Below are 53163 nucleotides of genomic sequence, written 5' to 3'. Positions count from 1 at the left end.
CTACACAAACTCAAGACCATATGGATGCGACCTTAGCTTGCCACATTTAACATTTGCCTAAGCCGCCGGTAACAGTTTGCTAACAATTTTATGGACTTCAGCCCCGGAGCGACAATCGCGTCTCATTCGCTCGACGGGACGTCCGACAGATGAAAAACCCAGCAATTGCGCGGTTTCGGCACGTGAGTCATGCAATTACCACATTTCACTTCGACTGGAGTTCCTGGTAACGAGGCACCGAAATAACGAACGAGCGTCCAGGTGTACGCTCCCGCATTTTCACCCTCGGCATCGCAACCTTTGCGGCGGTCGCTGTCTTTTTCCGCCGTCGCGCAACGACTCCGCTGCATGGCTCCTTGTCGGTGCCGGAACCATGCCGAGCCGATGGGTGCTGCAACCCTTGCGCCACTCCGGCGAGGTGCTGTGATCCGGGTTTGAGGAGCCATTTGTCTTTCGAGCCGGCGGCAAAACCGGCAGTACGGTGACCAGGAATGAAGGAATCGAATGAGCCGGCCTTGCGGCGCGAGGCTGACGTAGGCACGTTTTTCGGAATCGATCCGGTGTCCGTCCGCACGGAATATGAGCTCCTTCATCTGATGCGGCAGCTGATCGCGCGCTATGATTTCGCGCATTTCATGATCGCGCGGCTGCCTTTGGCCGATGAGCAGCGCTTTTCCGAGCGGCTCGTGCTAAGCAACTGGCCGACGGAACTCGTGCGGCAGTATGATGCGAGTGAGATTTTCCAGACGAGCGTTCTCGTCGATCGAGTACGACAGACGAAGCTGCCGGTCGTTGGCGGCGCCGAACTCCTGGAGCCGGCGCGCAAGGGCGCCGGCAAGGCGCCGGTTCGCGGCCATCAACTCCATCCCGACATGGCGCGCCACTTCGCGGTGCTGCTGCACACGACCTATGGCGAGCCCTTCGTAGCGATGCTCTCCGGGACGCGGAACGAGCCGGTCGGTGCCGAGCGCGCGACGCTTTATCTCACCCTTGTACAGCTTTTCGAGTGCCTTGAGCGCACCTTCGATGCCGGCACCGCGACGCGCGAGAAGCTCTCGATGCGCGAGATCGAGTGCCTGCGCTGGGCGGCGGCCGGCAAGAGCAGCGATGAGATCGCCATCATTCTGGGCATATCTGCCTATACGGTCAGCAGCTATTTCAAGAGTGCCACCCGCAAGCTCGATGCCGTCAACCGCATGCAGGCGATCGCGCGGGCGATGCGGATGAAGCTGATCTGAAGGCAGGTCGCTCAGCCGGCCGCGGGCGCTCCGCTCTTGCCGCGATGAGCGCAAGTTTCTATATGTCGCGGCACGGAAGGCCGTAGAAAATGCCGCTGGCGCCGCACTCATGCGCTACGGCCTCAAGTGTAAACAGGGGTGTCGGCGAAAGCAGCCGCGCCGGATGCCGGATTGGATCCCGTGAACAGTCTCGATTTTGACCGCAGGCCCGAAGATACGCGCGTCGTTGTCGCCATGTCCGGCGGCGTCGATTCCTCCGTCGTGGCGGGGCTGCTCAAACGCGAGGGTTACGATGTTCTCGGCATCACACTGCAGCTCTATGACCACGGGGCGGCCGTGCATCGGGCGGGTTCCTGCTGCGCCGGCCAGGATATCGACGATGCACGGCGCGTCTGCGAGACGCTCGGTATTCCGCATTATGTGCTCGATTACGAGGCGCGCTTTCGCGAGACGGTGATCAATCCCTTCGCCGAAAGCTATGTCGCCGGCGAAACGCCGATCCCCTGTGTGGCGTGCAACCAAACGGTCAAATTCGCGGATCTGCTCGCGACCGCCAAGGAGCTCGGCGCCGATGCGCTCGCAACAGGTCACTATATCCGTTCGCGGCCGAGCCCTAACCCGCGCTATGCCGGTCAGCGCGCGCTCTACCGGCCGGCGGACGCGGAACGCGACCAGAGCTATTTCCTCTTCGCGACCACACAGGAGCAGATCGATTACCTGCGCTTTCCGCTTGGCGGTCTTCCCAAGACCGAGACGCGGGCGCTTGCCGAAGAGATGGGCCTCGTCGTCGCCAAGAAGGCCGACAGCCAGGACATCTGCTTCGTGCCGCAGGGCAAATATAGCGACATCGTCTCGAAGCTGAAGCCTAATGCGGCGCTCGCCGGCGAGATCGTCCATCTCGACGGGCGCGTGCTCGGCACGCACGAGGGCATCCTGCACTACACCATCGGCCAGCGGCGCGGCATCGGGGTCGCGACCGGCGAGCCACTCTATGTCGTTTACCTCGACGCCCGCTCGCGCCGCGTCATCGTCGGCCCCAAGGAGGCCCTTGAGACGCGCCGCGTTTACCTGCGCGACGTCAACTGGCTCGGCGACGAGGAACTCGACGAGGCGGCTACCCGGAGCTTCGAATGCTTCGCGAAGGTGCGCTCCACCCGGCAGCCGGCGCCCGCAGTTCTGAACCGCGATGCCGATGGAGTCTATGTCGAGCTCGTCGATGGTGAGGCGGGGGTTGCGCCCGGTCAGGCCTGCGCGCTCTATTCGGCGCCCGGCGAGGATGCCCGCGTCTATGGCGGCGGCTTCATCCGCAAATCCGAGCGCGAGCCGACCGCGGAGGCCGCGCTGAAAGCGCTGCTGGAGACGCCGGCGGCGGCCTGAGAGGATGCGAACGGACGCGACGCGAAAAGTTCACATTTTCCCCAATACATTGCTTGACACTAGCCGGAACAGCACCTTATAAGCCGCCCGTCCAGCCGAGACGGGCTTCGCCAGAGAAGCGTTTACGGCACCGGCGGCGGAGTAGCTCAGTAGGTTAGAGCAGAGGAATCATAATCCTTGTGTCGGGGGTTCGAATCCCTCCTCCGCTACCAACGATTTAGCCGACAGTGTGGAATCGATAAGGCTCGACAAGTATCCTTTTATTTGGATGGTGTAGGGCTCTCCTTTTTCTCTCGGGTGAACGATAACGGCCGCCACCAATTGGCGGAAGGCGCTTGCTGCACCAACGTCAAGCGTGCCGGTCTTTGTTGCGACGATGTCGGCAAGCTGCTCGACGTTCTCCTTGAAACGCTTAACCGCCTGCGGGTGGAGCTCAATGACGTTCGACGGCGATTCGCTTGCGGCAAGTTCTCGCTCCAGCCGCTCGCGCTCCTGTCGCAGTGGAAGCAGCAGGGCCGCAGCCTCTTCGTCTTCGATCAGACCTTTTGCGATTCGATCGACGATTCGCGTAATGCCTGCCTTGGCGTCGGCGAGGGCCTTCTCGGAAGTGTTCCTGTTTCTGCGCGCCTCGGCTTCAATTCTGCGGCGCTCTTCGCGGTAGGCTTTCACATATTCGTCGATGATCGCCGTGTCAGCAAACTGCATGCGCAAGCTGTCGAGCACCTGGCGCTCTATCCTCTCAATGTAATAGCGCGCGCCATTTGTGCAGCTTCGCGATTCTCGATAGGTGCTGCACTGGATCCGCGGGCCGCTGCGGTCAACGCCCATGAGCGCCATCCCGCCGCCACAGCAGCCGCACCGCAGGAGGCCAGAAAGCAAACGCTTTGACTTCGGCACGTCGCGCGGACGTGGGCCGCCTGTTGCCTCTTTGCGCGCCTGCACGGCGTCGAATAGCGACTGGTCGACGATACGAAGGTGAGGAGCATCGATCTCCTCATATTCGCTTTCTGGATTGATGCGCGATATGCGCCGACCGGTGGATGGGTCTTTGACCATGTGCACGCGGTTCCAGATCAGCCTTCCAGCATAGATAGGATTGCGAAGGATGCCGTTACCCCGCTGGCCGTTGCCATTGATGGTTGAGCCGTTCCATCGCAATCCTCGAGGGGCTGGGATGCCATCTGCGTTCAATGTCGCGGCAATTGCGCGTGGAGCGATGCCGGTGGCATAGAGCTCGAATATCCGCCGAACAGTCGCCGCTTCATCCTCGACGATCTCCAGTTCGCCTCTCTTGCCAAGCACAGGCCGGTAGCCGTAGGCCTTGCCGCCAGCATTGCGGCCGGAGCGCATAACGCCCACCATTCCGCGTTTTACCTTTTTGGCACCTTCCTCGCGCTGCATCTGGCCGATAACTCCATACATGCCGATCTGTACGGTATCCATGCGCCCGCCGTTGACGCAGTTCATTTCGACACCGCGGAACGTCAAGCTCTTGTGGATGTGCGCGAGGTCGGCGATGTCGCGCGAGATGCGGTCGGGTGCCTCTGATACCAGAACTTCGAACGCTCCCATTTCAGCCGCTTGCATAAGGCTAGAAAGACCTGGGCGACCAAACATGGATGCGCCGGACTTGGCGCGATCGAAGTATTCCTGAACGACATTAAGACCCAGCCTTTCGGCATGAGCCTTGCAAAGTCTGATCTGGTCTTCGACTGATTGGTCGTTCTGCAGGTCCGTCGAGTACCTGGCGTAAATGACGGCGCGCCTCATGATGGGCGATTGTCGTTGGCTGCCGACGCTACCATAGCGTCAATGCGGGCCTGCCGAATAGCCAAGGCTCTGACGAAAGCCAGAAACGCCTCTCGCTCGGGGGCACCGTTACTCGTGTAGTAGGCATCGTTAAATGTTGCCGGTCGCGCCGTCATCAGTCCTCCTCGGGTTGCGGGTGAGGCGTGAATTACAGTGTAAACATGCCATTTTGGCAATGGTGGCTGCGCAGAAAATGAAATGCCGCCGATTGGTGAGATCGACGGCGGGCGCTGTGGTGGCTCGGATAACCGGGGGAGCCCCGTGTTCAGCGAGGATCCACCCGACCGGCGGAACGTGTTCAAGCGCCCCACCTGGCTGCCGCCGCGGACGGCAGCGTTCAAGCATTATACACTCATCAATGTGGTGGCGAAAATACCGGCCGGCGCGCCTCAGTGCGGGAGAGGGTGGTGACCGCGCCTGCCATTGGTAACTGCGAAACTCAGTTTGCGGCGACCAGCCCATCGCCGAGAAAAGTGCGGTGCGGTCGGCCGTAGTCGGCGCCCAGCACCTGCACGTCGTACATTTCCCTTCCTGCAATAGTTCGTCTTCTATCGGCGACGATCGCGACCAATTCGCCGCTGCAAACTCGATCTCCAATTTCGAACCGGAAGCTCGGTCTTCTGCCGACCAACCGGCGCGGCAATTGAATTCTCTCAATGGTGTCAGGACGTACGTGTGCGGTCATTTCGGCTCCTCGTGTTGCGTTTGTAGCAGTGTGTTTGTACACTGTACCGACACAATAGCCGATTCCGGTGCGGTGTCAACATCCATTTGTACAGGGTACAAAAATGAAACCTATCCAATTGAAGATGGCACGTACCGCGGTCGGCTTAGGCGTACGAGAACTGGCCGAGCTGGCCGGCGTCACCGCGAACACGATTACGCGGATTGAAAACGGCGCAGACGCAAAGCAATCGACATTAGATGCCCTCCGTAAGGTACTTGAGGAAAAGGTGATCTTCCTTTCGGATGGCGAGACCACATCAGGAGGTGTTGGCGTTCGGCTACGCGATCGCCAGGCTTGACCAGAACCGATTCGCTTCCCATAGCTTCCGAAAGCGCCCACCAAGCGACCACCACCACTGAGGAGACATCGCTAATGCAGTCGGCATCCGTGCCGACGGCAACGTTTGTTCTCTATACGTGATGGATTGGATGGACTCGAAAGCTTCCCTCGACAAAATTTACACGACCGACGAAGCGGCTGAGCGCTTGCGTGTCACTCGGCGCACAATGATTAAGCTCGGCCGCGAGCTCGGCTCGTGTTCGGTGATTGGTCGCGAATATTTTTTCAGCGAGCGCGATCTGCTCGACATTTGGCAGGCCCAGCGAGCGATGCCGACGAGCGGTGAGGGACGTGCGGCCAAGGTGGGGGTTTTTGTGTCCGATGTGCGGCTGCAACACTCACTGCAGCGCCTCACGCAGCGGAAGCGGAGTCGGAGGCAGTGACTGATGACCCTCTCTCTCAGCTCCCCCTCTTCGCCACCGACCAGCAATTAGCCATTGCCATCGTCGGAAAAGCGCGCGCTGCGATGTGGGTAAAGACAGTCATCCCGCAGCTCGAGAAAAAGGGATTCCCGCGCATAGATCCGCTGCACGACGGCAGACCTGTGCCGCTGGTCAAGAAATTTTACGATGGCTATTTTGGTATTACGGCCGGCTTCTCGGTAGCCGCGCCTGATGGTGGCGAGGACTTAAGCATATGGAAGAGAAGACCGGCTTGACTCCATGCCGGCTTTGCATCCGGCCTTTTTAGCTACTTGTTTAACGTGGCTGCAAGCCGACCGGCCAAATCACCACGGGATAAAGCTCCAATACTGCCTAGCCGTGCTTGCGTCAATTCCCGGAGTTTGGTTCTCTGAAGATCCTGACGGGGGAACGAAGCGTGAGCTTGCCGGCTAGCAACGTTCTCCCCAATCAGGTGGCTCCCCGGAAGCGAGGCCAGCGCGAATGCTGGTCTCGCCGACAGGGCCTAACTAATCCTGCAACATGTCGTTGTCGGTCGCAACGACAAACAGTCGCCATACAAAATTAGTCAACAGTTGGGTGACCGTTCAACCGCGCACCGTCCTTGACCACCACCACGAGTCGAGCAACAGTCGCAACGGCAACAATTTAGGGGCGACTCGTGAAAGTCAAAATCCTTGCCGCGGCTGGTATCGCTGCGACCGTATCCTCGTGCGCCACAACCGAATCCATGTCGCGCATGAACACATATAAATTTCCGGTCCATCACGTGAAGATGGCCGACGACACTTACCGTGTGTACGAGCACAAGACGGACAACACCCTGATGGTCTCCCCGAGCCTCGGCAAGACGATGACAATCGGCGCTGTACAAGGCGCAACCCTCGGGCTGGCCGACACCATGGCGCCAGAGAAAAGGCTCGAGGCAGCCGCGCGACAGCATCTAGTGAATACTGGCCGCGGCGGCTGCAGAATCACTCGCGGCTATCTTCTGCAGAAGCCCCTTTACGAGTTCTTTTTCGAGTGCCCGACGGTGGCGCCGAAGGTATAGGGCGCGGTCTATGGCTGCGCCCTAGGGTCGCTAGCCTACCGGGAAGTACGTGAACGAGGGCGTCCCGGTAAACGTTGCGGTGAAGCCATCATAAGCATCGAGCTCGATGGTGACTGGATAGCCGGCGCCGAGCCCGCCCAAAGAGAAGACGCTACCTTCTGCCTTCGTCACGGTGAAAGCCGTGATTGTGCCCTCAATGCGAATGCACAGCTTTCGGCCGGTCGTATTACGCCAGAGCGTCCCGCTGGTCGGCGCAATCAGCCCCGATGTTGCCAATTGCGGGATAGCGCGAGAACGAACAGAGATCCGCTCGCCGCCGGCCACGAACAGCGTCCAGCCGGTATAGCCTGTGCCTATGTTTACCCCTTCGGCTTTGTTGTTCTGTCCAGCCGTGCAGTTGAAGCTTTTCGTCGCAACGATCGTGCCGCCGAGGAAGTTGTTGTCGTAAACGTTGGCGCCGGAAATCACCACTCCGAGGTCGACTTCCTCGATGTCGAGGGTTCCATCGAAAGTGTTGCCGAAGCAGTAGCCATCGCTCATGAACAGACCTGTGCCGGCATTTCCACTCGCCAGGCTGATGTCCGTGAACTGCACTTGTCGGAGCCATGCGGCGATAGTGCTGCTCGGCCCGCTGCCACCGTCTGCGATCGGGCGACCGGAAGCGCTGCCGTTCGCGATCACGCGGAGCTTGCTCTGGTACATTCCATTGATGACCAGGGCTTTGGTCGTTCCAGTGCCGCCATTGTTGATGATGAAATCAAGGGTACAGCTATTGTAGGCATCGCTGAAATCAGAAATGCCGATCGTCACCAACTGGCTGTTGTTGATGTTGCCAACGATGCGCGCCTGGAAGTCAAAGTAGAAAATCGCTTGAGCGTTGGGGTTGGATATCTCGAACCGGAAGCCGTTCTGGAAATAGAAGCCATCGTGGTTTCGGGCTGCTGCACGAATTTGAAGCCCGCGGTCTTCCGTCGTGAGCTCGGTGGGCTGCAGAAGGAGGTTTCGCGTCAGATAGTATCTGCCGTGTAACTCGCCCTGATATCCGAAGTCATCGAGGCAGAGCAGCGTCTGGAACCAGAGCTGAATCGCGTCGTGGTCATTGGTGTAGGTGACACCGAAGTCGGCCTTGGCGCCGAACATTTGCGGCGTGAGGATGTGTCCGTGGCGGACGTACGCCCCTTGGGAGCCATCCGTGGCCTTACCGTTTGGAATGATAAAGACGGCCTGAGTCGGGTCGGTGATGCGGGCTAGGGTCATGTTCGTCGTGCCGGTGAGATCGACGGCCGTGCCGGCGAACGCGTTGGCGACCGACGAGGCGAGCTTGAAACTATCCGTGCCTGTGCGGATCACGTAGTAGAGCGTGTTTGCGGCCAGTCCGTTGACCGCCGTAGCCGTGCGCACGGAATTGCCCGTCATGAAGCCGTGCGCGACGAGCGTGCACTCGTCTGTCGTGTCGTTGACGCTGGTAGTGGTGATGCTGTTCTTGATTACCAGCGCGGAAAGGTTTTCCGGATGCCAGAAGAACAGGCCGTCGCGAGTCCCGTCGCGCATGATCAGCGTGCGTTCAGCGGCAGGGTCGATCGCCTGCGCTGCGGCAAGAGATTCAACCACGACCGGAACGGACAGCAGCGCGCGCACCTGCGGGAACGTCCTGTTTTCGCGCGCAGCTCCGGTGTCGACGAGCATGGTGTTCGCAGAAAGCGGCGGGAGATTGACTCCGGCCGCCGCCGCTTCAGCCGCCGTCTTCGCCGCCTCGGCCGCGACCTGCGCCGCCTCCGCCGCAGCAACAATAGCCGACGAAGCCTGATCGCTCACAAGGCGGAACGTCGTGCCGCTGACGATGCCCAACACGATCATGCCTGCGACGAGCCCACCAGTTGCGATGTCGTTTCCGGTATTGGTCTTAATCGTGAGAGCGGAGCCCCCGTTAAAGCTGACGGTGACGGGAGAAGCAGTGTTCGCCTCAAAAACGTTCATGATGATGAGCGCGGATTCCGACACGGGAATAGAGCTCGTCGCCTGAATTGCGTTCGGCGTTCCGGCACCAGCATCGGTCGCCAGAATGAACGAATAGGGAAGATCAGCAACGCGCGTCCATGAGCCGGTGCCAGACGCACCGTTCTTGCGGTACACACCGTTGTTGGCAACGGTCGCGTCTCCATGTACCCACGCCATGGTGTTCGCGGCGTATGCCAGGCTGGCGTCCAGCGTTGCCTTCGAAGAGAAGATAAGGCCGCCAGTCGAAAGAAAGGCATTGATGATATTTTCATAGCCGGCGAGCAGCGCGCGGATCTCAGATTTTCTTACTTTGTGGTTTCCCGACGAGGGGATTCCGTCGGTTTCGTAGTCTCGATAGACGGTCGCGGCCGTAGCCATAGGGTCTCCCATAAAAGAAAAAGCCCCGGCGCTGGCCAGGGCTGTAAAACTCAGGTTTTCGGTGGGTGCGGGTTACGGGACGAAGCTGGTTCCGTCGTCGAAGGTCGCGCCGTCGTCGAACGTGACCTCGTCCTCCGCTGGTACGTCGATCGGCATTTCGTCTTCAGGCACCTCGTCAGGCACTGGATTGGGTATGCTCATTGCTCTCTCCCTCAGCGCCACTCGGCGCCGGCTTTTTCCGACTGGTACTTGGCCATGGTTGGCACCACTCTTCTGTTGGATTCGGTGACCGCGATTTGCACGATGGTGCCGCTGGCGGTTTGGATCCGCTGGTCGGCGACTTCGGCAATGACAGATGGATCAGCAGCCAGGTTGATGGTGATGACCTCTCCGCCACCTTGCGCCTTCGTGCCGCGCGGCAGAATCACTTCTCCGCGTTGCAAAATTGCGGGCACTTCCCCTGGCATAAGCCCAGCAACGCCGCCGGTATGGTATCGCTTAGCTCCGGCGAATACCGAAGGCGAAACCGCACGTTGCGGCGCCGGGCCGCCAGCTACTCCACCCTTGTGAAAGATGCTGCCGAGAATGCCGCCCAAGAAGCCACCGCCTCCGCCTGCAGAAGGCATGGAAAGTAGCTGCTGAACGACCTGCATAAGGATTTGCAAGAGCTCTTTGCCCTCGAGCTTCCCGTCAGCCAGCGCATTAGCAAGCCCCTGAACGGCCGTCTGAGCGACTTGGCCGAAGTCCGCGTATTGCTGCGTCAGCGCGCCCGTCTCGGTGCGTGTGCTTGCCGTGACGTCACGCAGGCCGGCCCAGGCGTCTTTTGCCTCGCCAAGCCCTGCTGTGAACTTCGCAGAGTAGTCGCCAACGCTGGTGCCAAGCGCATCCTTGCGGCTACTCTTGCCAACGCCGCCAGGACCAGCGAACCACGCTTCGGATGCACCCTGCATGCCGAACTGGTCGATATAGCCGGAGAAGATGTGATCGAAGATCCGGTCCTGAAACTCCGGATTGTTGAGGAACTGCTCAGGCGTCAGAACTGTGCCGATCGCTCGCTTCGACCATTCAGCGATGTTGCGGCCCATGATTTGATATCGACCATAGGCACGGTCGCCGTTCTCCAAGATGGGGCCGAGCGCACGATAATTGCCGCCGCTTTCAATGTTCGAAATCGACTGTCGCGCCGCCTGAAGTTGTACACGGCGGTTCGTGTCATCTGCCGGCAAAGGGTTGAACGGCACGATGCCGTCGGACATAGCCGGTACCGCGCTCTCAGCCTCTCTTCGAGCCGCGCTGGCCTTCTTGGCATATTCGCGAAGGGCCGCAGCGACGCGATTGATTGAACCGACGAACGAATCGGCCGCGGTTACACCGGTCTCACCCCAAGCCTGCGCCAGAGCGGTTGTCAGTTCTGCTGCCTCCCTTGTGGAGTCTTTGCCGTCCGCTACAGCGGCATCGAGCGCTTTAAACGCCGTCTGGATCCGAAGGATGCTCTCCTCTTCCGCGCCAGCGGCGCGCAATTGGGCAACAACGTCGACGAGCTCGACGGCCAGGCCCTTTGTCACCTCTCGAGCTTCGGCAAGGATCTTGTCGACATACTGCTCTGTGGCGTTCTGCAAGTCGGCGAGTTTCGCGGCCTTCTTCGCCTCCTCGGCAAATGCCTTCAGCGACGGCACGGCATCGCCCCACTCACGAGCGACAGCATCGATTAGGTCGACGTGCGCCTTGAGCGCAGCATCGGCCGCCTCTGTACCTTGGCCAACGCCTGTGAAGTAGGCTATTGCCCGCTCGCCGAGGAGTGTGAAAGCAGTCGTAGCTAAGGTGATCGGATTGAAGACCGCCGCAGCCAGGGCGCGGAAGGCGTTCGCTGCTCCGCCCGCAGACTGCAGCGCCATTCGGATCTGGTCCGCCTGTGTGGCGACCGCGCGCAATGGCGATGTGCCGGAAGCGATTTGCGCGGCGATATCGCCGAACTGGGCGGAAAGCTGCTTTGCCGCGAACCCCTGCTGTCGCATTGCCTCCGAGGAACGCTCAAAACCACGTGCCACGTTGTCATTCGCGCTCCTGAAGCTGTCCTCGGTCTTCTTTGCCGCCCGTTCTGCGGCCTTCGCAACGGCAGCTAACTGCTTTTCGAATTTTGCCTGTGTCGCCTCTATCGCGACGATGAGGCGAGCTTGATCTGTCTCACTCGCCATCCGCTGGCGCCTCGATAGATCCGGCGGCGGCGAGCGCTACTAACAGCATCGCCATCGCGATTGCTTCGATGCCGTGCCGCTCTGCGAGCGAGACGGCGATCGCAGATGCCTCGGCAAATGCATCCAAGATTTCCTGTTGCATGTGTACTCCTTCGCCTGACGGCGAAAACTTTATGTTGACGGGTTTCGCGCACCGCTTGATTGCGGCGCTGTTCACGAACAATCTGCCGGATAGACGGAATCGAAGGTGATCGGATGGATCTCAAAGACTTTGTGGCGGCGAGCCTTCAGCAGATTGTGGCGGGCGTGAAACAAGCGCAGGCTGCCGAAGACGGAGAAAACATCAACGCGGATGGCGCAGGCTTGCCCAGCGGCAAAAACGCATTTTCCTCCGGTTCCTATGGCACCTTCACAATCGTCGAATTCGACGTTGCTGTATCGGCGGAGACCTCAGGCAAAGGCGGCGCCAACTTGAAGGTTTTTGGTGTCGGCGTTGACGGGGGCGGCGAGCACAAGTCAGGTACGGCCAATAGAATTGCGTTTGCCATTCCCGTTAGATTGCCCGATGGCGACAATAAGCGCGCTGAGGAGATCAAGCGCAGGAACCGGGTGCACCGCGCTGAACGTAGTGTCGTTTAGCGGCGCCTACGCTTACCGCTCACCCAAGGCATCCCGAACACCTCCAACGCCCACGGCTCGCCCTCGTCCGGATGGCGCGGCAGTTCCATAAAGGCCTCGCCAAACCGCTTCCACGCGGCTTCGGCCTCCTCCAACGATGGGCGGCCATATTGATCCGTCTCGACGCCAACTTCCGCAAGCTGGCCGAAATAGTCGTGGCCGCTTGAGAATACGAAAGTCCACTGCTCTAGTCCGTCGGCTAGACGTCGTTTGTTCTCGCGTCGACGTACCGGCATCAGCGCCGGTTCCCATAGTCTGCCGTCCGCGGCGCGCGAGGTGCCTCTGGTGCATCGACGCCATCTAGGGCGAGCTCTCGAATGAGCCTGGCAAACGAGATGCGCGCATTCTGCAGAATGTCTACCTCGGGTCGAGCCTTTGGCTGGCCGAAGCGATCGGTGTAGGTCTGCCCGTCGCGGTCTAGCACCTCGCGGGCCGTCTGCGCCTGGTCCCAGGCCTCAGCCGCCAGTGTCAGAAGGCGCACGTGATGGCCATCGAGCTCAAAGTCGGCAAGCACCGATTTGAACCATTTCTGCGTCTCTTGCCGCAGGTGGGGCGGTGTTTTCGGTGATTTTGCCACCGTCTTCTCCTGTCAAAATCCTTGAAGATGCGGGTCGCGGAGAGGGGTCAGAATTTTTAGGCAACCGGGGCATCACGAATGTGCAAGAATGGCCCGCGCCGGTCCCCGACGGCTGAAGGCGGGAAGGGCTTGAGTACCCCCTCCCGTCACCACCCAATGACATGCTCGATGCGAAACTCAGGGCACCACGTCAGGGTGCCGTCGTCGAGCTCGAGCCGATAACTTCGGAACAGCGGCTCGTTTCTGCCTTCCGATGCCGACATGGCAACAATCTTGCCGCTGTCGCCGCGGCGTGTGCGTACGACGTCGCCGAGCGAGTATTTGAAATCAACAATCATCAGTGATCCTTATTAGGAGAGAGGAATGCCGCGCTTCCGCATCGCGGTTTCGGCTTTGCGGCGAGTAGCAGCGGTGCGGTTATGTTCGCGCACCAGGAGCTCGGCGCTGGTGGCCTTGCCGTAAGCGCCCCAAAGGACCAGCGAGATTTCAAACAGCCTGGCTTGCGTGATGAGACGGCGAGGCAAGTCACCGCTGTCGTCCCACTCCTCTTGCTCTGAGGCGAAACCAACGCTGACTTCGTTGACGAGCTGATCGCCGACGGTGACAAGTGCCTCCTTACCGAGCGGCGACTCCGGATTAGGAGTCAGGCTGTAATACAGCCCAACATTATCAGACCGGAGCGTAAGCGTTCCGTTGGCAACGCGGCCTAACGGTCTAGTCGCATCGTGCCCCCACAACGCCACGACGTCGGGGTATTCCCGCAGCGATCTATCGAAAGCGCCTCTGGCGAAGCGCTCTTCGAAGAGACCGGCTATCACCGCGGGCTGGCCCCACTGTATGGCGTACCCTGAAACGGTTTCAGCCACGCTGCTTCGCCTCTAGTTCTCGCTGTCGCTTCGCAACGGCAAGGCGGCGGGCGATTACCTTCGCAGATTCGACCCGCTCAAGGTGGCGCGTTTCGCCTGGCAGCTTTACCGCACGCTTCTTGTCGCGTTCTTTGCCGGCAGCCTGTTCGTATTCACTCAACATAGCCAAGCTCCTTCGCCTCCCTGAGGTAGCGCTGGACGTGACCGTCGCGCGGATCGCCCAAAAACCTCGGCTGCATCGGGCCGAGTGCGGTCCAAGAGACGTCCTCCCGCTCCAGTTGGTCGATGATCTCGACTAACTCCAAATGAGCGGCGTTAGCCTGCCGTAGCGCCTCGGCAACTGCCGCGACGCGACGCCCATATTCATCCTTGACCGCAGCACGAACCGCGGCGCTTGCTCGATCGCGACGATCCGTGAGCCGCCGTTTCAGTTCGGAGACGGCTTCCTCAAGGTCTCGAGCATGCTGCCGAAGCTCACGCAGGCGCGTGGGTCTGGTTTCGAGCGCAGTGTCGACGACTTCGCCGAGTAGCGCTGCAACACCTGCTCGCACTGCCGGAGCTGGGCGCTTTCGGATGTCCTCTTCAAGAGCGGCAATTTCGCGAGCCGTTGCTGACTGGTTGCTCTGGAGCGCAGCGATCTTCTGCTCGATCTCGCGGTGGTCCTGATCGGCTTCGCCTAGCGACGGCACGCGGAACTGAGAGGCGGTGACCGTCGACTTCTTCAGAATTCCCATTTCATTCTCCTTTGAAGGCTGCGCGGATGGCGCGCACAAAAGCTCTGCCGTTGATGGTGACTGCCCGACGCTGCTTCGTTCCCTGCCAGTGGTCCGGCAGCGTCCCCACGGGCTGGAAGCGATGCGCTCTGTCGGCATCGCAGATGCTGATTTCGGGCCAGGTGCTGACGACCTCGATCTGCGCGCCTGAGATATCCTGCCGCGCGTCTGCATCGCCGTTGGTGGCTATTTCCGCCAGCACGTCGAGATAATCGCCTGCCGACTTGCGAAGATGTTCCGGAGCGCCGGACATATCGGCGGCCCCTGGCGCCAGATCTCGATACGCGGATACCGTCTCCGGAATCGCTCTAAGCGGCACGTCCAAAGAAACGCCCACCAGCAAGTCGATGAAGTGCCAGACTTCTAGTTCCGGAGATTTGCGCGGGCCGCCCATAGGGAGGATGCCGGCGTCAGTCAATTTTCGAGCGACAGCGCGGCAGCGCGCCGGATCGAATCCGGCGTGCGCCACCAAGGCGTCGATCGCCTTTTTGGTGGTTGTCATTCTTTTCCCTTTGGAAATTGACGATTGTGGTGATCAAAAAAGAAAGGGCCGGAGCAGCCCGCAGCGGCGCTCCAGCCCAAGTATCCGGCCCACATGGGAGCCGGATTGGCATTACTGGTTTTACATCCGAACTCAGCAATAGGCGGTGAGCAACCGCGCGCGGCCACCCACCAGGGGTCATCGGTGACAGCGACCACCCCAAAACAAAAAGGGCACCGTTGCCGGCGCCCTTCCCCTTTATCCCCATTGGGATTTGAAAATGGGGTACTCCTATGCGGCCAGCTGACTGCGCCAGAAGCGATCGACGATGCCGAAGCCATCGAAGATCCGCGCTCGAGCCTCGCCCTTTGCGCCCTTGCTGCCAGCGCCGAGTCGTGCGCCGATCTCCGCAAGCGTCAGGCTGTCAACAACGGCCCACTCAAAGGCATCGAGGATCTTGGGAACGTACGCAAGCCTGTACCGCAGCACGGCCAGTTCGCGCCTGGCGTCGATGCTAGCGAGCAGCGGCCAGTCGCCGTTCCATTTCTTCGGCACAGGGGCGGCGCGGGTTTTCGTTTCCGATCCGGCCATCACGATACGCCGGGGTGCCGTGTCCATATTAGCCTTGCGGCCCGTAATAACCTTTGCGCCTTTGTCCTTGCCGTCCTCGTCGGTGTTGTGAACCACGTAAAGGTCTGTGGCTTCCCGACCCGCGAGGAGTGGCGTCTGCGCCGTGTCATGCAGATCGCGGTAGCGCTCGGCCAACTGCATGCAATGGTCGTTCTTTTCGGTTCGCAGGAGCTTTGCGAGTGGCCAGTCCTGATTATCGTTGGCGTGCTGGCCGCTGAGGCGATTGGACGTCAACCGCGCTGCTTGGGCATCGAGGCGCCAATTCAGGTCTGGCCCGTCGCTGGGGAGCTTCACTGTAATACCGCGCGCCTTGATGTGCGTGCGGGCCGGTTGCCAGTCGTCGGTGTCGTCGACCAACGTGGGGAGGGTATCGCGCCTGTCGAAAACAGGCACGTTGTCATTCGAACAATCCAAGCTGTCACCTCTGGATTTCGAGAAATACTGCCGACTCGCGTCGGCGGTGGATGATGTGCGGCAGAAACCAAATATAGTGTAAACAAGAGAAATACGCCACAACATATGCCATTAACGTGTAAACACCTGCAAACGTCAAGGGGCGCCCCTCGCGCGCGCTTGCGCGCACGCGCGAGGAAAAACTGTATTAGCGATAACGCTGTGGGGCGGCTCCGGTACGCGGCTTGACGATGGTGGAGATGTGACCACCCCTGTGGACTATTGCTTCTCAAGGTCCATAACGTAGAGCTTGAAGAGCTCGCCATTGCGATAAACTGGCTTTGCCTTCACTCGAATCGTAGACATCGCTGCCGCCGCATCGGCATATGGGTTCGGAAGTTGGCTAAACAGCGGATCTCTGACTTCCGCAGTTATGAAGCGATTTTCACTCTCGGGATTGATGATCTTAAGTTGTCTGCTGTGGTGGATGATCCCGTCCACTTGTAGATCCATAGACGTCATGTCGCCTACTTGATCATCTTGCTTCGATCGTATGGCGTCGGCGATGGGCTCATCAACAACGACCGGGGGAGAGCTGTCGTCGATCAGCGCGAGCCTTGCTGCGCCGTTTCCGACGGGAGCCACGACCTGGCGGGCTTGCGGAGCCAAACGATCGACGACACTTAGCACCATCTGTCGCCACTGATCATCGCTCTGATTCCTGGCCGCAAGATGATCTCGATTTATTTGCATGAGTGCCTCCAAGTGCATATTCGCCTCCGTAGGACGCCCGCCAAAGCGCATCAGGACATAGCTTAGGAAGTGCTTCGACATCTCGACGCCTCCCGCCACCACAAAATCTTTGAGCAACGGTAAGACCCACTGAGCCTCCTTCAGAATGGCAACAATCTCGACGGATCCAGATTTCGGCTCCTCAGTCGCCAGATGGAGCTCAAACCTGTGGCGCCGCTTAGCTGGACGCCCGTATGCCACTATAAAGAGACCTTGATTTACGATGTTATCGATGCCGATTAGCGCGGCGCCTAAGTGCCGCATAGGTAGGCGATGCTCATCAGCTTCACCGCCATCAAATTTGATATGTAAGTTTTGCATTGCCCCTCCGACGCGCATCGGGGGCATCTAAGCCGTTCATCAACCATTTGTGGAGTCTAGTTTCTTTGCAATCGAACTTTCCGCCCGATTGTCATTAGCGGGCTTCAGGTCCGGCCGCAGCCGATAGAACTCCTCCCAACTAAGGCGCCGGCCGTGCAGTGGGCGTTCGGGAAATTCGTCGACGTTGGTCATGTGTTCGCCTCCTATGCAGGGTTTCCAGGCGGGGGGCGCTTCACCTGCTCGACGACATCTGGCCAGGTAAAGCCGCCCTCGGTGCGCAGAACGATAAGCTTGGGTCCGAATGCTGACGACAGGTCGACGCCAACGACGGTAAGCGGCGCGCCACTGTCTGGGTCTCGTGCCGTGAATTGCGTTTGAAGGGGTATCACTTCGTTCATATCCGATCTCTCCTCTTTGATTTCGTTTAGGGGTGTGAAGCGCCGTGCCGGATTCCACCGGCACAGGGGTGCTTCCACCCCGTGGGGGGTTATAGGGGGGGGGGTGGAAGCGTTGGTGGAAGGCGGTGGAAGGTTGGTGGAAGCGAGGTGGAAGGGTTGGTGGAATCCTAATCCTCCGGCCCGAAATCCTCCCTTGCCAGCACCAGCCGCTGCCGCTGCCGCGATGCAGGACCGTCGACAACTATCTTGATCTCGCCAGATGCCAGCAGCCGGTTCATTGCATCCACGAGCCGGGGCTTGGTCACGCCTTCCGCCTCTGGCAACTTCGCCATGACGGCAGGCGCATAGGTCGTGCCGGGAACATGGCAGACGTTGCGCCCTTGGCGGTTCAGCATCGAAAGCAGGTCGCAGAACACCCGGTCAGCCTTGGCGGCAAGCAATGTCTCGCCGGCTTGCGGCTTGCCGTCATCGAGCACGAAAACGCCGTCCTTCCATCTCAGGCGAATTTCATCGCCAACCTTGCCGTAGTTGGATTTCATCGTCTTCAGGATGCGAAGATCCGGGTCCGCGTCATTGCCGTCTGGCCTCGTCAGATAAAGCCGGCTGCGGACAGAGTTATTCCACGCCGTGGAGCCCGACGAGCCGGTGCCGCTCTGCATGCCTTGCACAGACGGGTGAGCAAGCAAGACGATCGCGCAGTCAATCTCCATAGCTAGCTTTCGGAGCATCGCGATGAATTGACGGACCTGGCCCCGCTTGATCTCGTCACCACCGAATAGGTCGGCAGCGGTGTCAAGAACTATGAGCTTTGGCTTGAAGTCCTTCGCGTAGGTCTCGAGACCCTGCCAAAGGGAAGTCGGCTGCATGTTGCCAGTTCGGTCAGGAACAGCAAGAAGCGCGTCGCGGTCGGCTAAAGATATAAGGCGCAGCATGAAAAGGTAGTCGAGATCGTGACCATGAGCGCGGGCGATATCAGCAAGCCTGCGTTGAAACTCATCAGCGTCATCCTCGGCTCCAAGGTAAATTGTCCCTCCAGCCAAAGGCGCCAAACCAAGGGTGTCGAGCGACATCGCACCGGCTGTCGCTATCTGGAGGGCAAGAAGAGATTTCCCGACGCCGCCGTCACCATTGAGGATCGTGACCGTGCGCATGGGGATGAGCCCCTCGCAATACCATTGCCTCGGCGGGATCGGCTCGCCATGCCAGTCTGCTGGATTGAAGACCTTGATCGGGGCGTTGTCATTGGCGGCAAGCGCGATGACCTTCACGCAGGAATTCGAAACTATACTTGTGCCGCCGTCTGGCGTTTGGATCAGGCTGGTGAACGAACCGGCCCTAATAACAGTAGCGGGGCCGAAGGTTTCGTGCTCGACCTTATCGCCAGGGGCCAGCGGAGCGTCGGCTCTAACCTGCTTGTTGGCGTTCGTCATTATGGGCGACTTCCCTCTCAATAATGCTTGCAAGTTGGTTGGCGATTTCGGGTGCGAAAGTGACGGCCGAGCCGCCGGCAATCGAAGGACCGAAGACGCGAAGGCCAGACTGTGATTGGACAAGTTTCAGGCCATAGGCCTTGATCCCCGGCGCAATCTCAGCGTCGAAGCGCGCGAGTGTATTGCCGCTCCCTGGCGGGGCGACTTTGAGTGATAGTATTCTCATTGGGGTGTCTCTGGTGCGTAGGAACGAAGTGCGCTTAGGAGCGCTTCCTGCCAGGTGCCAAGATCAATGATATCAACGGCTTCCGTTCGGCTATTATGACCAGAACGGACCTCCGCTACCAACACACCTTTTGTCCAGCCCGGAGACAAAGGTAACAGAATGTACCTAAGGTATGGGTGACAACCTCTGTAGCTCGCCGCGAATTTCCGGTTCAGCTCGCCGCGCTCTTCCGGAATCTCGATAGCGAAAATCGGAAAAACTGAATTCCGCTTGCCCGTCAAAACTGATCAATCTCGAAGAACTTGCTTTTAGAATTTCCTCCTTACAGAGCCGGCCCTGGATAATCCACCCATGGGCTTTCAACGCGCGCCTCTCGCATCTGGAGCATGGAATACGCGATCTGCGGGTTACCGCGGCCGAGACGCAAGCTTTTAAGACAAGCCGGGATAGCTACTGTTGTCACGGGAGGAAGGTTGGCGGACCGGTATCCTCGATCGGCGAAATCCACCGATCATGTTTGCCGCCAGCGTCCGGGCCCCTGATGACCAATCATGCGCCAGTCATGTGCCGCCAGGAGCATGGAACTTATCCGCTCCACGGCCGTTCGACCTGAGCTTTAGCGTTTTCTTAAGCATGGAGCAGAAGTCATGAATATCGGCAAGCTTTTCGCGATCGGGTTGACGTTGACCGGTGCTCTGGCTGCCTTGCCGTCTCCTTCATCGGCCCAGGGTTTGGACCTGTATATCGGCCCCGGTGGGCCGGATCTGGAACTGCGCGATCGGAGATATGACGACGACGACTATCGGCCCTATCGCGGCTGCAGCGAACGCCAGGCCATTCGTCGTGCCTATAGGCTTGGGCTGCGTGACCCCGAGGTTCAATCCATCACCCGCAGAGAGGTGGCTGTCGACGGAGTTGGTCGACGCGGCCGGTACACGACCGTGTACTTCGCAAATCGACCCGGATGCCCTCGTATCGGCTAAGGTGTATCGGGTGCGCTGCGGCAGCCCGTGCAACTGACAAGATGCAGAATACAGGCGCGGAAACGCGGAACCCTGGGGCGCTCATTTTGTTAGGAGCGATGAGGAGGGTCGCATGCCGCCGCCGAAGGAGATGGATTCCGTACTGACCAATCTTCCCTTGAGAATAGGGGCCTACGTTCCCGACGATCTCCTGGAAGACTGGTTTGCTCCGGGCACAGGGATGAATCCTCCCTCGGCAGCGGCGCTCGCTGCAGCGATCTCCTACGGACGGCTCTTCGAGTGCGAATTCAAACACTATCCCGAGCGAAAAGAAGGCGTTTACTGGAAATGGGTACCAGCCATTTGAACGAGGACAAGCTGGAGGCGAAGGCGATCGCTGCGGTGGTGGAGGAGCTGGAACGTCAGGCAGCGGAAAATCCGTCGCGGCTTCGCGTTTTCCGGTCCGGAGACAAGCTCACCGTGAACGGTGAGATCGATGTCGATGCGGTGGTGATGGTGGTGGTCGGATCAATGGCGGGGGGGCCGTAAGCCGTCAGTACTAGCCCGAAGTCTCCCCGAAAGCCGTCAGCTCTGCACGGAGCCCTCTTGATCAGGACGGGTTGTCCTTGTCACCCGCGGCGCTTGGCGGATTTTCGTCGATCGTCTTCACGCCATCCGCGTTGACCCTCGTGTCCTCGATCCTGGTGGAGCTGGTAGAGGGGAATCGATCGACGTAGAAATAAAACGCCGCGCTGAGAATGATGATGATCGCGGCTCCGATCAGCGCGAGCCGCTCGCTACCCTTAGACATCCGGTCATCTCCCATAAATCTTCATCACAGAACCCGCAGTGGGTCGCAAATGTTCCGGTTTGCGGCAGGCGGCAGGGACCGCCATGGGTGCCTGCCCGAACTCTATCGCCTGCCTATCGCAGCACGCGACGTGCCGTTCCTGGCGTGTTCCTGCGCCGAGGTGAAAGACGGAAAGTGAAGGCGCTCGAGGAGCGTTAATCCCTTTGACTCCGCGCGAGCGGATTTCGGTCTTTTCTTGATCTGCATCTCCGTCGCGAGATTGTCCAGATAGCGTAACGCCTCTTCTGCTGCCTGCGTCGACGACGGATGGCTGTCGGCCCGACTCTCCTGCTGCAGCTCGCTTCTCGTCTTTTCGACAGCTTCCCTTATGAAGCCCCGCGGATCATCGCTTTGGGAGGCAGCCCAGCGCAGAAGACGGCGCATCAGCATCTCGTTGACACGCATTGCTGCAACTGCCTGACCGAGCATGAGATTTAGTTTCTGAAGCTTGTCGGCTTTGATTTTTCGGGGCATCGGAACATCTTCGCCTTTCTTCCGCCTTCGCGTTTTTCCCGCGGCGATTTTGCCGGGGGCTGTCGGAAGGTCGAACGGCCGGGTGCCAATTTTTGTTCCGGCCACCGTTGTTCTCCGGGGCAAGGCACGACCGCTGTCTGACGATCGCCGTTGCCCCAGGCCCACCCGCTCGACGGCAGTTCATTTTTGCGTCTCAACTTGCTTGCCTTTCCGGGAGGATGAGACACAATCGACGAGTGAGATGCCGCGAGGCGATGCCTTGCGACACAAAGCACCGGGCCGCGTTTTGCGCGGGTGCGGGGGCCGCGGCGACGTTGAACCCCCCTATGCGGCGCAGCTTGCCGCCGATGCGGAACCAATTGTGTTTGCCGACGTTACGTCCATGCATTTGGGAGGCGCAGGATGAGACACACGGACACTCGGAAGCTCGACAAGTCCCAGGCCAGACATGTCTGGGATGTGGCGGAGTATTGCAAGCGCAGCGGCATTCACAAGGCCGAGGAGCAGCGCCTGATCAAGGTTCTTGGACGCTACGCCTCCAGCCACGAGCTCCAGATGAACATCGTGCGGCCTCAGACGCGCACACGCTGAGATAGCTTGGCGTCTGCGCCGGCAGCGGAGGCAGCGTACGTGTGGACGGCTCTTGTTGGTGCATTCCTATTTATCTGCGGCCTCCTCTACATGGCTTGGGAGGCGCTCGGCCGGCGACGGCTGAGCGAGCCGCCTCGATCCTCTGAAGACAAACGCACGACGCTTGAGCCAAGAGGCCAGGGACTTCGCTTCCTCGGCCCCGTACGCAACTGGCTTGGTGTTGCGCTGATGGCAGGGGGCGCTGTCCTTCTGCTTTTCGGGGTGCCTTAATAGTTACGGACCCATTATCTCGATCAGGAAGGCCTCCGACGCGACGTCTGCCGACAAGGTGAGCGCCGCGGGCTGGACGAGGATGGCGGCGTCGAGTGCATGCAGCGTTGCGGAGACTCCTTCGGTCGCGAGCGTCAGGCTGCCGCGGTGGCAGAAGACGATGAATTCGCGCGCGCTCGTGGCGACCGGCAAGGAGCCCTCCACGTGAAGCCGACGCACCCGGTGCTTCAATGTCTGCCGCCGGGTCATCACGTTGAGATCGGTGACCGGGCCGTCGGTGAGCCTGGCCGAGGTGTGCACGTCGGCGGGGAAGGTGAGGGGTGGGTCGGCGACGGTCAGACGCTTCGGCGGACGCCCCTCTATCGCAAGCGTCATACCGGCGCCCTCAAGGATCGAGATGGTGCGGTCGATGCCGGGAAAGCTCGAGAAGAGGCCGTCGCTCGCGACCGTCGCCATACTGACGCGCCAATCGAAGTCGGCAAGCGTGGCGCGATCCGGCGAAACGGCGATCTCCACGGTTTCGCCACCGCCGTTCTTCCACGGCATATGCCTGTAGTCGCTGGCACGCAATATCCGCATCATCGTCAGCCGAGCCATCCTATAGACGTTCCGACCCAAACGACCGGAGCCGTCACTACTGCATGTTTCCTTAAATCGTAGCCGATTTTAGGACAAAAACATGCAGCAATTCACAATGCTACAGCGTCCTTTGTGCGTCTGAAAGATGCACGGGCGCTGTAGTCGACTCTAGACGGGCACCTGGCAGGCTTCGCGGCCCCGGCCGGGTGTCGTGGTCCCGGGCTGCGACGGGACCCGCGTCGGCTATTTCAGCTTGTTCAGAACCCGCGCGAACGCACGGTCGATCGCTTCCTCCCGATCGTGGCGTCCGTCGCGGATCGTCCAATTGCCCGCGACCATGACGTCACGAACGGCATCGTCGCCGAGCGCGAAGAGCCAGCGGTCGAGGATCCGGTCGCCATTCGCCGCGGCGATATAGGGATTTGTGCCGTCGAGCACGACCAGGTCCGCGCCTGCGCCGGCCTCTATGCCCACCTTCGCGATGCCGGCCGCCTGATGGCCGCCGGCAAGCGCGGCTTCGAAACTGCTCCTGCCGACAGAGACGCCGGGGCCGTTTGCGAGCCGGTTGCGCCGACGGTCGCGCAGCCGTTGGCCGTATTCGAGGAGCCGCAGTTCCTCTGCGACGGTGGTTGCGACATGGCTGTCGGTGCCTATGCCGAAGCGGCCGCCGGCGGCGACGAAGTCGACCGCCGGGAAGATGCCGTCGCCGAGGTTGGCTTCGGTCGCCGGGCAGAGGCCGGCGACTGCTCCCGATTTCGCCAGCCGGTCGGTTTCGTCCGGTGTCATGTGCGTCGCGTGAATCGCGCACCAGCGTCGATCGACCGGCATCTCGTCGAGCAGCCACTCGACCGGGCGGCGGCCGCTCCACGCAAGGCAATCCTCGACTTCGCGCGTCTGTTCGGCGACATGGATGTGAATCGGCCCGGGAACGGGCGCCGCATCGAGGATCGCGCGCATCTCGTCGGGTGTGGCCGCCCGCAGCGAATGGATGGCATAGCCGAGCTCGGCGCCGTCCGCGGCACAGACGGGAGCGAGGCGGTCGAGGAGCGCTAGAAAACGATCCGGGTCATGCAGGAAGGGGCGCTGTCCCGCATTCGGTGCCACGCCGCCGAAATTGGCGTGGGCGTAGAAGACGGGCAGGTGGGTGAGGCCGATGCCAGTCGTCTCGGACGCCTTCAGGATATGTAGCGACATTTCCGCCGGATCGGCATAAGGCGTGCCGTCCGCCTGGTGATGAAGATAATGAAATTCGACCACTCGACCGAAGCCGCCCTTTAGCATCTCCATGTAGAGCTTCGCGGCAATCGCCTCGACATCGTCCGGGTCGACGAGGGCGACGGTGCGATACATTTCTTCTCGCCATGTCCAGAAGCTGTCTTCGCCTGTGCCCGCAACCTCGGCGAGGCCGGCCATGGCGCGCTGGAAGGCATGGGAATGCAGGTTCGCCATTGCCGGGACGATCGGACCGGAAAGGCGCTCGTCGCCGTTGTCCGGCGCCTTCCCGGCTTCCACGGCGGCGATGCGTCCGGTCCGGTCGAGGGAAATCGCTACATTCTCCGCCCAGCCTGTCGGCAGCAGCGCCTGTTCCGCGAAGAGCCTGTGAACGGGGAACGTTGCCATGGCCGCCTTCCTGTGCATGGTTGTATATGGAACTATAGGTATTTTGTGGTGGCGTGCAAGTTCAAAATCAACGAAAAGAGTCGCTCGGTCGTTCGTCGGCGGAATGGAGCACTTTATGACGGCATTGGAGCGCAAAAGCGATCTGTCGACCTTCGGGACCGGGCCGGTGCCGCGCTACGAGGCGGTCAAGCAGTTCATCCGCAGCCGCATCGAGAGCGGCGAGTGGCCGCCGAACCACCGCATACCTTCCGAAAACGACATCGTCGCCGATCTCGGCGTCAGCCGGATGACCGCGAACCGCGCGCTTCGCGAGCTTGCGAGCGAGGGGACAATCACGCGGGTTCAAGGCGTCGGGTCCTTCGTCGCCACCCACAAGGGCAGCACGGCGCTTCTGGAAGTGCGCAACATTGCCGACGAGATCCGGGAGCGGGGTCATACGCACACCTCAAAGATCAGCCTCCTGCAGCAGGAGCAGGCGAGTCCCGAGGTCGCAGACGCGCTGGGGCTCGCAACCGGCGCGCGGGTCTTTCATTCGATCATCGTCCACGCGGAGAATGGCGTGCCGATCCAGATCGAAGACCGTTTCGTCAATCCCGCAATCTGCCCCAATTATCTGGAACAGGACTTCGGGAGCATCACTCCAAACGCCTATCTGACGCTGGCGGCCCCGATCACCCGCACCGAGCAGATCGTCGAAGCGGTGCTGCCGAAGCCGTGGGAGTGCAAGCTTCTTGCGATCGGCCGCTACGAACCCTGCCTGATGATCCGGAGGCGGACCTGGTCGGAAGCCGCGAACGTAACGGTCGCGCGGCTCGTCTATCCCGGTACGCGCTATCGTCTCGAAGGCGTTTCGCAGTAAAAAGCACCATCGCAAGAGACGGGAACGAAATGATGGAAGACGAATCGCTGAAGCGCCGCACGCTCCTTGCAAGGCCGGACGTGTCGGCCGACGAAGCGAAGGCAATCCTGTCGGAGCACTACGGCCTCTCCGGCGATCTTACGGAGCTCGGGAGCCAGCAGGACCGGAACTACCGCATCGATACGGGCGCGGGCCGGTTCGTCCTGAAGATCGCGAGGGCGGAATATGCGAGGCGCGAACTGGAGGCGCAGAACGCGGCCCTGCGCCACGTCGGGGCCATGTCGGATGCGCCGAAGGTGCCGCGGGTCATGCCGGCACTCAATGGCGACGACATCGTCACGGTTGCCATCCGGGAGCAAATGTATCAGTTCCGCCTGCTGACCTATCTTGACGGCACGCCTCTGACGCGGCGCAAGCACCTGGCCGTGGAAACGGTGAGCGCACTTGGCGATATCGCCGGCCGGCTCGCCGCCGCGCTCCAGGACTTCGACCATCCGGGCCTCGAGCGCGAGCTGCAATGGGATCTGAGGAGGGCCGGGCCGGTCGCGCTGCATCTGCTCTCGGCAATGGCCGATGTGGACCTGCGCAAGCGCATCGCCGAGGCCATGGTCGGCGCCATGCGCCGCGTGCAGCCGCTGATGCCGGACCTGCGCCTGCAGGCGATCCATCAGGACGTCACCGACGACAACGTCGTGAGCAGGGGCGACAAGAGCGGACGCCTGATCCCCGACGGCGTCATCGATTTCGGCGATGTGCTGAAGGGATGGGTGGTCGCGGAGCTCGCCGTCACCTGCGCATCGTTGCTGCATCATGCGGACGGCGATCCCTTCTATATCCTGCCGGCGGTGAAGGCATTCCACGCCGTCTGCCCGCTTACGGACACGGAGTTGAAAGCGCTCTGGCCGCTGATCGTCGCGCGCGCCGGCGTTCTCGTCGCAAGCACGGCACAGCAGCTCGAGATCGACCCCGACAATGCCTACGTCAAGGCCAATGCGCCGCATGAGCGCGAGGTGTTCGACGCCGCCGTTTCCGTGCCTTTCGAACTCATGGAGCACGCGATCCATCAGGCCGTCGGCAAGGACAGGGAACCGGGTTTTCCTGAAATCTCCGCATGCCTTCTGCCCGATATCGACACCGCGAGTTTCGGCATCGTCGACCTTTCGCTGCTCGGGCCGCATCTGCCCGCCGACCGCTGGCATTACGAAGACACCGAAGCGCTGCTCCTGCAGTCGGCCGCGCGCACAGCCGGGGCCTCGGCCACGCGTTATGGCGAATTCCGGCTGACGGAGACGCGGCTCCTCAGGGCCGAGGCACCGCGGACCTTCGCGCTCAGTGTGGATTTATGCCTGCACGGGCGGACGCCGGTGCACGCACCCTTTGCCGGGCGTCTTCACCAGCGCAGCGGCAGGCTGATTCTCTCGGCCGAGGGCCTTCACCTCCATCTCCATGGCGTGGACGTGGACATCGAAGAGGAGACGGTCGAGATCGGGGCGCGGATCGGCGTCATCCCGACCGATCCGGCCGCAGTCGGCTTCATGCGTGTCCAGCTTTGCACCGAGCCGGATATTGACCCGCCGCCCTTTGTTGCCGCGCACCAGGCGGAGGCGTGGCGCCGGCTCTGCCCGTCGCCGGCGCTTATCCTCGGCATCGATTGCAACGCACCGCTACCGGATGCGGCGGCGCTGCTCGATCGGCGGCAGTGCCATTTCGCGCGACCGCAGAAGAATTATTATCGCAAGCCGCCCGAGATCGAGCGCGGCTGGAAGGAGCATCTCTTCGATGTCGAGGGGCGCGCCTATCTCGACATGGTCAACAACGTCACCATCCTCGGCCACGGGCATCCACGCCTCTCGGCGGCGGTTGCGCGGCAATGGTCGCTGCTCAACACCAATTCGCGCTTCCACTATGCCGCGGTCGCCGAATTCTCCGAGCGCCTCGCAGCACTGGCGCCGGAAGGGCTCGATACGGTCTTTCTCGTCAACAGCGGCTCGGAGGCGAACGACCTTGCCATCCGGCTCGCCTGGGCCCATACCGGCACGCGCAACATCCTCTCGCTCCTGGAGGCCTATCACGGCTGGACGGTCGCGAGCGACGCGGTCTCCACCTCGATTGCCGACAACCCTCAGGCGCTGACGACACGGCCGGATTGGGTGCACCCCGTCGTCTCGCCGAACACCTATCGCGGGCCGTTTCGGGGGGAGGGGTCGACGGTCCATTATGTCGACGCCGTCGCGGCAAAGCTGCGGGAACTGGACGAGAAGGATGGCCGCCTTGCCGGCTTCATCTGCGAAACGGTCTACGGCAATGCCGGCGGCATTCCGCTGCCGCCGGGCTATCTCAAGGCGGTCTACGCCATGGTCCGGGCGCGCGGCGGCGTCTGCATCGCCGACGAGGTGCAGGTGGGCTATGGACGACTCGGCCACTATTTCTGGGGTTTCGAGGAGCAGGGCGTCGTCCCCGACGGCATCACCGTCGCCAAGGGCATGGGCAACGGTCATCCGCTCGGAGCCGTGATCACCCGCCGTGAGATCGCGGATGCGCTGGAGAAGGAAGGCTACTTTTTCTCTTCTTCCGGCGGCAGCCCGGTCAGTTGCGCTGTCGGGCTCACCGTGCTCGATATCCTTCATGACGAGGCCTTGCAGGAGAACGCCCGCACGGTCGGTGACCATTTGAAGGCGCGGCTGCAGGCGCTCGGGCAGAAATACCCGCTTGTCGGGGCCGTGCACGGCATGGGACTCTATCTCGGCGTCGAATTCGTCCGCGACCGCGAGACGTTGGAGCCTGCCACGGAAGAGACGGCGGCGATCTGTAACCGACTTCTGGAACTTGGCGTCATCATGCAGCCGACCGGCGACCACCTGAACGTGCTGAAGATCAAACCGCCGCTCTGCCTCGCCCGCGAGAGCGCCGACTTCTTCGCCGACGTGTTGGCGAAGGTGCTGGAGGAGGGGTGGTAGTCATTAGAGACGCGGATGCGGGCGGAAAACGCTCACACCTTTGCTCATCCCGCGTTACCCCTCGCTCAACATCTCCGCCTCGCCGCTCAGATGGCCGACCAGGCTGCGGCGGACGCGGCCGATGTCTCGCCCCGGCGGTTCGCCGAAGTGGCGGGCATATTCGCGGCTGAACTGCGACTGGCTCTCGTAGCCGACCTTATGACCTGCGTCCCCAGCGTCGAGGCGCTCCTCCAGCATCAGGCGCCGCGCCTCCTGCAAACGGAGTTGTTTCTGATATTGCAGCGGGCTCATCGCCGTGATCGCCTTGAAATGATGATGGAAGGAGGAGACGCTCATGCTGACGCGGCTTGCGAGATCGTCGATGCGCAGCGGCCGCGAATAGTGCTCCTTCAGCCAGGCGACTGCACGGCCGATCTGGTGCGGCTGGCTCTCGACCGTCGTCATCTGACGGAGTCTTGCGCCGTGCGGCCCGATAACCAGGCGGTAGAGAAGTTCCTGTTCCACCAAAGGCAGCAGGACTGCGATGTCGTCGGGCCGGTCGAGCAGGCGCAGCAGGCGCAATGCTGCGTCCTCCAGATCGGGCGTGAGCTTGCTGACTGCCATGCCGCGCGGAGAGCCGGACGATTTCGCTGCCCCGTGGCCGATTGCGTCCAGGAGCGCCGGGATCCTCGTCGTATCGATCTGAAAAGCCATGCTCAGATATGGTTCTTCCGGTGAGGCGACCGATACCTGCGAGAGCACCGGCAAGTCGATCGAGGTCAAAAGGTAATCCGAGGCGCCGTAGACGAGCGTCTCTTCGCCGAGCACGACGCGTTTGGCGCCCTGCACGATGATCGCGAGGCTTGGCTTATAGGCGGCGCAATTCAGTTTGGCGGTGCTCGAATGGCGATGAATGCTGAGGCCCGGTACGATGGTCTGGTAGTCGCCGTCTTCCCCGGCGATCCGGGCAATGATATCTATCATCCGCTGGCGCGGCATGCTTTGCGTGACTGTCATATTCATCGCTCTTTCCAATGCCTTAGTTCTGTATGAAAGCAGGACAAAGATAGGGTGGCGAGGTTACCTCGCCACGATGCCTAGGCAATTCTTGCAGGATCGTGCAAGAACTTTGCAGGATCGCACTAACGCATGGCCCTGAGAAGCAGCATAGTCCGCCGTGCCGCCCGCGGTCCATGGATCGCCGGGCGCGCCCTCCATTTTCAAGACATGAAGGACAGACCCATGGCCATTGCAAGAGGATATGCGGCGACGGATGCGTCGAAGCCGCTCGCCCCTTTCACCTTCGAACGCCGCGAGCCACGCGACGATGACGTGGTGATCGATATCAAATATTGCGGCGTCTGCCATTCCGACATTCACCAGGCCCGCAACGAGTGGGGCAACTCGACATTTCCGATGGTGCCGGGTCACGAAATCGTCGGCATCGTCCGGGCGGTCGGCTCGAAGGTCACCAAGTTCAAGATCGGCGACCGCGTCGGCGTCGGTTGTTTCGTCGATTCCTGCACGACCTGTGCGACCCGCGATCTCGACCTGGAACAATATCTGCCGGGCCTGGTGGTGACCTATAACGGCGTCGAGGCCGATGGAAAGACGCCGACCCAGGGCGGCTATTCCGACCACATCGTCGTCAAGGAAGGCTATGTGCTCTCCATTCCCGAGAACCTGCCGCTCGACGCCGCGGCACCGCTGCTCTGCGCCGGGATCACGCTCTATTCCCCGCTCCGCCACTGGAAGGCGGGCCCTGGAAAGAAGGTGGCGATCGTCGGCATGGGCGGTCTCGGCCATATGGGCGTGAAGCTCGCGCACGCGATGGGTGCCGAGGTCACGGTCCTTAGCCAGACGCTTTCGAAGAAGGAGGACGGGCTGAAGCTCGGCGCCGACCACTATTACGCGACGAACGATCCGGCGACCTTCCCGGCGCTTGCCGGCAGCTTCGACCTGATCATCTGCACCGTCGCGGCCGAGATCGACTGGAATGCCTACCTCAATCTCCTGAAGGTCGACGGCAACCTCGTGCTCGTCGGCATTCCGGAAAACCCCGTGCCGGTCCATGCCTTCTCGCTCGTGCCGGCCCGTCGCAGCATTTCCGGTTCCATGATCGGCTCGATCAAGGAGACGCAGGAGATGCTGGATTTCTGCGGCGAGCACGGCATCGTCTCGGAGATCGAGACGATTGAGATCGAGCAGATCAACGAGGCCTATGAGCGGGTGGTCAGGAGCGACGTGCGCTACCGCTTCGTGATCGACATGGAGTCCATCAAGGCGTGAGCTGGGGCGGACCGCTGCCACGCTCAAAGCAGCGGCAGCGGCCCGTCGTTCTTGATCTCCTCCATGACCGCATAGGTCCGGGTCTCCTTGACGCCCGGTAGCGTCCACAGCACCTGGCCGAGGAAGTTGCGGTAGGCGGCCATGTCCTCGAAGCGGGTCTTGACGAGATAGTCGAAGCCGCCGGCGACCATATGGCATTCCAGCACGGCGGGCGCCTGCTTGATGGCGGCTGCGAACTGGTCGAAGACTTCCGGCGTGGTCTTGTCGAGCATCACCTCGATGAAGACCAGGAGCCCGAAGCCCAATTTGTGCGGATCCAGCCGCGCACCGAAGCCGGAGACGTAGCCCTCCTTCAGGAGCCGCCGCAGCCGTTCGCTGGTCGCGGTCGGCGAAAGCCCGATACGGTCCGCCAACTCCAGGTTGGTGATCCGTCCGTCCGCCTGGAGGATGTTCAAGATTCTGCGGTCCGTCTTGTCGATCTGGTGCATGGCCGGCCCCGTTTCTCAGGCGGCAAGCCGCGTTTCGGCAAGCTTCACCCAATAGGAAATCCCGTGCGGGATCGCTTCATCGTTGAAATCGTAGGCGGGATGATGCAGGCCAGCCGTGTCGCCATTGCCGATGAAGACGAAGGCGCCCGGCCGAGCGAGCAGCATATAGGAGAAGTCCTCGCCGCCCATCATCGGGTCGAGCGCCGTGTTGACGTTGCCTTCGCCGGCAACCGTCGCCGCGACAGCGAGCGCGTGACCGGTCTCTGCCGCGTGATTGACGGTCACCGGATAGTTGCGGCCATACCAGACATCCACGGTGGCCCCATAGGCGCCGGCGATGCTTTCGGCGATCTGGCGGACCCGGGCCTCGCCGGTGTCGCGGACCTCCGGCGTCAGCGCCCGCACGGTGCCGGCGAGAACGGCCTGCTCCGGGATGACGTTGTGCGCGAAGCCGGCGTTGAATTTGGTGACGGAGACGACGACAGAGGCAAGCGGATCGACCGTGCGCGAAGCGATCGTTTGCAGCGCATTGACGATCTGCGCACCGATGGCGATCGGGTCGATGGTCTTGTGCGGTTGCGCCGCGTGGCCGCCGCGGCCCTTGACGGTGATGGTGAATTCATCGGTGGAGGCCATGATCGGGCCGGGCCGGCTGCCGAACTGGCCGACCGGCATGCCCGGCATGTTGTGCATGCCGTAGACCTCTTCGATCGCGAAGCGCTCCATCATGCCGTCCTTGACCATCTCGTTGCCGCCGCCGCCGCCTTCTTCCGCCGGCTGGAAGATCACAGCGACGCTGCCGGCAAAATTGCGCGTCTCGGCGAGGTATTTCGCCGCACCGAGCAGCATGGCGGTATGGCCGTCATGGCCGCAGGCGTGCATCTTGCCGGGCGTGGTCGAAGACCAGGGCCTGCCGCTCGTCTCGGTGATCGGCAGGGCATCCATGTCGGCCCTGAGACCGATGGTGCGGCCTGGGCCGCGGCTGCCGCGGATTAGGCCGACGACGCCGGTCCGCCCAAGGCCGGTCACGATTTCGTCAACGCCGAATTCCCTGAGTTTCCTTTCGACAAAGGCCGCCGTATTTTCCACTGCGAACAGGATCTCCGGGTTTTGATGCAGGTAGCGCCGCCATTCGGTCACTTCGTTCTTGAGCTCGGCGGCACGGTTCAAAATCGGCATTGTTCGTTCCTGTCACTTGAGGTCTATACTTGGGATCGGAGCGGTGGATTGACGCGGCAGCCAAATGAATGGGCTTTGCCATTTCCTCGCCATATAGGCTAAATACCGGGGCGATACGAGTAAACTCCGGAATTTCGAGGTAGGAATTGTGGCGCTAGCAGGATTTTTGGTGCGCAACAGGGCGGGCGTAGTGGGCGTTCTTGCAGGGGTCTGCGCGGCATTGGCCGCGGCGCTGCCGGCATCCGCCAATCCGAGGCTCGTCGTCGACGTCGCCTCGCTAAAGGTCTACGAGCACCAGGACATTTTCCAGAAATGGTATCCGGCTTCGCTGACCAAGCTGATGACGGCCTATACGACGTTTCGCGCGATCAAGGCCGGGCAACTGACGCTGGAATCCCCGGTGGTGATGTCGAAGAATGCGGCGTCCGAGCCACCGAGCAAGATGTTCTACAAGCCCGGCCAGGCAATGACTCTCGACAGTGCGTTGAAAATGATGCTGGTCAAGTCGGCGAACGACGTCGCAGTGGCGATCGCCGAGACGGTCGGCGGGTCCGAACAAGCCTTCATCGAGCGGATGAATGCGGAGGCGCGCCGCATCGGCATGACGTCCTCGCATTTCGTCAATGCCAACGGGCTTCCGGGCGAGGGGCAGTATACGACCGCCCGCGATCTCGCGGTGCTTGCGATCACGCTGAAGCGCGAATTCCCGGAATATGCCCCCTACTTCTCGCTGGAGGGCTTCACCACCGGCAAGAAGGACTATGCGAACTACAACATGCTGATCGGGCGTTTCGAGGGGGCGGACGGCATGAAGACCGGCTTCATCTGCGCCTCGGGTTTCAACCAGGTCTCGTCGGCTACCCGCAATGGCCGCAGCGTCGTTTCGGTCGTGCTCGGCGAGGACAGCCTCGGGGCTCGCGCCGACGAGTCGGCCAGGCTCCTGCAGATGGCGCTGACGACCAGCGACGCGGCAAAGCCCTCGCTCACGCAAATTGCGCCCTACGGCGAGACCCGCAACGTCGTCACCGACGTCAGCAAGGAGATCTGCTCGAAGCAGGCGGCGAAGGTACGCAGCGAAGGACGTGACGAGGCCGGTCGGCAGAAGCTGCTCTCGCCCTATATCCACGAGATCGACCGTCCGCTGAAACTCGCCTTTGCCGGGCTCATTCCGGGCAGTAACGACAAGAGCGCCAAGGCTGGGGTCGGTGTCACGGGGCAGGGCGATATCGCTGAAATTGCCAATGTACCGATCCCGGTGCCGCGCCCGAGCTTCTAAACGGAGTCTGCCATGAATGGTCCCCTGCCGCTGGTGCCGGTGTCGATCCTCACCGGCTTTCTCGGTGCGGGCAAGACGACCCTTCTCAACCGGTTGCTCAAGGACCCGGCGCTCGCCGATACGGCCGTGATCATCAACGAGTTCGGTGACGTCTCGATCGACCATCTGCTCGTCGAGGCATCGAGTGACGGCGTGATCGAGCTCTCGGACGGCTGCCTGTGCTGCACCGTCCGCGGCGAGCTTGTCGATACCTTGGCCGACCTCATGGACCGGATGCAGACAGGGCGCATCAAGCCGCTGAAGCGCGTCGTCATCGAGACAACGGGTCTGGCCGATCCGGCGCCGGTGCTGCAATCCGTCCTCGGCAATCCGATCATCGCACAGAACTTCCGCCTGGACGGCGTGGTCACGGTCGTCGACGCGGTCAACGGCGAACAGACGATCGGCAATCACGTCGAAGCGCTGAAGCAGGTCGCTGTCGCGGATCGGCTGGTGATCAGCAAGACAGGGCTTGCGAAAGGCGAGCAGATCGAAGCGCTTAAGGCGCAGCTCAGCGAGCTCAATCCGCGGGCGCCGATTATCGACGGGGACACGGACGAGGCCGGGCGCGCCGCACTGTTCGACTGCGGTCTCTATGACGCGTCGACCAAGGTCGCCGATGTCGGCCGCTGGCTTCAGGACGAGGCGGGGGCGGAGCGCCACGATCATGATCACGACCACGGTCATCACCACGATCATGAGGATCATCACCATCACGACGTCAATCGGCACGGCACGGACATCCGTTCCTTCAGCATCGTCCATGATCGGCCGATCGCGCCGATGGCGCTGGAGATGTTCATCGATCTCCTGCGCTCGGCCCATGGCGAAAAGCTGTTACGCATGAAGGCGATTGTTTCGATGGCGGACAATCCGGAACGGCCCGTGGTGCTGCACGGCGTTCAGACCGTCTTTCATAGGCCGGAGCGGCTTGCCGCCTGGCCCGATCCGGCCGACCGCCGCACGCGGATGGTGCTGATCACCAAGGGGCTCGAGGAGACTTTCGTTCGCGACCTCTTCGATGCCTTCACCGGCAAACCGCGCGTCGACCGGCCGGACGCGCAGGCTCTTGCGGACAATCCGCTCGTTGTTCCCGGGATGAGATTCTGATGCTATAGCCAGCGCCGGACGCGGGCCTGGTAGGCGCGGTATATGTCGCCGAATTTACGCTCTAGATAGGCCTCCTCGCGCGCGACCACCGCATAGCGGATGACGAGATAAAACGGCACCAATAGAACGAGGAACCAGAGGCTGTCGAAGCCGATGGCGAGGCCGATCAGACCGAGAAACATGCCGATATAGATCGGGTTGCGGCTGTAGCGGTAAGGTCCGTCTTCGACGATCGTCGTTGTCGGCTGCACGGTCTGGATATGCGTTCCTGCCCGGCGGAGTGTTGCCGCACTCCAGATCAGCAGTCCTAGTCCGGCAAGGAATGTGATGGCACCGAGGAGCCAACTGGCCGGTATGGCCTCCGGCAAGAGCGGTAGCGGATAAAGCCAGTCGAGCGTGAAGCTCGCAACGGCCGCCAGCGCCCAGGCGATCGGTGGTCGCACGGCCGCGTTGGAGCTGTCGCGGAAACTGCCGCTTGCCTCGTTCATCCCGCCACCCTATTGGCGCCCCCCCAACGCCCCGGACGGGATCATAGCAAGATTTCCGGTCGCGTTGGAGCGACTCGGGATTGGATTGTGATGGCACTGGGGAGTTCGCCCGTCACCCCTAACCCTCTCAGTCAGGCCCTTTTGCGAATGACGAAGCGATGGCCGCCCGCTGTAGGCGTGGCCTCTTCGAGCCGGTGTCCGTCCTCGTTGCAGAAATGCGGTATGTCGATCACCGCCAGAGGGTCCGTCGTTTCGATCTCGATCAGAGCGCCCGGCGCCAGCGACTCCATACGCTTTCGCGTTTTCAAAACGGGAAGGGGGCATTTCAGCCCCCTCAAATCGTACACGGTCCGGGGTTCGTCCGGCATCAATTGCCCCAAATCTTCCAGAAGGGGCGCTTCTTCGGCTGCTCGACGGCCGGCTGCTCGGGCGCTTGCATCTCGGCATTCGCGGCCGGAGCGTTCGCGACCTGTGCATTGCCTTCGGCCGGTGCGGCCGCCTGTTCTTGAGCGGCAGCCGGCTGTGGCTGGCCCGGCGCGGCGGTCAGTTGGACGGCGGCCTGCCCATCGGGTGCTGGGCTTACCGGGGCCGCTGCCTCGCTCTCGGGCTCGCTTTTCGAGAACAGATTCCAGAAGGATTTCTTCGCGGGCGCCTCTTGCAGCGCCGCCTGCTGGACCGGGCGTTCGACCGGGCTCTGCTGCGGCACCGGCACGTTTCTGCCCTCGCGGGTCGCCTTTTCGAGCGCCTCTTTCTGGATCAGGGCCGCCTGTTTGGCCTCCTCGGCCTCCTTCTGTGCGGCGAGCTTCTTCTCCAGATCGCTCACCTTCATCAGCTTGCCGGCATCGAGCGAGGTTCCGGTCGGCGCGTAGGCAAGCTCGCGGCCCTTGCGCTGTTCGGCGACGATTGCCTTGCGTTCGGCCTCGGTCGGTTCGTACCAGACCATGCCGTCGAATTTCTTCAGCGCCTTCTCGTAATCGCGCTGATAGTCCTTCTCGTAGGATGCCATGGCCATCTCAAGCGCCGGCGGCGTCGTCATGGCGGGGCACTGGCCTGCTGGATTGAACTTGCCGTCGGCCTGCTGATTGAAGACGTATTTCCTCTCGCAGACATTCACTTGCGGCGGACGCTTGGTCACCTCGAACTGGTCGTAGCCGGCCTTCAGCATCTTCCAGAATTCGATATTCGGATTGTCGCGATGGCGGGCCATGTTCTCCGCCGTCATGCGGAACGGGAAGGCCTGCAGTTGCACATATTCTTGGCCGCCCTTGAAGGCGTCTCGCGCGAGCGCAAAGATCTCGATGATCTGCTCGTCGGTCATCGAATAGCAGCCCGACGAGGAGCAGGCGCCATGGATCATCAGATGCGTGCCGGAGCGACCGTTGGCCTTGTCGTACGTGTTGGGATAGCCGGTGTTGATCGCGAGATAGTAGTTGGAATTGGGATTCATCTGATGCGGATAGAGCGGATAGAATCCCTCCGGCGCCTGACGGTCTCCTTCCTTCACTTTGGGGCCGAGCTTGCCGGACCAGGCACAGATCTTATAGCTCTTCAGGAGCTGGAAGCGGTTCGCCGTGTTCGCCTTCCAGACCTCTAGCGTTCCCTCTTCCTTGAAGATGCGCAGGAGGATCGGGGATGTCTTCTGCATCCCAAGCTCGCGCATCTTGCTGACCATCTTGCTCGAAAGCTGATATTCGGTCTTGTTCTTGACGGAGGAGAGGTTGACGGTATCGAGCGTTTCATTGGTGCAGCCGGCAAGCGCGGCTGCGACAGCGGCGGTGAGGAGAAGGTTCCTTAAACGCATCGGCAAAAGCCCGTTCTAGCCACAATCCATTCGTGCGCCCACTTTCCCGGGGGGAGGGGATCAGCGAATCACTAAGATATTATTCTTCACGAAATCTTAACTGTGCAGGCCCCCCTGCGAATGCCGCTTCTCATGGACCTCATGAATATGGCCAAGATTTGGCCACAGTCGCTTTCCGGTTGCTGACCATCGCGGTGCGCTCGCGATGATTCAGATCGGAGCAGTTTTGGGAGGAGACAAGGGGCGGCAACCACTCGGCGTCTCGCTCTTAGAGATTGCGGCCGATGTTCAGGTATTTCTGCCGCCGATCGCTCCGCAATTCGTCGCCGTTGCGCGCGGAGAGCTCCTTGAGCGCATCGGCGATCACCGTTCCGGTGCGGCTGATGACCGCTTCCGGATCGCGATGCGCTCCGCCTACCGGTTCGGGAATGATGCCGTCGATGACGCCGAGTGATTTCAGGTCTTCCGCCGTGATCTTCATGCTGGCGGCGGCCTCCTTGGCGCGCGTCGAATCGCGCCAGAGGATCGAGGCCGCACCTTCCGGCGAGATCACGCTATAGATGGCATGCTCGAGCATATAGACGCGGTTGCCGGTCGCGATCGCGATCGCACCGCCCGAACCGCCTTCGCCGATCACCACGGTGACGATCGGCACCTTGACGTTGAGACACATTTCCGTCGAGCGGGCGATTGCCTCGGCCTGACCCCGCTCTTCGGCGTTGACGCCCGGATAGGCGCCTGCCGTATCGACCAGCGTGATCAGCGGCAGACCGAAACGATCGGCCATTTCCATGATACGAACCGCCTTACGGTAGCCCTCGGGACGGGGGCTGCCAAAGTTGTGCTTGATGCGCGACTTGGTATCGTTGCCTTTTTCCTGGCCGATGATCGCGACCGGCGCGCCGCGAAAGCGAGCGAGCCCGGCCTGGATCGCATCGTCATTGGCGAAATTGCGGTCGCCCGCGAGCGGCGTGAATTCGGTGAAGAGGCTGGAGGCATAGTCGAGGAAATGCGGGCGCGAAGGATGGCGGGCGACCTGGGTCTTTTGCCAGGGGGACAATTTGGAATAGATGTCGGCCATCGCATCGCGGACGCGCCCCTCGAGCCGGGCGATCTCGTCTGACGTGTTCACGCTCTCGTCTTCGCCGGCGAGTTTCTTCAGTTCGAGAATCTTGCCTTCGAGATCAGAGATGGGTTTTTCGAAGTCGAGATAGTTGTGCATCAGATGCGTTTCCGATCATTTTTCGACAAGGCCGCCCTGCCAAGCCAATCTGTCCGCGGTCCTAATCCTGTTTTTTCGCCTGTTTGGCAAGGGGGTGATGGTTCTGCACGAGCTCATGCAGGCGTTCGTCCAGCACATGCGTATAGATTTGTGTCGTCGAAATGTCCGAGTGCCCGAGCAGTTCCTGCACGGCGCGAAGGTCGGCGCCGTTGGCGAGCAGATGGCTGGCGAAGGCATGGCGCAGGACATGCGGGGAGATCGCCGCGACCCTGATGCCTGCGCGCGCGGCAAGGCCCTTCAGATCGCGGGCGAAGACCTGGCGCGGCAGATAGCCGGACTTGCCGTAGGAGGGGAAGAGCCAGGGGCTGGCGGCGCCGTCTTCCTTTTCCCGCAACGCCTCGCCATAGGCCCGCATGGCACGGATAGCTGCCTGCGACAGCGGCACGAGCCTTTCCTTGTTGCCCTTGCCGCGGATGACCAGGAAGCGGCCGTTCTGTGAAAGGACGCTTGCCGGCAGCGATACGAGCTCGCTGACGCGCATGCCGGTAGCGTAGAGGAGTTCGATCAATGCGTGCATGCGCAACTTCGAAAGCGCGTCGTCGCCCGATTTCGCTTCCGCCTCCGCCTGGCCAATCAGTTTGCTGACGTCGTCGATGCTGAGCGTCTTCGGCAGGGCGCGACCTTTTTTCGGCGCGTCGAGGATGCCCGTCGGATCGTCGCCGCGTAAGCCTTCCGCATAGAGGAACTTGTAGAATTGCCTGAGCGCCGAAAGGCGCCGGGCCTGCGAAGATGACTTGAAACCTTCGCCGGCGAGATGGGAGAGATAGCTTCTTAGATCGTCGGCGGTGGCGGTGATCAGCCGCGTGCCGCGCGAGCGCAGGAATAAGAGCGCGTCCTTGAGGTCGCGTTCATAGGATTGCAGCGTGTTGACCGCTGCGCCGCGCTCGGCGCTCATCATCTCCAGGAAGGCTTCGAGGTGGGCCTCTGACAGATCCGTCATTGCGGCTTGTTGACCCGTTCTGTGGGAATGCGCACCGTGACGTCCCGCTCCACCGGGTCGACCAAGGTGACGAGCGCCACCATCGTGGCGTAGATAATGCCGGCCATAACGGCGCAGATGAACAGAAACCGGAAGAGGGTCGGCATTTCAGTCTCCTCTGCACGATCCCTGAAATTGGAGCCGATCAAGGATGCGATCATGCAGTGCGTGCCTATATGAACGGCTCCGCGGCCAAGTTCAAGAAGGCCGCGCGACGACTTGACGCTCCCCGCCGATTTGTCGATACCGGAGAGGAATGGGGAATATGAAGCGCAATGAACGACGTGACCGAACCGGTTTCCGCGACGCTCGCCGAAAGGGCAAAGCGCGCCCTCGGTAAGCGCAATCTCGTTTTCATCGGTCTGATGGGGGCGGGAAAATCGGCGATCGGGCGCCTCACCGCCCAAGCGCTCGGTATTCCCTTCATCGATTCCGACCATGAAATCGAGCGGGTCTCGCGCATGACGATCAGCGATCTCTTCGCCACCTATGGCGAGGAGGAATTCCGGGCGCTCGAAGCTCGCGTGCTGAAGCGGCTGCTCCGGTCCGGGCCGCGCGTGGTCTCGACCGGCGGCGGCGCCTATATCAACGAACGTTCGCGGCGGCAGATCAAGAAGGGCGGTCTGACGATCTGGCTCAACGCGGAACTCGACGTGCTCTGGGAGCGGGTGAACAAGCGCGACACCCGGCCGCTTCTGAAGACCGAGAACCCCAAGCAGACGCTCGAGAACCTGATGCGTGCGCGGTATCCGATCTACGCGGAGGCGGATCTTACAGTCCTCTCGCGCGACGTGAAAAAGGAAATGATGGTCGAAGAGGTCCTCGCCGCCATCGCTGATTACCAGAAAGCCTGACACGATGAACAGTAATGAGCTGCCCGCCGCCGAGCGCAAGGTTCGCGTGAACCTCGGCGACCGTTCCTATGACATCCTCATCGGTCCCGGCCTGATCGCAGCGGCGGGCCGAGAGATCGCGGCCCGCCTCAATGGCAGGAAGATGGCGGTGATAACGGACGAGAACGTCGCGCCGCGCTATCTCGAGCCGCTGATGGCGAGTCTCAAGGAAAGTGGTATCGAGGCGATCTCCCTCGTATTGCCGGCAGGGGAGAAGACCAAGAGCTTCGAGCACCTCATTCCGGTCTGCGAGGCGATCCTCGGCGCCAGGATCGAGCGCAACGACGCGGTGATCGCGCTCGGCGGCGGCGTGATCGGCGACCTCACCGGCTTTGCCGCCGGCATCGTCCGCCGCGGTTCGCGCTTTATCCAGATTCCGACCTCGCTTCTGGCACAGGTCGATTCCTCCGTCGGCGGCAAGACCGGCATCAATTCGCCGCACGGGAAGAACCTGATCGGCGTGTTCCACCAGCCCGAGCTTGTGCTTGCCGATACGGACGTGCTCGATACGCTGAGCCCGCGCGAGTTCCGCGCCGGCTATGCCGAGGTCGCCAAATACGGGCTGATCGACAAGCCGGAATTCTTCGAATGGCTCGAGCAGAACTGGCAGGCGATATTCGCCGGCGGGCCGGCTCGCATCGAGGCCATTGCGGTCAGCTGCCAAGCCAAGGCCGACGTCGTTGCCGCGGACGAGCGCGAAACCGGGCTGAGGGCGCTTCTCAATCTTGGCCACACCTTCGGTCATGCGCTGGAAGCGGCGACCGAATACGACAGCACGCGGTTGGTACACGGAGAGGGCGTTGCGATCGGCATGGTGCTTGCGCATGAGTTCTCTGCCCGGATGAACCTCGCGAGCACGGACGACGCGCGGCGCGTGGAAGCCCATCTCAGGGCCGTCGGCCTGCCGACGCGCATGGGGAACATTCCCGGGGCACTGCCGCCGGCCGAGCGGCTGATGGAGGCGATCGCCCAGGACAAGAAGGTGAAAGGCGGCAAGCTTACCTTCATCCTGACGCGAGGGATCGGACAGTCCTTCGTCGCCGACGACGTTCCGTCTTCGGAAGTGCTGAGCTTTCTTAAGGAAAAACATCCCTAATGAGCGGCGGCGCATTCCTGGCGTTTCTGGCGGATCATTGGCCGTCTCTCGTCTCGGTCCTTGGTCTGCTCCTGCTTTCCGCCTTCTTCTCCGCATCGGAAGCGGCGTTGAACGCGGCATCCCGGTCACGAATGCATATGCTCGAGAGCAATGGCGACGCACGCGCCGGCATCGTCAACGGATTGATCGAGAGCCGCGACCGTCTGATTGGGGCTCTGCTAATCGGCAACATCCTCGTGATCATCCTCGCCTCGTCTCTGGCGACGAACCTGTCGATCCGTCTCTTCGGCGTTTACGGTGTCGCAATTGCAACGCTTGCGATGACGGTCCTCTTCGTTGTCTTCGCCGAAGTTCTGCCGAAAAGCTGGGCGCTCGCGTCGCCCGATCGTTCCGCCCTTGCGGTGGCACCGACAGTGAGGCCCTTCATCACGGTGATCGGTCCCGTCTCCAATCTGGTGAATGCGATTGTCCGGCGCATGCTGAGCCTTCTCGGAGTAAACTTGTCATCGGAGGTGCCGATGCTCACCGCGCAGGAGGAACTGCGGGGTGCCGTCGATCTGCTCCATCGCGAAGGCTCGTTCGTGAAGGCGGACCGCGACTTGCTCGGGGGCGTGCTTGATCTCGGCGAACTCGAAGTTTCCGACGTCATGATCCATCGCACCGCGATGCGGGCGATCAATGCCGACGATCCGCCCGCCGTCTGCGTCCGGGAGATACTCGAAAGCCCGTTCACGCGCCTGCCGCTGTGGCGGGGCTCCGCCGACAACATCATCGGCGTCATCCATTCCAAGGATTTGCTCAGGGCGCTTGCCGAGCCGGATGTGCAGGCCGAGACGATCGACGTCGTTAAGCTCGCGCAGAAACCCTGGTTCGTGCCCGACACGACCAATCTCAAGGACCAGCTCAACGCCTTTCTCAGGCGCAAGCTGCATCTTGCCATCGTCGTTGACGAATACGGCCAGGTGCAAGGGCTCGTAACGCTCGAGGATATCCTGGAAGAGATCGTCGGCGACATCGCCGACGAGCACGACCTCGACATTCAGGGCGTCCGTCAGGAGGCCGACGGCTCGATCGTCGTCGATGGGTCCGTGCCGATCCGCGATCTCAACCGCGCGCTCGACTGGTCACTGCCGGACGAGGAGGCGACGACTGTTGCCGGTCTCGTCATCCATGAATCGAAGAGCATTCCGGAGGAGCGGCAGGCCTTCACCTTCTACGGCAAGCGTTTCATCGTCATGAAGCGGGTGAAGAATCGGATCACCAAGTTGCGCATCCGCGCCGCCGAGGAAGACGGCCCCGCCGGCTGATCTCACCAGCGCGTCGGCTCTCCCGGAGCGGCCGGTTCTACGGCAAGCGCGTGCAGTCCGGCGTCGAGTTCGGCCTTCAGGAGGTCGTTGATCGCCCGGTGGCGCGCGACGCGGCTCATGCCGGCAAAGGCGCTCGAGACGATGCGGATCCGCATATGCGTCTCGCCGCCGCCGTCGAAACCGGGCTGATGGCCGGCGTGTAGGTGGCTCTCGTTGATCACCATCAGGCGTTCGGGCTGGAAGGCCTGCACGAGCTTGTCTTCGATACGTCTTTGCAGCGACATCTTTCCGTCCCATTTCCCTGTTTGCCGGTGCGTCGAGATCGAGCGGCTGGCAAGGTCCGTGCGATGCAAAATAGCCGCACAAAGCCAGCAACATTCCGCTTTGTCAATTCTTGTTGTGGCCCTCTGTAAACCCCATAATGTGCGCCATGAAACTCGATTCAAAATATTTCGACCGCATCAGAACGCGCCCGAGGGGGGAAGCGCGCGTGGAGCCGTCTGCGCCTGTGTGCCAGTGGGACGGCTGCGACAAGAAAGCGGTGCATCGGGCGCCGGTCGGGCGCAATGCCGAAGGCGAATATTTCATGTTCTGCTTCGAGCATGTGAAGGAATACAACAAAGGGTACAATTACTTTTCCGGATTATCCGATACCGAGATCGCCCGCTACCAGAAGGAAGCGATCACCGGTCATCGTCCCACCTGGACGGTCGGCGTCAACAAGAACTCCCGCAACGGCCCGACGCAGTCGCAGATGCGCTCCGGCAGCGCCGGCGCGCAGGCCCGTATGCGCGATCCGTTCGGCTTCTTCAACGAGGCGCGCGCCCGGCAGGCCCGGCACGAACCGCGCCTGCGCAAGCTGAAGACGCTCGAGGCGAAGGCCTTTGAGACGCTCGGGGTTGCGGCCTCGGCGACCGCCGCCGATATCAAGGCCGCCTACAAGGAGCTCGTCAAGAAACACCACCCCGATGCGAATGGCGGAGACAGGGGATCGGAAGACCGCTTTCGGGCGGTTATTCAGGCCTACCAATTGTTAAAACAGGCTGGTTTCTGCTAACAACGCGGATTATGACAGAAAATACTATTTGCAGGCGCATGCGCGGGTGCCGTCCGGCGGCCGCTCTGGAGTTGTGATGAGCAAGATTGACCTCGACATTTCCAACCTCCCTGACACGACGATCTCGGTCCGGGAGGTTTTCGGCATCGATACGGATTTGCGCGTTCCCGCCTATTCGAAGGGCGACGCCTATGTGCCCGATATCGATCCGGACTACCTCTTCGATCGTGAGACGACGCTCGCCATCCTCGCCGGCTTCGCCCATAACCGCCGCGTCATGGTTTCAGGTTATCACGGCACCGGCAAGTCGACCCATATCGAGCAGGTCGCGGCGCGTCTCAATTGGCCTTGCGTGCGCGTCAACCTCGACAGCCATGTGAGCCGTATCGACCTCGTCGGCAAGGATGCGATCGTCGTCAAGGACGGGATGCAGGTGACCGAGTTCAAGGACGGCATCCTGCCCTGGGCCTACCAGCACAATGTCGCGCTCGTTTTCGACGAATATGATGCCGGTCGTCCGGACGTCATGTTCGTGATTCAGCGCGTGCTCGAATCGTCCGGTCGCCTGACACTGCTCGACCAGAGCCGTGTCATTCGTCCGCATCCGGCCTTCCGGCTCTTCGCGACCGCCAATACGGTCGGCCTCGGCGACACGACCGGGCTCTATCACGGCACGCAGCAGATCAACCAGGCGCAGATGGACCGCTGGTCGATTGTTACCGCGCTCAACTACCTGCCGCACGACAAGGAAGTCGACATCGTCGCCGCCAAGGTCAAGGGCTTCGTCGCCGGCAAGGGACGCGACACGGTCTCGAAAATGGTGCGCGTCGCCGATCTCACCCGTGCCGCCTTCATCAATGGCGATCTGTCGACGGTCATGAGCCCGCGCACGGTGATCACCTGGGCCGAGAACGCCTATATCTTCGGCGACATCGCTTTCGCCTTCCGGGTGACCTTCCTCAACAAGTGCGACGAGCTGGAGAGGGCACTGGTCGCCGAGCATTACCAGCGCGCCTTCGGCGTCGAGCTCAAGGAGAGCGCCGCCAACATTGTGCTCGAAGCAACCGCCTGAGGCCTCCCGAAGCTCCGGCTCGGTGACAAGCCGGCCGCGACCTTGAAGCGGGAGGTTTCATCCCGCTCCAATCCCATTTAGAATCGATGCGCTCGGAGATGTCGGCCAGTCCGGCTGAAGAAGGAACTGTCGTGAGCTCGAATTCCAAGGCGAAGTCGCAAACGAGGGAGAACGCCGCCGAACCGTTCAAGCGGGCGCTTTCCGGCTGCATCCGCTCGATCGCCGGCGATGCGGAGCTTGAGGTCGCCTTTGCGAACGAGCGGCCCGGAATGACGGGCGAACGCATCCGTCTGCCGGAGCTTTCCAAGCGCCCGAGCCGGCACGAGCTGGCTGTCGCGCGCGGGCTCGGCGATTCGATGGCGCTGCGCAAGGCCTGCCACGATGCCCGCATCCACGCGACGATGTCGCCGCAGGGGGCGGATGCGCGCGCAATCTTCGACGCCGTCGAGCAGGCGCGCGTCGAGGCGATCGGTGCGCTCAGAATGCCGGGCGTTGCCGATAACCTCTCCTCGATGCTCGATGAGAAATACTCCAAGGCGAACTTCGCCGCGATCGACGCCCAGGCGGACGCGCCGCTCGAAGAAGCAGTGGCTCTGATGGTGCGCGAAAAGCTGACCGGCGAGAAACCGCCGGCGTCCGCCGGCCAGGTGCTCGACCTGTGGCGCGACTTCATCGAGAAAAAGGCTGGCGGCGACATGCGCAACCTTGCGGCCGCGATCAACGACCAGCAGGCTTTTGCCCGCGTCGTGCGCGACATGCTGGCCTCGATGGATGTCGCCGAGAAATATGGCGAGGACGACATCGAGCCGGACGAGCAGGAAAGCGAGACCGACGAGGATCAGCCGCGCAGCCAGGAGCAGGACGAGAACGCGAGCGAAGAGGAGGAAGGCTCCGACGCCGCGCCCGCCGAGGAAAACCAGTCTGCCGAGGAGCAGATGGAAGAAGGCGAGATGGACGGCGCGGAGATATCCGATGACGATCTTCAGGACGAGGGCGACGAGGAGAGCGAGACGCCCGGCGAGGTCAAGCGCCCGAGCCACCCCTTTGCGGATTTCAACGAGAAGGTCGACTACACGGTCTATACCCGGGAGTTCGACGAGACGATTACCGCCGAGGAGCTTTGCGACGAGGCGGAGCTCGACCGCCTGCGTGCCTTCCTCGACAAGCAGCTCGCCCATCTGCAAGGGGCGGTCGGCCGTCTCGCCAACCGGCTGCAGCGCCGGCTTATGGCGCAACAGAACCGGTCCTGGGAGTTCGACCTCGAAGAAGGCTATCTCGACACCGCCCGCCTGCAGCGCATCATCATCGATCCGATGCAGCCGCTCTCCTTCAAGCGGGAGAAGGACACTAATTTCCGCGATACGGTGGTGACGCTGTTGATCGACAATTCCGGATCGATGCGCGGTCGGCCGATCACGGTCGCGGCCACCTGCGCCGATATTCTCGCGCGCACGCTGGAGCGTTGCGGCGTCAAGGTCGAGATCCTCGGCTTTACGACCAAGGCGTGGAAGGGCGGCCAATCGCGCGAGAAGTGGCTTACCGGCGGCAAGCCGCAGTCGCCCGGGCGTCTCAACGATCTGCGCCACATCGTCTACAAATCCGCCGATGCGCCCTGGCGCCGCGCCCGCCGCAATCTCGGACTGATGATGCGCGAGGGCCTGCTCAAGGAGAACATCGACGGCGAGGCGCTGATGTGGGCGCATGACCGCCTTCTGGGGCGGGCCGAACAGCGGCGTATCCTGATGATGATCTCGGACGGCGCGCCGGTCGACGATTCCACGCTGTCGGTGAACCCCGGAAACTACCTCGAACGGCATCTTCGCGCGGTCATCGAGCAGATCGAGAGCCGCTCGCCGGTCGAACTTCTGGCGATCGGCATCGGCCACGACGTGACGCGCTATTATCGCCGTGCCGTAACTATCGTCGATGCGGACGAGCTCGCGGGTGCGATGACGGAGCAGCTTGCCGCGCTCTTCGAGGACGAGAGTCTGCATCGTCGGCCGGGCCGGGCGCGTCGCGCCGGTTAATGGTTGGGCGGCCGATGCCGCCCATCCGTCATCTTCCGTTTTGCGGCTGTCCGCATTGCCCCATCCACGGAAAGCCCCTCGTTCTCATCGCACCGTGCTTGCCCTGTCCGGGAAGGTCCCTCCTCAGATGCTCCGCCGAAGTCTCGTCGTTCTTTCTCTGTTGGTTTCGGCTGCCGTCGCCCGTGCGGAGCCGATCAGCGAAATTGTTCAAGTCACGAGCCGGCAGATCCCGCAGTTCAAGGTGGGTTCCGACGAGACGATGTTCGGCTCGCTCGAATTCATCGGCGGCATTGAAATGACCTCGGCCAATCCGCTGTTCGGCGCACTGTCGGCGATCAGGTTCCGTGCGGATGGTAATTCCTTCGTCGCCGTCATGGATACCGGTCATTGGGTCGAGGGCGCCGTCACCCGCGATGATGCAGGCAAACTAGAGGGCCTCACCAATCTGACGGTCACATCGATGACCGATGGCAACGGCAAGGCGCAGCTCGAAAAATGGAGGGTGGATTCCGAGGGGCTGGCATTGCGCGACGGCCAGGCGATCGTCAGCTTTGAGCAACTGCCTCGCATCGAAGTCTATCCAGATCCCGGTTTCACCCATGCAAAACCCGTCGGGCAGTTGGCGCTGCCGTTTCCCGCGCGGGAGCTGCGCGGCAATGGCGGCCTGGAGACGATTGCGATCGCGCCGAAGAACGGTCCACTCTCGGGCGCCGCGGTCATCGTCTCGGAGCGCAGTGTCGACGAGGCGGACAATCTTCTGGCGGGCATCCTGGAGGGCCCGATGAGAGGTGTCTTTACGGTCGTCCGCGAGGACCCGTATTCGGTGACCGACGGCGCCTTCCTGCCCGGTGGCGACCTGCTTCTCCTTGAGCGTCGCTTCAATCTCGCCTCCGGCCTCGGCATGCGCATCCGCCGGATCGCTGCGGCCGACATCCGCCCGGGCGCGGTGGCCGACGGCGAGGTGATCCTCGACGCCGACATGAGCTATCAGATCGACAACATGGAAGCTCTCGATGTTGTAGCGCGCCCGGCCGGCGAAATCCGGGTGATCGTCCTTTCCGACGATAACCATTCGATCCTCGAGCGCAACCTGATGCTTGAATTCCGGCTCGCCAAATGAAACGGGGCCGATCGGCCCCGTGGGCTTCAGGCAGTCGCCTTCGCGGTGGTCGCCTTCGCCGCGGCTGGCATCGGTTTGATGACACTCATCAGCGCGCCATAGGGCAGCAGCAGGACGATGCCGCAAAGGATCTTGACCGCGAGATCGCCGAGCGCCCAGGAGATCCAGCGCGGTGCATCGACGGTCAGCAGACCGAGCACTGGAGCCGCCTCCAGCGCGAAGCTGTCGTTCGGGCCAAGGAACACGAAAAACGGCGCGAAGGCGAAGGAGAAGAACATCGCCGTGTCGAGGCCGGAACCGATGAGCGAGCCGGCGAGCGGCGCGCGCCACCAGGTCTGACGCCTGAGCCTGTTGAAGACGGAGATGTCGAGAAGCTGCCCGAGCAGGAAGGCCGAACCGGAAGCGATCGCAATCCGCGGCGTTGCAGCGAGGAAGGAAAGCACGACGGCGACCGCGAAGCCGGCAACGACGACGCGGCGCGCGATCTGCGGGCCGAACTGACGGTTGGTGAGATCGGTGACCAGGAAGGCGAAAGGATAGCTGAAAGCGCCCCAGGTCAGAAGATCGCCGAGTTGCATGCCGGCGATCGAACCCGGCAGCGGATACTGGACAAGGAAGTTCGAAGCGACGACCACGAGGGTCATCAGCGCGACATAGATGAAGAACGTGCGGTTGCTCAGCATTTTTTTATCCTGGGTGATGCCACCAGCGAGGGAAACCTTAGCCGGATGGCGGAAGCCCCGGCCCTAATGCGACGACACGAGAAAAAGGCTTGCCGGGCGAACCGCAAGCCTTCTCAAGCTTTGTCGGAAGCGCTGGCGCCAATCAGGCGGCTTCAGCGACCTTCTTGACGATCTGACGACGCAGCAGGCGCGCGCGCATGCTGAGTTCGTTCTCGTCGGCCTTCAGCAGGAAGGCGTCGAGGCCGCCGCGGTGCTCGACCGAGCGCAGAGCAGCAGCGGAAACGCGCAGGCGGAAGCGCTGGCCGAGAGCATCGGAGATCAGCGTGACGCTGCACAGGTTCGGCAGGAACTTGCGCTTGGTCTTGTTGTTTGCGTGGCTGACATTGTGGCCCGACTGGACGCCCTTGCCGGTCAATTCGCAACTACGGGACATGGTACACCTATTCTCTTTATCGCCGCCGGACAATGCGGTAGCGGGCCCAGAGCCCAGGCCGCGTTCCTGTTGGCCATTATTGGAAAAGTCGCGGTTCTATAGTCAGTGACGGGGCGCCAGTCAAGCCAAACCTGCGCATTCCCGAAAAACCAGCGCTTTTCCGCGAAGCTAGGTCTAAAATAACATCTGCTCTTCGAGGCACAAGACCCGTTCCAAGCCGCTCGAGGATGCGCTAGTTCTTTCTGGTACGATCAAGCGCGGGATTTTCGGCGAGCGGCCTAGAAAAGCCGCAAACCGCCTGCATTTCAAGGGATTGCGATAGCAAGGAATGATGGGGCACTGGGCATGAAGTTGCGCATGGGTTTTCGCGCGCCGGCACTCCTGGCCGCCGTGATGTTTTCCACAAGCTCGTTTGCAGCGGATGTCGAACATCAGACGGATTACAGCATCGCGCTGGCGGGGCTGCCGGTGGCGCGGGCGTCGTTCCACACCGAGGTCGAAAAGAATCGCTATACGATTTCGGGAACTCTGAATTCGGCCGGGCTCGTCGACATCATCAGCCGCACCAGGGGGCAAACGCGTGTCTCGGGGGTGATCGGTCGCGACCGTCTTCGCGCCTCCGAATATTCGATGTCCTATCGCAGCGGCCGAAAGGAGCGCGCCATCAATGTGAGCTTCCGCAACGGCAACGTCGTCCATGCGAGCATGGTGCCGAAACGCAACCCCCTGCCGAAGAACTGGGTGCCGGTGACGAGCCGCGACATGCGCAATGTGCTTGATCCGCTTTCGGGGCTAATCATTCCGGCGAGCAGCCGCGTTTGCCCGAACACGTTGCCGATCTTTGACGGCGAATCGCGGCTCGACATCAAGCTGTCGCCCAAGGGGACGAGGAACTTCAGGACCAAAGGGTTCGAGGGGGAAGTGATCGTCTGCGGCATCCGCTTCGTACCGAAGGCGGGATACAGGAAGGGGCGGGAGGACGTCGAGTATTTGCGCCGCCTGGAAACGATGGAGATCTGGTACGCGAAAGCGAACGGCGTCGACGTCTATGCTCCGGTCTATGCCCGCATACCCACAAAGATTGGACCGGTCACGGTTTCCGCGACGCGATTCGGCGGTTGAGGCGCCGCCCCATATGGTTTGGGCGTCCGCCCAAGTCGCCTCTTTCCGGAATCGCGCAAGCGCGATAGATCAGTGACAGTCGAGTGAGTGCCGGTGGAGCCCGCGGAGGCTGTTTCGCGATTGGCCTCGACGATACGATGACATGCGGGTCCGGCGTGCTCGGACCGCACGAGGGGCAGGAATGAAGGTCAAGGCAACACTGATCGGTTTCTCCGCGATCCTGATGTGGTCGCTGCTGGCGCTCTTTACCGCTGCGTCCGGCAAGATGCCGCCGTTTCAGCTTTCGGCCATCTGCTTCCTTATCGGCAGCTTGCCAGGAATCATCGTGCTGGTGTCGAAGCCAGAACGCCTGGCTCTTCTGAAACAGCCGGCAAAGGTCTGGGTCACCGGCGTTGCCGGCCTTTTCGGCTATCACTTTCTTTATTTCACGGCGCTTCGCAATGCGCCGGCCGTGGAGGCGGGGTTGATCGCCTATCTTTGGCCGCTGCTGATCGTCGTCGGCTCGGCGTTGCTGCCGGGCGAAAGGCTGCGCTGGTACCACATCGCCGGCGCGCTCGCCGGTCTTTGCGGCACGATCCTGATCGTTGCCCGAAACGGCATCGCCTTCGACGGCGCCTACACGCTTGGCTATGGCGCAGCCTTCCTCTGCGCCTTCACCTGGTCCGGCTATTCACTGATCACACGGCGCTTCGGCGCGGTGTCGACCGACGTCGTTACCGGCTTCTGCTTGGCGACCTCCGTTCTGTCCTTCTTCTGTCATCTCGGCCTTGAAACGACCGTCTGGCCGCAGACTGCCTTCGAGTGGCTCGCGGTTGCGGGGCTTGGCCTTCTCCCGGTTGGCGCGGCTTTCTATGCCTGGGATTTCGGCGTGAAAAACGGCGATATCCAGTTCCTGGGTGTGGCGAGCTACGCCGCACCGGTGCTCTCGACCTTGATCCTGATCCTGTTCGGCTTCGCCGAGCCGTCCTGGCGGATCGCGGCCGCCTGCCTGCTCGTGACCGGCGGCGCCGTGCTCGCGGCGAAGGACATGATCTTCCGCAAGGGCAAGGCCGCGGCGCAGCCGGCGGAGTAGGATCACCCCTCAGGCGGCCGCCAATCGGGCGGCGCCATCTCGAAGGCGGAGAAGTCGAAACCGGGTGCGACGGTGCAGCCGACGAGCGTCCAGTCTCCGAGTGATGTGGCGGACTGCCACCAATCGGCGGGAACGACGTGTTGCGGCCGCTCTCCGCCGGGGAGGTCCGGGCCGAGCCGGACGCGTGAAGCAGGCTTTCCCGGTTCGGCAATGCCGAGCTCGAGCGGCGAGCCGGCGTAATAGTGCCAGATCTCGACGGCGTCGCGGACGCGGTGCCAGTGCGAGCGATCGCCCCTCTCGAGGAGATAGTAGATCGCGGTCGAATGGCCACGCCGGCCGCCGGCCGGATCGCGGAATGTCTCACCGTACCAGCCGCCTTCCGGATGCCGGACGAGCCCGAGCATCTCGATGATCTCCGCAGCCGTCATTGCCGGCGACGTGGTCATCTAGAAATTGTCCTTGCGCTTGCGAATCTCAGCGAAAACCGCTGCGTCGCTCGCCTTCTCCATGCCGAGATTCGCGCGAATCCTCGGGTCGCCGGCGCGCAGGAAAGGGTTCGTCCGCTTTTCAAGGCCGATCGTCGTCGGCGCGGTGAATCCGCCGTCCAACCGGGTCTCCTCGATTTCCGCGGCGCGTTCCTTGAGCTCCTTGTTTTCCGGGTCGACGGTGACGGCGAAATGGGCGTTGGAAAGCGTGTATTCGTGGCCGAAATAGACGGCGGTGTCGTCGGGAAGCGCCATCAGGCGGTTCAGTGATTGCCACATCGTCTCGGCCGTACCTTCGAAGAGCCGGCCGCATCCGAGCGCAAAAAGCGTGTCGGCGGCAAAGAGCAGCTTGTCTTGAGGGAAATGGTAGCAGATGTGACCGGCCGTATGCCCCGGGGTTTCAATGATCTCGACCGGATGGCCGGCGAAGTCGAAGCGGTCGCCGTGGCCTACGGTCCTGTCGATGCCGGGAATCTTCGACGCCTCGTTCTTCGGGCCGATGATCGTCACGCCGAAGCGTTCCTTGAGGCTTACATTCGCGGCCACATGGTCGCCATGATGATGCGTCGTCAGGATATGCGTCAGTTGCCAGCCGCGCCGTTCGAGCGCGTCGAGGATCGGCTGCTCCTCCGGCGCATCGATCGATGCCGTGGCGCCGCTTACGCGGTCGTGGAGAAGCACACCGAAATTGTCGGTGCGGCAGAGGAAGAGGTCGAGTTCGAGCGCCGCCATCGCTTGGTCCTCCGATCGGGTATGGGTAGCGGGGTCGAGGAAAACCGCTCGCACGGTCCCGCTCTAGCGAATGTAGCGAGGCTCGCCTTGAAGTCTACTGCCTCAAGGCTAACATGTTGCCCATGCACACCGATATCGTCGATCTCCGCCAATTCTACCATTCCGAACTCGGCCGCATGGCGGAGCAATCCGTCAGCATGGCCCTCGCTTCGGTCTGGGCGCGCCTGCCGGAGGAGCGGCTCGTCGGGCTTGGCTATGCGGTGCCGTATCTCGAGCGCTTCCGCGCCGACACGGAACGGACTTTCGCCTTCATGCCGGCGGGCCAGGGCGCGGTAAACTGGCCGGCTGCCGAGCTCTCTTCGACCGCGCTCGTCTTCGACGAGGAATTGCCGCTGCCGGATGCCTCGATCGACCGCGTGCTGATGGTTCATTCGCTGGAATTCGCCGAGAGCCCGCGCGAGACAATGAAAGAGATCTGGCGGGTGCTTGCACCGGGAGGGCGCCTCGTGATCGTCGTGCCGAACCGACGCGGCGTCTGGGCGCGAATGGAGCACACCCCCTTCGGCTCGGGTCGGCCCTATTCGCGCGGACAGCTGACGGCGCTGTTGCGCGAAACCAACTTCACGCCCGGCGCGACGGCCGAGGCGCTGTTCTTCCCGCCCTCGAAGCGCAAGCTGGTTCTCCGCCTCCGTCACGGCATCGAGCGCTTCGGCCGGTCGCTCTGGCCGGTCTTTTCCGGCGTCATTATCGTCGAGGCGCAGAAGCGGCTCTATCAGGGCTTGCCGGTGGCCGCGCGTGCTTCGCGCCGAGTCTTCGTTCCGGTGCTGGCGCCGCAGGGTGTGCCCAGCACGCGCAGTCGATCGTAGCTCGGGCGTGTTTTCGCGCTATCCCCGCATCGACGCGGCCCACGTCGC

At 61.8% G+C, this 53163-nt stretch carries 63 protein-coding genes, 1 tRNA gene and 1 riboswitch; of the genes, 28 read left to right on the top strand and 36 right to left on the bottom strand.

Features of this window, described 5'->3' with window-relative positions; genetic code table 11:
- Positions 1 to 491 precede the first annotated feature (491 nt).
- The 3 genes from AYK65_RS13820 to AYK65_RS13810 all read left to right on the top strand — a co-directional run bounded on the left by AYK65_RS13820 (position 492) and on the right by AYK65_RS13810 (position 2827).
- The gene (locus AYK65_RS13820) at positions 492 to 1238 is read left to right on the top strand and encodes a helix-turn-helix transcriptional regulator (RefSeq protein WP_026616414.1); all 747 of its coding nucleotides are present in this window, start codon (positions 492 to 494) and stop codon (positions 1236 to 1238) included.
- A gap of 180 nt (positions 1239 to 1418) precedes the next feature.
- Positions 1419 to 2615 (top strand): tRNA 2-thiouridine(34) synthase MnmA, encoded by a 1197-nt coding sequence (gene mnmA, locus AYK65_RS13815; RefSeq protein ID WP_046116619.1) that lies wholly within the window; start codon positions 1419 to 1421, stop codon positions 2613 to 2615.
- Positions 2616 to 2750: 135 nt separating this feature from the next.
- Positions 2751 to 2827 (top strand) — tRNA-Met (locus AYK65_RS13810).
- On the opposite strand, the gene AYK65_RS13805 is transcribed toward AYK65_RS13810, so the two are convergent.
- Both AYK65_RS13805 and AYK65_RS31680 read right to left on the bottom strand, forming a co-directional pair.
- Positions 2784 to 4385 carry a recombinase family protein gene (locus tag AYK65_RS13805; RefSeq protein ID WP_081158878.1) on the bottom strand — a complete coding sequence of 534 codons (1602 nt, stop codon included), beginning with the start codon at positions 4383 to 4385 and terminating at the stop codon, positions 2784 to 2786. The genes AYK65_RS13810 and AYK65_RS13805 overlap by 44 nt on opposite strands.
- Positions 4386 to 4863: 478 nt before the next feature.
- On the bottom strand, positions 4864 to 5109 hold the full coding sequence (locus AYK65_RS31680) for a hypothetical protein (protein ID WP_139793185.1): 246 nt from the start codon (positions 5107 to 5109) through the stop codon (positions 4864 to 4866).
- Positions 5110 to 5212: 103 nt separating this feature from the next.
- Between AYK65_RS31680 and AYK65_RS13800 the strand changes: the two genes are divergently transcribed.
- The 4 genes from AYK65_RS13800 (at position 5213) to AYK65_RS13785 (ending at position 6942) form a co-directional block, all read left to right on the top strand.
- Complete coding sequence (locus AYK65_RS13800; protein ID WP_081158778.1) at positions 5213 to 5449, top strand: helix-turn-helix domain-containing protein; 237 nt, start codon at positions 5213 to 5215, stop codon at positions 5447 to 5449.
- 130 nt (positions 5450 to 5579) lie between these two features.
- Complete coding sequence (locus AYK65_RS13795) at positions 5580 to 5873, top strand: helix-turn-helix domain-containing protein (RefSeq protein WP_210190405.1); 294 nt, start codon at positions 5580 to 5582, stop codon at positions 5871 to 5873.
- Positions 5870 to 6148, top strand: a complete 279-nt coding sequence (locus AYK65_RS13790; protein ID WP_081158776.1) for a hypothetical protein — start codon at positions 5870 to 5872, stop codon at positions 6146 to 6148. Before AYK65_RS13795 ends, AYK65_RS13790 begins: the two co-directional genes overlap by 4 nt.
- 7 nt (positions 6149 to 6155) lie before the next feature.
- Positions 6156 to 6234, bottom strand: a riboswitch (SAM riboswitch).
- A 318-nt stretch (positions 6235 to 6552) separates the two neighbouring features.
- On the top strand, positions 6553 to 6942 hold the full coding sequence (locus AYK65_RS13785; protein ID WP_081158774.1) for a hypothetical protein: 390 nt from the start codon (positions 6553 to 6555) through the stop codon (positions 6940 to 6942).
- Positions 6943 to 6972: 30 nt separating this feature from the next.
- Here AYK65_RS13785 and AYK65_RS32735 read toward each other — a convergent pair whose 3' ends face one another.
- From AYK65_RS32735 to AYK65_RS32400, 4 genes are all read right to left on the bottom strand, one after another.
- Positions 6973 to 9318, bottom strand: coding sequence for a hypothetical protein (locus tag AYK65_RS32735; protein WP_210190404.1), 2346 nt, complete (start codon positions 9316 to 9318; stop codon positions 6973 to 6975).
- A 72-nt stretch (positions 9319 to 9390) separates the two neighbouring features.
- Entirely contained in the window at positions 9391 to 9519 is a 129-nt protein-coding gene (locus tag AYK65_RS33480; protein WP_275531664.1) for a hypothetical protein, read from the bottom strand.
- An 11-nt stretch (positions 9520 to 9530) separates the two neighbouring features.
- Positions 9531 to 11513, bottom strand: a complete 1983-nt coding sequence (locus AYK65_RS13775) for a phage tail length tape measure family protein (RefSeq protein WP_081158773.1) — start codon at positions 11511 to 11513, stop codon at positions 9531 to 9533.
- Positions 11503 to 11655, bottom strand: coding sequence for a hypothetical protein (locus AYK65_RS32400; RefSeq protein ID WP_172402000.1), 153 nt, complete (start codon positions 11653 to 11655; stop codon positions 11503 to 11505). Before AYK65_RS32400 ends, AYK65_RS13775 begins: the two co-directional genes overlap by 11 nt.
- Before the next feature lie 113 nt (positions 11656 to 11768).
- On the opposite strand from AYK65_RS32400, the gene AYK65_RS13770 reads away from it, so the two are divergent.
- Positions 11769 to 12152, top strand: a complete 384-nt coding sequence (locus tag AYK65_RS13770; protein ID WP_081158771.1) for a trypco2 family protein — start codon at positions 11769 to 11771, stop codon at positions 12150 to 12152.
- Here AYK65_RS13770 and AYK65_RS13765 read toward each other — a convergent pair.
- The 12 genes from AYK65_RS13765 to AYK65_RS13720 all read right to left on the bottom strand — a co-directional run bounded on the left by AYK65_RS13765 (position 12149) and on the right by AYK65_RS13720 (position 18933).
- Positions 12149 to 12427 (bottom strand): hypothetical protein, encoded by a 279-nt coding sequence (locus AYK65_RS13765; RefSeq protein WP_081158770.1) that lies wholly within the window; start codon positions 12425 to 12427, stop codon positions 12149 to 12151. The two genes, AYK65_RS13770 and AYK65_RS13765, sit on opposite strands and share 4 nt — an antisense overlap.
- Positions 12427 to 12768, bottom strand: a complete 342-nt coding sequence (locus AYK65_RS13760; protein ID WP_081158768.1) for a P27 family phage terminase small subunit — start codon at positions 12766 to 12768, stop codon at positions 12427 to 12429. Before AYK65_RS13760 ends, AYK65_RS13765 begins: the two co-directional genes overlap by 1 nt.
- Positions 12769 to 12914: 146 nt before the next feature.
- The gene (locus AYK65_RS13755; protein ID WP_081158767.1) at positions 12915 to 13106 is read right to left on the bottom strand and encodes a hypothetical protein; all 192 of its coding nucleotides are present in this window, start codon (positions 13104 to 13106) and stop codon (positions 12915 to 12917) included.
- 12 nt (positions 13107 to 13118) lie between these two features.
- On the bottom strand, positions 13119 to 13634 hold the full coding sequence (locus AYK65_RS13750) for an HK97 family phage prohead protease (RefSeq protein WP_081158765.1): 516 nt from the start codon (positions 13632 to 13634) through the stop codon (positions 13119 to 13121).
- The gene (locus AYK65_RS32395) at positions 13627 to 13797 is read right to left on the bottom strand and encodes a hypothetical protein (RefSeq protein ID WP_172401999.1); all 171 of its coding nucleotides are present in this window, start codon (positions 13795 to 13797) and stop codon (positions 13627 to 13629) included. The genes AYK65_RS13750 and AYK65_RS32395 overlap by 8 nt, the downstream gene beginning before the upstream one ends.
- Positions 13787 to 14368: an AAA family ATPase gene (locus tag AYK65_RS13745; RefSeq protein ID WP_081158764.1), complete on the bottom strand. Its 582-nt coding sequence runs from the start codon at positions 14366 to 14368 to the stop codon at positions 13787 to 13789. The genes AYK65_RS32395 and AYK65_RS13745 overlap by 11 nt, the downstream gene beginning before the upstream one ends.
- Position 14369: 1 nt before the next feature.
- Positions 14370 to 14879 carry a hypothetical protein gene (locus tag AYK65_RS13740; protein ID WP_139793184.1) on the bottom strand — a complete coding sequence of 170 codons (510 nt, stop codon included), beginning with the start codon at positions 14877 to 14879 and terminating at the stop codon, positions 14370 to 14372.
- A 300-nt stretch (positions 14880 to 15179) separates the two neighbouring features.
- Positions 15180 to 16037, bottom strand: a complete 858-nt coding sequence (locus AYK65_RS13735; RefSeq protein WP_139793183.1) for a hypothetical protein — start codon at positions 16035 to 16037, stop codon at positions 15180 to 15182.
- A 153-nt stretch (positions 16038 to 16190) separates the two neighbouring features.
- The gene (locus AYK65_RS13730) at positions 16191 to 17024 is read right to left on the bottom strand and encodes a DUF7946 domain-containing protein (RefSeq protein WP_081158759.1); all 834 of its coding nucleotides are present in this window, start codon (positions 17022 to 17024) and stop codon (positions 16191 to 16193) included.
- A 39-nt stretch (positions 17025 to 17063) separates the two neighbouring features.
- Complete coding sequence (locus AYK65_RS32390; RefSeq protein ID WP_172401998.1) at positions 17064 to 17216, bottom strand: hypothetical protein; 153 nt, start codon at positions 17214 to 17216, stop codon at positions 17064 to 17066.
- A gap of 11 nt (positions 17217 to 17227) precedes the next feature.
- Positions 17228 to 17422: a hypothetical protein gene (locus tag AYK65_RS13725; RefSeq protein WP_081158758.1), complete on the bottom strand. Its 195-nt coding sequence runs from the start codon at positions 17420 to 17422 to the stop codon at positions 17228 to 17230.
- Positions 17423 to 17589: 167 nt separating this feature from the next.
- The gene (locus AYK65_RS13720) at positions 17590 to 18933 is read right to left on the bottom strand and encodes an AAA family ATPase (protein WP_210190403.1); all 1344 of its coding nucleotides are present in this window, start codon (positions 18931 to 18933) and stop codon (positions 17590 to 17592) included.
- A 792-nt stretch (positions 18934 to 19725) separates the two neighbouring features.
- On the opposite strand from AYK65_RS13720, the gene AYK65_RS13710 reads away from it, so the two are divergent.
- The 3 genes from AYK65_RS13710 to AYK65_RS13700 all read left to right on the top strand — a co-directional run bounded on the left by AYK65_RS13710 (position 19726) and on the right by AYK65_RS13700 (position 20589).
- Entirely contained in the window at positions 19726 to 20061 is a 336-nt protein-coding gene (locus AYK65_RS13710; protein ID WP_026616360.1) for a hypothetical protein, read from the top strand.
- Positions 20062 to 20173: 112 nt separating this feature from the next.
- A complete protein-coding gene (locus AYK65_RS13705) occupies positions 20174 to 20407 on the top strand; it encodes a hypothetical protein (protein ID WP_026616359.1) in 234 nt (77 codons plus the stop codon).
- On the top strand, positions 20389 to 20589 hold the full coding sequence (locus tag AYK65_RS13700; RefSeq protein WP_026616358.1) for a hypothetical protein: 201 nt from the start codon (positions 20389 to 20391) through the stop codon (positions 20587 to 20589). The genes AYK65_RS13705 and AYK65_RS13700 overlap by 19 nt, the downstream gene beginning before the upstream one ends.
- A gap of 61 nt (positions 20590 to 20650) precedes the next feature.
- On the opposite strand, the gene AYK65_RS13695 is transcribed toward AYK65_RS13700, so the two are convergent.
- On the bottom strand, positions 20651 to 20851 hold the full coding sequence (locus tag AYK65_RS13695) for a hypothetical protein (protein ID WP_046116461.1): 201 nt from the start codon (positions 20849 to 20851) through the stop codon (positions 20651 to 20653).
- A 102-nt stretch (positions 20852 to 20953) separates the two neighbouring features.
- Entirely contained in the window at positions 20954 to 21529 is a 576-nt protein-coding gene (locus AYK65_RS13690) for a major capsid protein (RefSeq protein ID WP_244559973.1), read from the bottom strand.
- Between the two features lie 237 nt (positions 21530 to 21766).
- Here AYK65_RS13690 and AYK65_RS13685 point away from each other — a divergent pair, with 237 nt between their 5' ends.
- Together AYK65_RS13685 and AYK65_RS32950 are read left to right on the top strand one after the other, a co-directional pair.
- Positions 21767 to 21955 carry a hypothetical protein gene (locus AYK65_RS13685; RefSeq protein ID WP_026616356.1) on the top strand — a complete coding sequence of 63 codons (189 nt, stop codon included), beginning with the start codon at positions 21767 to 21769 and terminating at the stop codon, positions 21953 to 21955.
- A gap of 39 nt (positions 21956 to 21994) precedes the next feature.
- Positions 21995 to 22225 carry a hypothetical protein gene (locus tag AYK65_RS32950; protein WP_026616355.1) on the top strand — a complete coding sequence of 77 codons (231 nt, stop codon included), beginning with the start codon at positions 21995 to 21997 and terminating at the stop codon, positions 22223 to 22225.
- 3 nt (positions 22226 to 22228) lie between these two features.
- On the opposite strand, the gene AYK65_RS13675 is transcribed toward AYK65_RS32950, so the two are convergent.
- Positions 22229 to 22822: a HutD/Ves family protein gene (locus AYK65_RS13675; RefSeq protein ID WP_081158752.1), complete on the bottom strand. Its 594-nt coding sequence runs from the start codon at positions 22820 to 22822 to the stop codon at positions 22229 to 22231.
- 225 nt (positions 22823 to 23047) lie between these two features.
- Positions 23048 to 24424 carry a formimidoylglutamate deiminase gene (hutF, locus tag AYK65_RS13670; protein ID WP_081158750.1) on the bottom strand — a complete coding sequence of 459 codons (1377 nt, stop codon included), beginning with the start codon at positions 24422 to 24424 and terminating at the stop codon, positions 23048 to 23050.
- Positions 24425 to 24539: 115 nt separating this feature from the next.
- On the opposite strand from hutF, the gene hutC reads away from it, so the two are divergent.
- On the top strand, positions 24540 to 25283 hold the full coding sequence (gene hutC, locus AYK65_RS13665) for a histidine utilization repressor (RefSeq protein WP_026616352.1): 744 nt from the start codon (positions 24540 to 24542) through the stop codon (positions 25281 to 25283).
- A 29-nt stretch (positions 25284 to 25312) separates the two neighbouring features.
- Positions 25313 to 28240: an aminotransferase gene (locus tag AYK65_RS13660; protein ID WP_172401997.1), complete on the top strand. Its 2928-nt coding sequence runs from the start codon at positions 25313 to 25315 to the stop codon at positions 28238 to 28240.
- Between the two features lie 54 nt (positions 28241 to 28294).
- Here the strand turns inward: AYK65_RS13660 and AYK65_RS13655 are convergent, their stop codons facing one another.
- Positions 28295 to 29236 carry an AraC family transcriptional regulator gene (locus AYK65_RS13655; RefSeq protein WP_081158876.1) on the bottom strand — a complete coding sequence of 314 codons (942 nt, stop codon included), beginning with the start codon at positions 29234 to 29236 and terminating at the stop codon, positions 28295 to 28297.
- Positions 29237 to 29461: 225 nt separating this feature from the next.
- Here AYK65_RS13655 and AYK65_RS13650 point away from each other — a divergent pair, with 225 nt between their 5' ends.
- On the top strand, positions 29462 to 30508 hold the full coding sequence (locus AYK65_RS13650) for an NAD(P)-dependent alcohol dehydrogenase (RefSeq protein ID WP_026616349.1): 1047 nt from the start codon (positions 29462 to 29464) through the stop codon (positions 30506 to 30508).
- Positions 30509 to 30531: 23 nt separating this feature from the next.
- Here AYK65_RS13650 and AYK65_RS13645 read toward each other — a convergent pair whose 3' ends face one another.
- Together AYK65_RS13645 and AYK65_RS13640 are read right to left on the bottom strand one after the other, a co-directional pair.
- Positions 30532 to 30996, bottom strand: coding sequence for an Lrp/AsnC ligand binding domain-containing protein (locus AYK65_RS13645; protein WP_010970133.1), 465 nt, complete (start codon positions 30994 to 30996; stop codon positions 30532 to 30534).
- 15 nt (positions 30997 to 31011) lie between these two features.
- Positions 31012 to 32175 (bottom strand): M20 aminoacylase family protein, encoded by a 1164-nt coding sequence (locus AYK65_RS13640; protein ID WP_026616348.1) that lies wholly within the window; start codon positions 32173 to 32175, stop codon positions 31012 to 31014.
- A gap of 190 nt (positions 32176 to 32365) precedes the next feature.
- Between AYK65_RS13640 and AYK65_RS13635 the strand changes: the two genes are divergently transcribed.
- Together AYK65_RS13635 and AYK65_RS13630 are read left to right on the top strand one after the other, a co-directional pair.
- Positions 32366 to 33451 (top strand): D-alanyl-D-alanine carboxypeptidase family protein, encoded by a 1086-nt coding sequence (locus AYK65_RS13635; RefSeq protein ID WP_046116457.1) that lies wholly within the window; start codon positions 32366 to 32368, stop codon positions 33449 to 33451.
- 12 nt (positions 33452 to 33463) lie between these two features.
- A complete protein-coding gene (locus AYK65_RS13630; protein WP_081158746.1) occupies positions 33464 to 34600 on the top strand; it encodes a CobW family GTP-binding protein in 1137 nt (378 codons plus the stop codon).
- 2 nt (positions 34601 to 34602) lie between these two features.
- On the opposite strand, the gene AYK65_RS13625 is transcribed toward AYK65_RS13630, so the two are convergent.
- The 6 genes from AYK65_RS13625 to AYK65_RS13600 form a co-directional block, all read right to left on the bottom strand.
- Entirely contained in the window at positions 34603 to 35088 is a 486-nt protein-coding gene (locus tag AYK65_RS13625; RefSeq protein ID WP_026616345.1) for a methyltransferase family protein, read from the bottom strand.
- A gap of 131 nt (positions 35089 to 35219) precedes the next feature.
- Positions 35220 to 35456: a sulfurtransferase TusA family protein gene (locus AYK65_RS13620; protein ID WP_026616344.1), complete on the bottom strand. Its 237-nt coding sequence runs from the start codon at positions 35454 to 35456 to the stop codon at positions 35220 to 35222.
- Positions 35456 to 36889 carry a L,D-transpeptidase family protein gene (locus AYK65_RS13615; RefSeq protein ID WP_026616343.1) on the bottom strand — a complete coding sequence of 478 codons (1434 nt, stop codon included), beginning with the start codon at positions 36887 to 36889 and terminating at the stop codon, positions 35456 to 35458. The genes AYK65_RS13620 and AYK65_RS13615 overlap by 1 nt, the downstream gene beginning before the upstream one ends.
- 268 nt (positions 36890 to 37157) lie before the next feature.
- A complete protein-coding gene (locus tag AYK65_RS13610) occupies positions 37158 to 38111 on the bottom strand; it encodes an acetyl-CoA carboxylase carboxyltransferase subunit alpha (protein WP_026616342.1) in 954 nt (317 codons plus the stop codon).
- Between the two features lie 61 nt (positions 38112 to 38172).
- Positions 38173 to 39111, bottom strand: a complete 939-nt coding sequence (xerD, locus tag AYK65_RS13605; protein WP_081158744.1) for a site-specific tyrosine recombinase XerD — start codon at positions 39109 to 39111, stop codon at positions 38173 to 38175.
- Complete coding sequence (locus AYK65_RS13600) at positions 39108 to 39257, bottom strand: hypothetical protein (protein ID WP_026620225.1); 150 nt, start codon at positions 39255 to 39257, stop codon at positions 39108 to 39110. Before AYK65_RS13600 ends, xerD begins: the two co-directional genes overlap by 4 nt.
- A 168-nt stretch (positions 39258 to 39425) precedes the next feature.
- Here AYK65_RS13600 and AYK65_RS13595 point away from each other — a divergent pair, with 168 nt between their 5' ends.
- From AYK65_RS13595 to AYK65_RS13585, 3 genes are read left to right on the top strand one after another with little or no spacing between them, the layout of a single operon-like run.
- A complete protein-coding gene (locus tag AYK65_RS13595; protein ID WP_026616339.1) occupies positions 39426 to 40004 on the top strand; it encodes a shikimate kinase in 579 nt (192 codons plus the stop codon).
- Positions 40005 to 40008: 4 nt separating this feature from the next.
- Positions 40009 to 41139, top strand: a complete 1131-nt coding sequence (aroB, locus tag AYK65_RS13590) for a 3-dehydroquinate synthase (protein WP_026616338.1) — start codon at positions 40009 to 40011, stop codon at positions 41137 to 41139.
- On the top strand, positions 41139 to 42446 hold the full coding sequence (locus AYK65_RS13585) for an HlyC/CorC family transporter (protein WP_026616337.1): 1308 nt from the start codon (positions 41139 to 41141) through the stop codon (positions 42444 to 42446). Before aroB ends, AYK65_RS13585 begins: the two co-directional genes overlap by 1 nt.
- 2 nt (positions 42447 to 42448) lie before the next feature.
- Here the strand turns inward: AYK65_RS13585 and AYK65_RS13580 are convergent, their stop codons facing one another.
- Positions 42449 to 42730: a BolA family protein gene (locus AYK65_RS13580; protein ID WP_046116454.1), complete on the bottom strand. Its 282-nt coding sequence runs from the start codon at positions 42728 to 42730 to the stop codon at positions 42449 to 42451.
- 137 nt (positions 42731 to 42867) lie between these two features.
- Between AYK65_RS13580 and AYK65_RS13575 the strand changes: the two genes are divergently transcribed.
- The 4 genes from AYK65_RS13575 (at position 42868) to AYK65_RS13560 (ending at position 47722) form a co-directional block, all read left to right on the top strand.
- The gene (locus AYK65_RS13575; protein WP_026616335.1) at positions 42868 to 43503 is read left to right on the top strand and encodes a J domain-containing protein; all 636 of its coding nucleotides are present in this window, start codon (positions 42868 to 42870) and stop codon (positions 43501 to 43503) included.
- A gap of 76 nt (positions 43504 to 43579) precedes the next feature.
- On the top strand, positions 43580 to 44575 hold the full coding sequence (cobS, locus tag AYK65_RS13570; protein ID WP_026616334.1) for a cobaltochelatase subunit CobS: 996 nt from the start codon (positions 43580 to 43582) through the stop codon (positions 44573 to 44575).
- Between the two features lie 98 nt (positions 44576 to 44673).
- Entirely contained in the window at positions 44674 to 46602 is a 1929-nt protein-coding gene (gene cobT / locus AYK65_RS13565; protein WP_046116615.1) for a cobaltochelatase subunit CobT, read from the top strand.
- A gap of 127 nt (positions 46603 to 46729) precedes the next feature.
- Positions 46730 to 47722 (top strand): esterase-like activity of phytase family protein, encoded by a 993-nt coding sequence (locus tag AYK65_RS13560; protein ID WP_046116453.1) that lies wholly within the window; start codon positions 46730 to 46732, stop codon positions 47720 to 47722.
- 26 nt (positions 47723 to 47748) lie between these two features.
- Here AYK65_RS13560 and AYK65_RS13555 read toward each other — a convergent pair whose 3' ends face one another.
- Both AYK65_RS13555 and rpmB read right to left on the bottom strand, forming a co-directional pair.
- Positions 47749 to 48405: a VUT family protein gene (locus tag AYK65_RS13555; RefSeq protein WP_046116452.1), complete on the bottom strand. Its 657-nt coding sequence runs from the start codon at positions 48403 to 48405 to the stop codon at positions 47749 to 47751.
- 142 nt (positions 48406 to 48547) lie between these two features.
- Positions 48548 to 48838, bottom strand: coding sequence for a 50S ribosomal protein L28 (rpmB, locus tag AYK65_RS13550; RefSeq protein ID WP_081158742.1), 291 nt, complete (start codon positions 48836 to 48838; stop codon positions 48548 to 48550).
- A 345-nt stretch (positions 48839 to 49183) separates the two neighbouring features.
- Between rpmB and AYK65_RS13545 the strand changes: the two genes are divergently transcribed.
- Together AYK65_RS13545 and yddG are read left to right on the top strand one after the other, a co-directional pair.
- A complete protein-coding gene (locus tag AYK65_RS13545) occupies positions 49184 to 49960 on the top strand; it encodes a DUF3108 domain-containing protein (RefSeq protein WP_046116451.1) in 777 nt (258 codons plus the stop codon).
- A gap of 181 nt (positions 49961 to 50141) precedes the next feature.
- On the top strand, positions 50142 to 51032 hold the full coding sequence (gene yddG / locus AYK65_RS13540; protein WP_081158740.1) for an aromatic amino acid exporter YddG: 891 nt from the start codon (positions 50142 to 50144) through the stop codon (positions 51030 to 51032).
- A 2-nt stretch (positions 51033 to 51034) separates the two neighbouring features.
- Here yddG and AYK65_RS13535 read toward each other — a convergent pair whose 3' ends face one another.
- Positions 51035 to 51478, bottom strand: coding sequence for a cupin domain-containing protein (locus AYK65_RS13535; RefSeq protein WP_046116449.1), 444 nt, complete (start codon positions 51476 to 51478; stop codon positions 51035 to 51037).
- Positions 51479 to 52249, bottom strand: coding sequence for a hydroxyacylglutathione hydrolase (gene gloB, locus AYK65_RS13530; RefSeq protein ID WP_046116448.1), 771 nt, complete (start codon positions 52247 to 52249; stop codon positions 51479 to 51481).
- A 113-nt stretch (positions 52250 to 52362) separates the two neighbouring features.
- Between gloB and AYK65_RS13525 the strand changes: the two genes are divergently transcribed.
- A complete protein-coding gene (locus tag AYK65_RS13525) occupies positions 52363 to 53115 on the top strand; it encodes a class I SAM-dependent methyltransferase (protein WP_046116447.1) in 753 nt (250 codons plus the stop codon).
- Positions 53116 to 53163 lie beyond the last annotated feature (48 nt).

It is taken from the genome of Ensifer aridi (assembly GCF_002078505.1).
GTDB lineage: Bacteria > Pseudomonadota > Alphaproteobacteria > Rhizobiales > Rhizobiaceae > Sinorhizobium > Sinorhizobium aridi.
The sequence above is the reverse complement of the archived record's forward strand: the minus strand, read 5'-3'. Positions and strand labels throughout refer to the sequence as shown.

Coding starts and splice junctions, on each gene's coding strand:
- AYK65_RS13820 (WP_026616414.1), top strand. CDS start 492: ATGAAGGAATCGAATGAGCCGGCCTTGCGGCGCGAGGCTGACGTAGGC.
- AYK65_RS13805 (WP_081158878.1), bottom strand. CDS start 4,385: ATGAGGCGCGCCGTCATTTACGCCAGGTACTCGACGGACCTGCAGAAC.
- AYK65_RS31680 (WP_139793185.1), bottom strand. CDS start 5,109: ATGACCGCACACGTACGTCCTGACACCATTGAGAGAATTCAATTGCCG.
- AYK65_RS13800 (WP_081158778.1), top strand. CDS start 5,213: ATGAAACCTATCCAATTGAAGATGGCACGTACCGCGGTCGGCTTAGGC.
- AYK65_RS13795 (WP_210190405.1), top strand. CDS start 5,580: ATGGACTCGAAAGCTTCCCTCGACAAAATTTACACGACCGACGAAGCG.
- AYK65_RS32735 (WP_210190404.1), bottom strand. CDS start 9,318: ATGGCTACGGCCGCGACCGTCTATCGAGACTACGAAACCGACGGAATC.
- AYK65_RS33480 (WP_275531664.1), bottom strand. CDS start 9,519: ATGAGCATACCCAATCCAGTGCCTGACGAGGTGCCTGAAGACGAAATG.
- AYK65_RS13775 (WP_081158773.1), bottom strand. CDS start 11,513: ATGGCGAGTGAGACAGATCAAGCTCGCCTCATCGTCGCGATAGAGGCG.
- AYK65_RS32400 (WP_172402000.1), bottom strand. CDS start 11,655: ATGCAACAGGAAATCTTGGATGCATTTGCCGAGGCATCTGCGATCGCC.
- AYK65_RS13770 (WP_081158771.1), top strand. CDS start 11,769: ATGGATCTCAAAGACTTTGTGGCGGCGAGCCTTCAGCAGATTGTGGCG.
- AYK65_RS13765 (WP_081158770.1), bottom strand. CDS start 12,427: ATGCCGGTACGTCGACGCGAGAACAAACGACGTCTAGCCGACGGACTA.
- AYK65_RS13755 (WP_081158767.1), bottom strand. CDS start 13,106: ATGATTGTTGATTTCAAATACTCGCTCGGCGACGTCGTACGCACACGC.
- AYK65_RS32395 (WP_172401999.1), bottom strand. CDS start 13,797: ATGTTGAGTGAATACGAACAGGCTGCCGGCAAAGAACGCGACAAGAAG.
- AYK65_RS13745 (WP_081158764.1), bottom strand. CDS start 14,368: ATGGGAATTCTGAAGAAGTCGACGGTCACCGCCTCTCAGTTCCGCGTG.
- AYK65_RS13735 (WP_139793183.1), bottom strand. CDS start 16,037: ATGTTGTGGCGTATTTCTCTTGTTTACACTATATTTGGTTTCTGCCGC.
- AYK65_RS13730 (WP_081158759.1), bottom strand. CDS start 17,024: ATGCAAAACTTACATATCAAATTTGATGGCGGTGAAGCTGATGAGCAT.
- AYK65_RS32390 (WP_172401998.1), bottom strand. CDS start 17,216: ATGACCAACGTCGACGAATTTCCCGAACGCCCACTGCACGGCCGGCGC.
- AYK65_RS13725 (WP_081158758.1), bottom strand. CDS start 17,422: ATGAACGAAGTGATACCCCTTCAAACGCAATTCACGGCACGAGACCCA.
- AYK65_RS13710 (WP_026616360.1), top strand. CDS start 19,726: ATGAATATCGGCAAGCTTTTCGCGATCGGGTTGACGTTGACCGGTGCT.
- AYK65_RS13705 (WP_026616359.1), top strand. CDS start 20,174: ATGCCGCCGCCGAAGGAGATGGATTCCGTACTGACCAATCTTCCCTTG.
- AYK65_RS13700 (WP_026616358.1), top strand. CDS start 20,389: ATGGGTACCAGCCATTTGAACGAGGACAAGCTGGAGGCGAAGGCGATC.
- AYK65_RS13695 (WP_046116461.1), bottom strand. CDS start 20,851: ATGTCTAAGGGTAGCGAGCGGCTCGCGCTGATCGGAGCCGCGATCATC.
- AYK65_RS13685 (WP_026616356.1), top strand. CDS start 21,767: ATGAGACACACGGACACTCGGAAGCTCGACAAGTCCCAGGCCAGACAT.
- AYK65_RS13675 (WP_081158752.1), bottom strand. CDS start 22,822: ATGGCTCGGCTGACGATGATGCGGATATTGCGTGCCAGCGACTACAGG.
- hutF (WP_081158750.1), bottom strand. CDS start 24,424: ATGGCAACGTTCCCCGTTCACAGGCTCTTCGCGGAACAGGCGCTGCTG.
- hutC (WP_026616352.1), top strand. CDS start 24,540: ATGACGGCATTGGAGCGCAAAAGCGATCTGTCGACCTTCGGGACCGGG.
- AYK65_RS13660 (WP_172401997.1), top strand. CDS start 25,313: ATGATGGAAGACGAATCGCTGAAGCGCCGCACGCTCCTTGCAAGGCCG.
- AYK65_RS13655 (WP_081158876.1), bottom strand. CDS start 29,236: ATGACAGTCACGCAAAGCATGCCGCGCCAGCGGATGATAGATATCATT.
- AYK65_RS13650 (WP_026616349.1), top strand. CDS start 29,462: ATGGCCATTGCAAGAGGATATGCGGCGACGGATGCGTCGAAGCCGCTC.
- AYK65_RS13645 (WP_010970133.1), bottom strand. CDS start 30,996: ATGCACCAGATCGACAAGACGGACCGCAGAATCTTGAACATCCTCCAG.
- AYK65_RS13640 (WP_026616348.1), bottom strand. CDS start 32,175: ATGCCGATTTTGAACCGTGCCGCCGAGCTCAAGAACGAAGTGACCGAA.
- AYK65_RS13630 (WP_081158746.1), top strand. CDS start 33,464: ATGAATGGTCCCCTGCCGCTGGTGCCGGTGTCGATCCTCACCGGCTTT.
- AYK65_RS13625 (WP_026616345.1), bottom strand. CDS start 35,088: ATGAACGAGGCAAGCGGCAGTTTCCGCGACAGCTCCAACGCGGCCGTG.
- AYK65_RS13620 (WP_026616344.1), bottom strand. CDS start 35,456: ATGCCGGACGAACCCCGGACCGTGTACGATTTGAGGGGGCTGAAATGC.
- AYK65_RS13615 (WP_026616343.1), bottom strand. CDS start 36,889: ATGCGTTTAAGGAACCTTCTCCTCACCGCCGCTGTCGCAGCCGCGCTT.
- AYK65_RS13610 (WP_026616342.1), bottom strand. CDS start 38,111: ATGCACAACTATCTCGACTTCGAAAAACCCATCTCTGATCTCGAAGGC.
- xerD (WP_081158744.1), bottom strand. CDS start 39,111: ATGACGGATCTGTCAGAGGCCCACCTCGAAGCCTTCCTGGAGATGATG.
- AYK65_RS13600 (WP_026620225.1), bottom strand. CDS start 39,257: ATGCCGACCCTCTTCCGGTTTCTGTTCATCTGCGCCGTTATGGCCGGC.
- AYK65_RS13595 (WP_026616339.1), top strand. CDS start 39,426: ATGAACGACGTGACCGAACCGGTTTCCGCGACGCTCGCCGAAAGGGCA.
- aroB (WP_026616338.1), top strand. CDS start 40,009: ATGAACAGTAATGAGCTGCCCGCCGCCGAGCGCAAGGTTCGCGTGAAC.
- AYK65_RS13585 (WP_026616337.1), top strand. CDS start 41,139: ATGAGCGGCGGCGCATTCCTGGCGTTTCTGGCGGATCATTGGCCGTCT.
- AYK65_RS13580 (WP_046116454.1), bottom strand. CDS start 42,730: ATGTCGCTGCAAAGACGTATCGAAGACAAGCTCGTGCAGGCCTTCCAG.
- AYK65_RS13575 (WP_026616335.1), top strand. CDS start 42,868: ATGTGCGCCATGAAACTCGATTCAAAATATTTCGACCGCATCAGAACG.
- cobS (WP_026616334.1), top strand. CDS start 43,580: ATGAGCAAGATTGACCTCGACATTTCCAACCTCCCTGACACGACGATC.
- cobT (WP_046116615.1), top strand. CDS start 44,674: ATGTCGGCCAGTCCGGCTGAAGAAGGAACTGTCGTGAGCTCGAATTCC.
- AYK65_RS13560 (WP_046116453.1), top strand. CDS start 46,730: ATGCTCCGCCGAAGTCTCGTCGTTCTTTCTCTGTTGGTTTCGGCTGCC.
- AYK65_RS13555 (WP_046116452.1), bottom strand. CDS start 48,405: ATGCTGAGCAACCGCACGTTCTTCATCTATGTCGCGCTGATGACCCTC.
- rpmB (WP_081158742.1), bottom strand. CDS start 48,838: ATGTCCCGTAGTTGCGAATTGACCGGCAAGGGCGTCCAGTCGGGCCAC.
- AYK65_RS13545 (WP_046116451.1), top strand. CDS start 49,184: ATGAAGTTGCGCATGGGTTTTCGCGCGCCGGCACTCCTGGCCGCCGTG.
- yddG (WP_081158740.1), top strand. CDS start 50,142: ATGAAGGTCAAGGCAACACTGATCGGTTTCTCCGCGATCCTGATGTGG.
- AYK65_RS13535 (WP_046116449.1), bottom strand. CDS start 51,478: ATGACCACGTCGCCGGCAATGACGGCTGCGGAGATCATCGAGATGCTC.
- gloB (WP_046116448.1), bottom strand. CDS start 52,249: ATGGCGGCGCTCGAACTCGACCTCTTCCTCTGCCGCACCGACAATTTC.
- AYK65_RS13525 (WP_046116447.1), top strand. CDS start 52,363: ATGTTGCCCATGCACACCGATATCGTCGATCTCCGCCAATTCTACCAT.